The 57671-nt window shown below is 57.6% G+C and carries 48 protein-coding genes (2 of these 48 only partly in view); 35 read left to right on the top strand and 13 right to left on the bottom strand.

Translation table 11 applies throughout. From position 1 onward, the window contains the following. On the top strand, window positions 1–104 hold the final stretch of the coding sequence (gene livF, locus AQ981_RS03755; RefSeq protein ID WP_058910430.1) for a high-affinity branched-chain amino acid ABC transporter ATP-binding protein LivF. It extends 610 nt beyond the left edge of the window; the window shows 104 of its 714 coding nt (coding positions 611–714); its start codon lies off the left edge, out of view; it ends in the stop codon at window positions 102–104. Between the two features lie 228 nt (window positions 105–332). Then, window positions 333–593, top strand: a complete 261-nt coding sequence (locus AQ981_RS03750; RefSeq protein WP_058910429.1) for a hypothetical protein — start codon at window positions 333–335, stop codon at window positions 591–593. An 11-nt stretch (window positions 594–604) separates the two neighbouring features. On the opposite strand, the gene AQ981_RS03745 is transcribed toward AQ981_RS03750, so the two are convergent. Further along, complete coding sequence (locus tag AQ981_RS03745) at window positions 605–1393, bottom strand: DeoR/GlpR family DNA-binding transcription regulator (protein WP_058910428.1); 789 nt, start codon at window positions 1391–1393, stop codon at window positions 605–607. 314 nt (window positions 1394–1707) lie between these two features. Here AQ981_RS03745 and AQ981_RS03740 point away from each other — a divergent pair, with 314 nt between their 5' ends. The 14 genes from AQ981_RS03740 (at window position 1708) to ugpQ (ending at window position 16099) form a co-directional block, all read left to right on the top strand. Then, a complete protein-coding gene (locus AQ981_RS03740) occupies window positions 1708–2511 on the top strand; it encodes a transketolase (protein ID WP_058910752.1) in 804 nt (267 codons plus the stop codon). A 2-nt stretch (window positions 2512–2513) separates the two neighbouring features. Then, complete coding sequence (locus tag AQ981_RS03735; RefSeq protein WP_058910427.1) at window positions 2514–3437, top strand: transketolase family protein; 924 nt, start codon at window positions 2514–2516, stop codon at window positions 3435–3437. A gap of 15 nt (window positions 3438–3452) precedes the next feature. Beyond that, on the top strand, window positions 3453–4250 hold the full coding sequence (locus tag AQ981_RS03730) for a GolD/DthD family dehydrogenase (protein WP_058910426.1): 798 nt from the start codon (window positions 3453–3455) through the stop codon (window positions 4248–4250). A 73-nt stretch (window positions 4251–4323) separates the two neighbouring features. Continuing rightward, window positions 4324–5253: a D-ribose ABC transporter substrate-binding protein gene (locus tag AQ981_RS03725; RefSeq protein ID WP_121500609.1), complete on the top strand. Its 930-nt coding sequence runs from the start codon at window positions 4324–4326 to the stop codon at window positions 5251–5253. A gap of 43 nt (window positions 5254–5296) precedes the next feature. Further along, window positions 5297–5920, top strand: coding sequence for a DUF2291 family protein (locus AQ981_RS03720; protein WP_058910424.1), 624 nt, complete (start codon window positions 5297–5299; stop codon window positions 5918–5920). Beyond that, window positions 5920–7455, top strand: coding sequence for a sugar ABC transporter ATP-binding protein (locus AQ981_RS03715; protein WP_058910423.1), 1536 nt, complete (start codon window positions 5920–5922; stop codon window positions 7453–7455). The genes AQ981_RS03720 and AQ981_RS03715 overlap by 1 nt, the downstream gene beginning before the upstream one ends. 16 nt (window positions 7456–7471) lie before the next feature. Further along, window positions 7472–8539, top strand: coding sequence for an ABC transporter permease (locus AQ981_RS03710; RefSeq protein ID WP_058910422.1), 1068 nt, complete (start codon window positions 7472–7474; stop codon window positions 8537–8539). Beyond that, window positions 8532–10034 carry an FGGY family carbohydrate kinase gene (locus AQ981_RS03705; protein ID WP_058910421.1) on the top strand — a complete coding sequence of 501 codons (1503 nt, stop codon included), beginning with the start codon at window positions 8532–8534 and terminating at the stop codon, window positions 10032–10034. The genes AQ981_RS03710 and AQ981_RS03705 overlap by 8 nt, the downstream gene beginning before the upstream one ends. A gap of 57 nt (window positions 10035–10091) precedes the next feature. Beyond that, entirely contained in the window at window positions 10092–10889 is a 798-nt protein-coding gene (locus tag AQ981_RS03700; protein ID WP_058910420.1) for an SDR family oxidoreductase, read from the top strand. Between the two features lie 287 nt (window positions 10890–11176). Then, window positions 11177–12490 carry a sn-glycerol-3-phosphate ABC transporter substrate-binding protein UgpB gene (gene ugpB / locus AQ981_RS03695; RefSeq protein WP_058910419.1) on the top strand — a complete coding sequence of 438 codons (1314 nt, stop codon included), beginning with the start codon at window positions 11177–11179 and terminating at the stop codon, window positions 12488–12490. Window positions 12491–12549: 59 nt separating this feature from the next. Next, the gene (gene ugpA, locus AQ981_RS03690; RefSeq protein ID WP_058910418.1) at window positions 12550–13437 is read left to right on the top strand and encodes a sn-glycerol-3-phosphate ABC transporter permease UgpA; all 888 of its coding nucleotides are present in this window, start codon (window positions 12550–12552) and stop codon (window positions 13435–13437) included. Beyond that, window positions 13434–14279 (top strand): sn-glycerol-3-phosphate ABC transporter permease UgpE, encoded by an 846-nt coding sequence (ugpE, locus tag AQ981_RS03685; RefSeq protein WP_058910417.1) that lies wholly within the window; start codon window positions 13434–13436, stop codon window positions 14277–14279. Before ugpA ends, ugpE begins: the two co-directional genes overlap by 4 nt. Window positions 14280–14291: 12 nt before the next feature. Continuing rightward, entirely contained in the window at window positions 14292–15362 is a 1071-nt protein-coding gene (locus AQ981_RS03680; protein WP_058910416.1) for a sn-glycerol-3-phosphate import ATP-binding protein UgpC, read from the top strand. Next, entirely contained in the window at window positions 15359–16099 is a 741-nt protein-coding gene (gene ugpQ, locus AQ981_RS03675; RefSeq protein ID WP_058910415.1) for a glycerophosphodiester phosphodiesterase, read from the top strand. Before AQ981_RS03680 ends, ugpQ begins: the two co-directional genes overlap by 4 nt. Before the next feature lie 31 nt (window positions 16100–16130). Here the strand turns inward: ugpQ and AQ981_RS03670 are convergent, their stop codons facing one another. Then, window positions 16131–16475 (bottom strand): DUF2756 domain-containing protein, encoded by a 345-nt coding sequence (locus AQ981_RS03670; protein WP_249226260.1) that lies wholly within the window; start codon window positions 16473–16475, stop codon window positions 16131–16133. Between the two features lie 130 nt (window positions 16476–16605). Here AQ981_RS03670 and ggt point away from each other — a divergent pair, with 130 nt between their 5' ends. Further along, entirely contained in the window at window positions 16606–18354 is a 1749-nt protein-coding gene (gene ggt, locus AQ981_RS03665) for a gamma-glutamyltransferase (protein WP_058910414.1), read from the top strand. 416 nt (window positions 18355–18770) lie between these two features. Here the strand turns inward: ggt and AQ981_RS03660 are convergent, their stop codons facing one another. Then, window positions 18771–19283: a bactofilin family protein gene (locus tag AQ981_RS03660; RefSeq protein WP_058910413.1), complete on the bottom strand. Its 513-nt coding sequence runs from the start codon at window positions 19281–19283 to the stop codon at window positions 18771–18773. Window positions 19284–19885: 602 nt separating this feature from the next. Here AQ981_RS03660 and AQ981_RS03655 point away from each other — a divergent pair. The 4 genes from AQ981_RS03655 to gntU all read left to right on the top strand — a co-directional run bounded on the left by AQ981_RS03655 (window position 19886) and on the right by gntU (window position 23701). Next, window positions 19886–20581 (top strand): pirin family protein, encoded by a 696-nt coding sequence (locus AQ981_RS03655; protein WP_058910412.1) that lies wholly within the window; start codon window positions 19886–19888, stop codon window positions 20579–20581. A gap of 101 nt (window positions 20582–20682) precedes the next feature. Further along, entirely contained in the window at window positions 20683–21678 is a 996-nt protein-coding gene (gene gntR / locus AQ981_RS03650) for a gluconate operon transcriptional repressor GntR (protein ID WP_058910411.1), read from the top strand. Window positions 21679–21827: 149 nt separating this feature from the next. Then, window positions 21828–22349, top strand: a complete 522-nt coding sequence (gntK, locus tag AQ981_RS03645; RefSeq protein ID WP_058910410.1) for a gluconokinase — start codon at window positions 21828–21830, stop codon at window positions 22347–22349. A gap of 11 nt (window positions 22350–22360) precedes the next feature. After that, window positions 22361–23701, top strand: coding sequence for a gluconate transporter (gntU, locus tag AQ981_RS03640; RefSeq protein WP_058910409.1), 1341 nt, complete (start codon window positions 22361–22363; stop codon window positions 23699–23701). A gap of 123 nt (window positions 23702–23824) precedes the next feature. Here gntU and AQ981_RS03635 read toward each other — a convergent pair whose 3' ends face one another. Then, window positions 23825–24418: a YhgN family NAAT transporter gene (locus AQ981_RS03635; protein ID WP_058910408.1), complete on the bottom strand. Its 594-nt coding sequence runs from the start codon at window positions 24416–24418 to the stop codon at window positions 23825–23827. Between the two features lie 176 nt (window positions 24419–24594). Here AQ981_RS03635 and asd point away from each other — a divergent pair, with 176 nt between their 5' ends. The 6 genes from asd to glgP all read left to right on the top strand — a co-directional run bounded on the left by asd (window position 24595) and on the right by glgP (window position 35425). Beyond that, window positions 24595–25701, top strand: a complete 1107-nt coding sequence (gene asd, locus AQ981_RS03630; protein ID WP_058910407.1) for an aspartate-semialdehyde dehydrogenase — start codon at window positions 24595–24597, stop codon at window positions 25699–25701. A gap of 258 nt (window positions 25702–25959) precedes the next feature. Next, a complete protein-coding gene (glgB, locus tag AQ981_RS03625) occupies window positions 25960–28146 on the top strand; it encodes a 1,4-alpha-glucan branching enzyme (RefSeq protein ID WP_058910406.1) in 2187 nt (728 codons plus the stop codon). Further along, complete coding sequence (gene glgX, locus AQ981_RS03620) at window positions 28143–30131, top strand: glycogen debranching protein GlgX (RefSeq protein ID WP_058910405.1); 1989 nt, start codon at window positions 28143–28145, stop codon at window positions 30129–30131. Before glgB ends, glgX begins: the two co-directional genes overlap by 4 nt. 14 nt (window positions 30132–30145) lie before the next feature. Then, window positions 30146–31429 (top strand): glucose-1-phosphate adenylyltransferase, encoded by a 1284-nt coding sequence (gene glgC / locus AQ981_RS03615; protein WP_058910404.1) that lies wholly within the window; start codon window positions 30146–30148, stop codon window positions 31427–31429. 95 nt (window positions 31430–31524) lie between these two features. Beyond that, entirely contained in the window at window positions 31525–32958 is a 1434-nt protein-coding gene (gene glgA, locus AQ981_RS03610; protein WP_058910403.1) for a glycogen synthase GlgA, read from the top strand. 19 nt (window positions 32959–32977) lie between these two features. Further along, a complete protein-coding gene (glgP, locus tag AQ981_RS03605; RefSeq protein ID WP_058910402.1) occupies window positions 32978–35425 on the top strand; it encodes a glycogen phosphorylase in 2448 nt (815 codons plus the stop codon). A 51-nt stretch (window positions 35426–35476) separates the two neighbouring features. Here the strand turns inward: glgP and glpD are convergent, their stop codons facing one another. Continuing rightward, a complete protein-coding gene (gene glpD, locus AQ981_RS03600; protein ID WP_058910401.1) occupies window positions 35477–36985 on the bottom strand; it encodes a glycerol-3-phosphate dehydrogenase in 1509 nt (502 codons plus the stop codon). A 226-nt stretch (window positions 36986–37211) separates the two neighbouring features. On the opposite strand from glpD, the gene glpE reads away from it, so the two are divergent. From glpE to AQ981_RS03585, 3 genes are all read left to right on the top strand, one after another. Then, the gene (gene glpE, locus AQ981_RS03595; RefSeq protein ID WP_058910400.1) at window positions 37212–37538 is read left to right on the top strand and encodes a thiosulfate sulfurtransferase GlpE; all 327 of its coding nucleotides are present in this window, start codon (window positions 37212–37214) and stop codon (window positions 37536–37538) included. 69 nt (window positions 37539–37607) lie between these two features. Further along, entirely contained in the window at window positions 37608–38438 is an 831-nt protein-coding gene (gene glpG / locus AQ981_RS03590; RefSeq protein ID WP_058910399.1) for a rhomboid family intramembrane serine protease GlpG, read from the top strand. A gap of 28 nt (window positions 38439–38466) precedes the next feature. Then, a complete protein-coding gene (locus AQ981_RS03585; RefSeq protein ID WP_058910398.1) occupies window positions 38467–39225 on the top strand; it encodes a DeoR/GlpR family transcriptional regulator in 759 nt (252 codons plus the stop codon). Window positions 39226–39536: 311 nt separating this feature from the next. Here the strand turns inward: AQ981_RS03585 and malT are convergent, their stop codons facing one another. Beyond that, window positions 39537–42242 carry an HTH-type transcriptional regulator MalT gene (gene malT / locus AQ981_RS03580; RefSeq protein WP_058910397.1) on the bottom strand — a complete coding sequence of 902 codons (2706 nt, stop codon included), beginning with the start codon at window positions 42240–42242 and terminating at the stop codon, window positions 39537–39539. 713 nt (window positions 42243–42955) lie between these two features. Here malT and malP point away from each other — a divergent pair. Together malP and malQ are read left to right on the top strand one after the other, a co-directional pair. Further along, the gene (gene malP, locus AQ981_RS03575) at window positions 42956–45358 is read left to right on the top strand and encodes a maltodextrin phosphorylase (RefSeq protein WP_058910396.1); all 2403 of its coding nucleotides are present in this window, start codon (window positions 42956–42958) and stop codon (window positions 45356–45358) included. 9 nt (window positions 45359–45367) lie between these two features. Further along, window positions 45368–47449: a 4-alpha-glucanotransferase gene (gene malQ / locus AQ981_RS03570; RefSeq protein ID WP_058910395.1), complete on the top strand. Its 2082-nt coding sequence runs from the start codon at window positions 45368–45370 to the stop codon at window positions 47447–47449. A gap of 80 nt (window positions 47450–47529) precedes the next feature. Here malQ and nfuA read toward each other — a convergent pair whose 3' ends face one another. After that, window positions 47530–48105, bottom strand: coding sequence for a Fe-S biogenesis protein NfuA (gene nfuA, locus AQ981_RS03565; RefSeq protein WP_058910394.1), 576 nt, complete (start codon window positions 48103–48105; stop codon window positions 47530–47532). A gap of 58 nt (window positions 48106–48163) precedes the next feature. Further along, window positions 48164–48844: a DNA utilization protein GntX gene (gntX, locus tag AQ981_RS03560; protein ID WP_058910393.1), complete on the bottom strand. Its 681-nt coding sequence runs from the start codon at window positions 48842–48844 to the stop codon at window positions 48164–48166. A gap of 35 nt (window positions 48845–48879) precedes the next feature. Between gntX and bioH the strand changes: the two genes are divergently transcribed. Then, window positions 48880–49659, top strand: a complete 780-nt coding sequence (gene bioH / locus AQ981_RS03555; protein WP_058910392.1) for a pimeloyl-ACP methyl ester esterase BioH — start codon at window positions 48880–48882, stop codon at window positions 49657–49659. An 89-nt stretch (window positions 49660–49748) separates the two neighbouring features. Here bioH and feoC read toward each other — a convergent pair whose 3' ends face one another. The 5 genes from feoC to greB all read right to left on the bottom strand — a co-directional run bounded on the left by feoC (window position 49749) and on the right by greB (window position 56155). Beyond that, a complete protein-coding gene (gene feoC / locus AQ981_RS03550; RefSeq protein WP_058910391.1) occupies window positions 49749–49985 on the bottom strand; it encodes a [Fe-S]-dependent transcriptional repressor FeoC in 237 nt (78 codons plus the stop codon). A gap of 17 nt (window positions 49986–50002) precedes the next feature. Further along, the gene (gene feoB, locus AQ981_RS03545) at window positions 50003–52309 is read right to left on the bottom strand and encodes a Fe(2+) transporter permease subunit FeoB (RefSeq protein ID WP_058910390.1); all 2307 of its coding nucleotides are present in this window, start codon (window positions 52307–52309) and stop codon (window positions 50003–50005) included. Between the two features lie 83 nt (window positions 52310–52392). Further along, window positions 52393–52617: a ferrous iron transporter A gene (gene feoA, locus AQ981_RS03540; RefSeq protein WP_058910389.1), complete on the bottom strand. Its 225-nt coding sequence runs from the start codon at window positions 52615–52617 to the stop codon at window positions 52393–52395. A 624-nt stretch (window positions 52618–53241) separates the two neighbouring features. Next, window positions 53242–55566, bottom strand: coding sequence for a Tex family protein (locus AQ981_RS03535; RefSeq protein WP_058910388.1), 2325 nt, complete (start codon window positions 55564–55566; stop codon window positions 53242–53244). 115 nt (window positions 55567–55681) lie between these two features. After that, window positions 55682–56155 carry a transcription elongation factor GreB gene (gene greB, locus AQ981_RS03530; protein ID WP_058910387.1) on the bottom strand — a complete coding sequence of 158 codons (474 nt, stop codon included), beginning with the start codon at window positions 56153–56155 and terminating at the stop codon, window positions 55682–55684. A gap of 227 nt (window positions 56156–56382) precedes the next feature. Between greB and ompR the strand changes: the two genes are divergently transcribed. Together ompR and envZ are read left to right on the top strand one after the other, a co-directional pair. Further along, window positions 56383–57102, top strand: coding sequence for an osmolarity response regulator transcription factor OmpR (gene ompR / locus AQ981_RS03525; protein WP_006177890.1), 720 nt, complete (start codon window positions 56383–56385; stop codon window positions 57100–57102). After that, on the top strand, window positions 57099–57671 hold the start of the coding sequence (gene envZ / locus AQ981_RS03520; protein ID WP_058910386.1) for a two-component system sensor histidine kinase EnvZ. It continues 786 nt past the right edge of the window; 573 of the gene's 1359 nt are visible here — the first part of the coding sequence; it begins with the start codon at window positions 57099–57101; its stop codon lies beyond the right edge, outside the window. The genes ompR and envZ overlap by 4 nt, the downstream gene beginning before the upstream one ends.

Here is a 57671-nt window from a genome sequence, read left to right as displayed (position 1 = left end):
CGGATCGTGGTTACGTGCTGGAAAACGGTCATGTGGTGCTGGAGGATACCGGTGACGCGCTGCTGGCTAACGAGGCGGTGCGCAGCGCCTATCTTGGCGGGTAACCCCAGGTAATATCGGATAAAGGAGTAAAAGCGTGGTTTTTTCCACCTTTGTGGTTTTCAGCCGAAAATCAGGATATTGATTTTACTGGTTTTTATCTGGTGATATCTGTAGGTACAGTAATAAGATGAGGTTGATCATCAATATCAAAGGAGCCATTGGCTCCTTTTTTGTATGGCTGAACATGATATTTTCTGCGTGAAACTATTTCTCCCGGGAAGGAGCAGAAAATGAGGCATATAGCAGGCGTTGCGCTGGCGCTATTGTTTAGCGCCGGCGCGTTGGCGTCGAAGACCGTTGATCCGCGCGATCCGTCCATCTGGCAGGAAGAGGCGCCGCAAGCGCAGGAGTGGGATCGCCATTTTCCCTGTGAAGTGTCCAGCCACAGCGGCTGCCCGCAGCGCGATGACGAAAAGTCAGATATCCAGCGCGAGCGCGAGCGGCGTGAAAAAGTGAAAATCTATGACTATGGCGAGCAGCAGGCGCGCTGAGCGACCTGGCGTCAGGCTATCATGACGGTGACGCCCAGCGCTTCAAACGCTTCGACAGACTCCTGGCTAATGCCTTTATCGGTGATCAGATAGTGAATGTTGCTCCAGTCGCAGGGCAGCGCGAACATCGATACTTTGCCTATCTTGCTGGAGTCCGCCACCACGTAGACGGTTTTCGCCGAGCGGATCATGGCGCTTTTGACTTTAATGTCGGTTTCACTGGGGAAACTGAGGCCCATTTTCGGTGAGATAGCGGCGGTGGCGAGGAACAGTTTTTCCGCCAGCACATTTTCAAAGAAACCAGCGGCTTTGTCCCCGGACATCGACAGGGTGGGAAATTTGAAGGTTCCGCCGGTCAGCAGAATGTTGATTCCCGGCTCTCCTCCCAGCTTCAGGGCGATATTCACCGCGGTTGTAATCACCGACAGCCGGTGAATATGCGCCATATGCTCGACAATGGCGGTGGTGGTGGTGCCGGAGTCGAGAATAATCGCATCGCCGTTTTCGATCTGCTGGGCGGCAAAGCGGCCTATCGCCTCTTTCTCCTCCAGATTGACCTGGCGTTCCAGTAGCAGCGCGCCGGTATTCTGTTTCCCGGTGACCAGCGTCGCGCCGCCATAGTAGCGCTGGACATAGCCAGCTTTTTGCAACTCACGCAGATCGGTGCGGATCGTCGCCTCGGTCAGACCAAAAGTTTCGGTAAGCATCTTCACGGTGACGGTGCCGTCTTCACGGATCATCTCCAGAATTTTTTCTCTGCGTTGCTGCATATCCGCGAGCTGCTCACTTTTGCTTTTCAATCGAAACACTCCTCTTGAGCGTGGTTGCCGCGTCTGGTAATGCGCCGCTAATGGTATGCAGTTTACCCCCGGGAAGCGGGGAATGCGAGCGTATCACTGCGAAAATCATCGCGTTTGTTGTGCAAATGCCCGTGGTTTTTCATAGCGCTTTTCCTGCCGGCCCGAACAAAATCATTGCCAGCCGCCCTGAACGATCATTTTTGTTTTTTATTTGATCGCGACCGCAAAATGGTTTAAATAGTTGGTGTATGTTTTCGATCGAAAATCAATTGAAAATGATCGAGACGTTTTATCACTGCGATCGGGAGGTAAGGGTGGACGTACAGGCAATCAAACAGACAGCGCGACAGGCCCGGCGCTATGTGCTGCAGATGAATCATCGGGCAGGTAAAGGCCACACCGGGGCCGATCTCTCGGAGATCGACATTATCTGTACGCTTTTCATGGCGGTCATGGATCGCCGCGCCGCGCGCCCGGATCGGGACCGTTTCATTCTCTCTAAAGGCCACGGCGCCGGCGGACTGTATTGCAGCGCCGCGGCGATGGGGATTATCGATCCGCAAATCCTCGATCAATATATGGGCGACGACACCCTGCTGGCCGGTCACCCGATTCGCCAGAAACTGCCGGAGCTGGTGGAGATCAACTCCGGCGGCCTTGGGCACGGTCTGTCAATCGGCGTCGGGCTGGCGCTGGGCAACAAACTGGCCGGGCTCGGCCACCGCCGGGCATTTGTTCTGCTGGGCGATGGCGAGCTGGCGGAAGGGTCCAACTGGGAAGCGGCAATGTCCGCCAGCAAATTCCAGCTGGATAACCTGGTGGCGATTGTCGATCGAAACCGTCTGCAACTGGCCGGTAAAACGGAAGAGATCATGCCGCTGGAGCCGCTGGGCGATAAATGGTGCGCGTTCGGCTTTGAGGTGCTGGAGTGTGACGGTCACGACCCGCTTTCTATCGCTGATGCCGTTAACGCCCCGTCAGTTGGCAAGCCGCGCGTGATTCTGGCCAATACCGAAAAAGGACACGGTATTTCGTTTATGGCCAATGTACCGGCCTGGCACCACGCCATTCCTGATGATGAACAGTTGGCTCAGGGCCTGGCGGAACTGGAGGAGTAATTATGCAAGATTTACGTGACGCCGTTATTAACGCCCTGGTGGAAGCCCGCCAGGCGGGAGCTGACCTGAGCGTGGTGGTGGCGGACTCCACTTCCACATCGAAAATCGCGCCGTTTGAGAAGGCGTTCCCGGAGCGGGTGATCAACGTCGGCATCGCCGAACAAAATATGGTTGGCGTCGCTGCTGGTCTGGCCCTCAGCGGCCGTACGGTGTTTACCGCTAACGCGGCGCCGTTCCTGCTCGCCCGCTCTAACGAACAGGTCAAAAACGATATTTGCTACACCGACACCAATGTGAAGATGCTCGGTCTCAATGCCGGGTTCGCCTACGGTCCGCTGGGGGCGACTCACCACTGTATGAACGATATCGCCATCGCCCGCACCATGGGCAACCTGCAGATTTTCGCCCCGGCGGATGCGGTGCAGGCCCGTGAGGTAACCCGCTACGCCATTGAGCACCAGGGCCCGGTGTATATCCGTATGGACAGCGACAAAGTGCCGGTATTGCACAACAACGACTGGACGTTTGTGCCGGGGAAACCGGCGGTGTTGCAGAAGGGGCATGACACAGTGGTGTTCTGTCTCGGCACTCTGGCACATGAGGCGCTGGCCGCGGAAAGGCCGGATATCACCATTGTTTCGCTGCCGTCGCTGTGGCCGCTGGACGAACAGGCGGTGCTGAAGATTATCGGTGCGCACCAGCATGTGATCACCATGGAAGAACACGTATTAAGTGGTGGCCTTGGCAGCATTATCGGTGAATTGTTGCACCAGCACCGCCTGCGCCAGACGTTCACCGCGCTGGGCGTTCCACCCTACGAATTTACCCACAGTAGCAGCCGCAGCGCGCTGCGCCGCCAGTTCAATATTGATGCGGCCGGGTTACGTTTTACCGTTGAGCAACTCGCGCTACGTACCATTGCATAACAGGAGAAGAGTGTAATGAGTAATGAATATGACGTGAATTTACGCTATGGCGTCGATATCAGCCTCGATCTGAGCGACAAAGTAGCGGTCGTCACCGGCGGGTTGGGCGGTATCGCGATGGCCAGTAATGAGATGCTGCTGGAAAAAGGCGCGCGTCTGGCGCTGCTGTATCCCTCCTTTGAGCGTGAAAAGGCCGCTACGGTAGCGGAACAATTCGATCCGGCCCGGGTGCTGTTTGTTGAGTGCGATGTGGCAGAACCGCAGTCCGTGGAGCAGGCTTTTGCCACGGTGGCCTCTCACTACGGGCAGCTCGACATCCTGATCAACTGTGCGGGTTATGTGATGCTGCAGCCGGTGCTGGAAACCGAATTCGCCGAATGGCAGAAGCAGATTGCCGTGAACCTGACCGGGCCGTTCCTGTGCTCCCAGGCGGCGGCGCGCCTGATGGTGAAAGGCGGGCGCGGCGGCAAAATCATTAATATTGCCTCCCAGGCCGCCTCCATCGCCATTGATAACCATGTGGCTTACACCTCCGCTAAAGCCGGTCTGCTGGGCATGACCAAAGTGATGGCCAAAGAGTTCGCCCCGTACAACATTAACGTCAACACCCTGTCTCCGACCGTGGTGCTGACGCCGATGGGCGAAAAAGCCTGGCGCGGTGAGAAAGGAGAAGCGATGAAGAAGCTGATCCCGATGGGCCGCTTTGCCTATACCGACGAAATTGCCGCCGCGGTGCTGTTTTTTGCCAGCAACGGTAGCGACATGATTACCGGCGCCGACCTGATGATCGACGGTGGGTTCACCATCTGGTAATAACACCATAAATTACAAAGAATTATGCTGTTTCGCTGTACCCCGACAATAACTATACAGAGAGAACATCATTATGAAATTTAAGCTGTTAACCCTTGCTACAGCCTGTGTCTTTTCCCTGGCGGCCCATGCGGCTGAAAAAGGCACCATCATGATCATGGTGAATTCACTGGATAACCCGTATTACGCTTCCGAAGCCAAAGGCGCCAGCCAGAAAGCGCAGGAGCTGGGTTATAAGACCACGGTGCTTTCCCACGGTGAGGATGTGAAGAAACAAAATGAGCTGATTGATGCGGCGATTGGCCAGAAAGTACAGGGCATCGTACTGGATAACGCCGATTCCACCGCCAGCGTGGCGGCAATCAAAAAAGCGCAAAGCGCCGGGATTCCGGTCGTGCTGATCAACCGCGAAATTCCGGTGGATGACGTCGCGCTGGTGCAGATCACCCACAACAACTTCCAGGCCGGTTCCGAAGTGGCCAACGTGTTTGTGGAAAAAATGGCTGAAAAAGGTAAATACGCCGAGCTGACCTGTAACCTGGCGGATAACAACTGTGTTACCCGCTCTAAATCCTTCCATCAGGTCATCGACCAATATCCGGACATGGTGAGCGTGGCGAAGCAGGATGCCAAAGGCACTCTGATCGACGGTAAGCGCATCATGGACAGCATCCTGCAGGCGCACCCTGATGTGAAGGGGGTGATCTGCGGTAACGGTCCGGTGGCGCTTGGCGCTATCGCCGCCCTGAAAGCCGCTAACCGCAATGATGTGGTGGTGGTCGGCATTGACGGCAGCAACGACGAGCGCGACGCCGTGAAATCCGGTTCCCTGCAGGCGACGGTGATGCTACAGGCCCAGGCTATCGCCGCCCAGGGGGTGACCGACCTCGACAACTATCTCCAGAAAGGCGAAAAACCGCCGAAACAGCGCGTCATGTTCCGCGGCATTCTGATTACACCGGAAAACGCAGACAAGGTACTGGATTTCAACATTAAATCCTGAGGATAAGCTGTCGCGCCCCTGCGGGGGCGCAGAGGAGAAAAGTATGTCCAGACACGTGTGGTTGGCGCTGGCCATTCTTGGGCTGGGTGGCTGTCGTATCGTCTCCCAGCAGGAACTGGCGGATCTGCGCGATCCGCCGAATCCCAAAATGGCGAATATTGAACAGACCTGGCAGCAGAAGCTGGTGCCGCAGGTTACTGCGCAAGCCCGGCCGGTGGCCGACCTTTTGAAAGCGCTGCAGGGCCAGCAGGATATCGACAGCGCCTGCCAGGCGTTGGGCTATCGTTCACAGGCTGAAAATCCCTGCGTCTTTGCCGTACGGGTCAGCGGCCAGGTAGAAAAAGTGGATACTCAATCGCGCAGCGGCAAAATGACCATCAGGGACGCCAGCGGGGAGACCGTGGTGGTGCAACTGGGGCCGACGATCCGCGGTACCGCGCTGCGCGACGGTTATAAAGGCGCCAGTTATCAGGATTTCAACGATCAGGTACTGTTCGGTGACTTTGGCCGTTCGATTAACGACCAGGCGTCGGCCATGATGCAGGCTTTCCAGCCAAAGGTCGGCGAGCAGGTTGAGATAGAAGGGGTGTTCAGCAGTTGGGATATTCCCCAGCATCTGCCGGATATCACGCCGTCCCGGGCATCGCGCGCGCAGGGAGGGGAGTGATGAATCCACTGGCCCCCGATACCGCGGCGTCGGACGTGATCATTGAAACCCGCGATCTGTCGCGGATTTACCCCGGCGTAACGGCCCTCGATAGCGTTAACTATCGGGTATATCGCAATAAGGTTAACGTCCTGATCGGTGAAAACGGCGCCGGCAAGTCCACCATGATGAAAATGCTGGCGGGGGTGGAGACGCCGTCGTCCGGGCAAATCCTGCTGGAAGATCAGGTGGTGACGCTGCATTCCACCCATCAGGCGGAAAAACATGGGATCAGCATTATTTTTCAGGAACTGAACCTGTTCCCGAATATGAATGTGATGGACAACATCTTTATCGGCAACGAATTTTTCCAGCGCGGGCGTATCAACGAGAAATATCAGTATGCGCTGGCGAAGTCGTTGCTGGAGCGCCTGGAACTGGATGTGGATCCGCTCACCCCGCTCGGGGAACTGGGGATTGGCCACCAGCAACTGGTGGAGATCGCCCGGGCGTTGTCGAAAGACACCCGGGTGCTGATCATGGATGAACCCACCTCCGCCCTCAGTCAGTCCGAGGTGAAAGTGCTGTTCAAAGTTATTGAACAGCTCAAGCGGCGCGGCGTCACCATTATCTACATTTCCCACCGTCTGGAAGAGCTGATGGAGATAGGCGATCACATCACGATTTTCCGCGACGGTCGCTTTATCTGCGAACGTGAAGTGCGCGATGCCAGCATCCCGTGGATTATCGAGCAGATGGTTGGCGACAAGAAAAAGCATTTTGACTACCAGCCTGCTCCGCAGGGGGAAACGGTGCTGGAGGTGAAAGGCCTGACCGCGCTGCATCAGAGCGGCGGCCACAAACTCAATGATGTTGGTTTCCGCCTGCGCAAGGGCGAAGTGATCGGCATTTATGGCCTGCTGGGGGCGGGGCGCACCGAACTGTTTAAGGGGCTTATCGGCATGATGCCGTGTCAGCAGGGCAATATTCATCTCAACGGCGAGTGCCTGGACCGGTTGCGCTTTCAGCAGCGTCTGAAGAAAGGGATCGCCCTGGTACCGGAAGATCGTCAGGGGGAGGGGGTGGTACAGATGATGTCCATCAAATCCAATATGACCCTGTCGGATCTGAGCCTGCGCGGCTTCCGGCGCGCCTGGCGTTGGCTGAACCCCGGCAAAGAGCGCGAAAACGTCGGCGAGATGGTGCAGCAACTGGCGATCAAAGTCAGCGACGCCGAGCTACCGGTGACCTCCCTGAGCGGGGGGAATCAGCAAAAAGTGGTGCTCGGGAAAGCGCTGATGACCCGGCCCGAGGTCGTGCTGCTTGATGAGCCGACCCGCGGTATCGATGTCGGCGCGAAAACCGATGTCTACCACCTGATTGGCCGCATGGCGCATCAGGGGCTGGCGGTAATGTTTTCCTCGTCCGAGCTGGATGAAGTGATGGCGCTGGCCGATCGCATCCTGGTGATGGCTGACGGGCGGATCACCGCCGACCTGCCGCGCAGCGAGGTGACGCGGGAAAAACTGATCATTGCCTCAACCCCTCAAGATTAACAGGCTGGAGCTCACCATGAACCAGAAATATATGCTCTATATGTACCTGCTGAAGGCCCGAACCTTTATCGCCCTGCTGATCGTGATCGGCTTTTTCAGCGTGATGGTGCCGAACTTTTTAACGCCGTCTAATCTGCTGATCATGACCCAGCATGTGGCGATTACCGGTCTGCTGGCCATTGGCATGACGCTGGTGATCCTCACCGGCGGCATCGATCTGTCGGTGGGGGCCGTCGCCGGGATTTGCGGCATGGTGGCCGGGGCGCTGCTCACCAACGGTATTCCGCTGTGGGGCGGCAGTGTTCTGTTCCTCAACGTGCCGGAAGTCATCCTCTGCGTCGCCATTTTCGGCATCGTCGTCGGGTTTGTGAATGGCGCGGTGATTACCCGCCTCGGCGTGGCGCCGTTTATCTGTACCCTCGGCATGATGTATGTCGCCAGAGGCGCGGCGCTGTTATTCAATGACGGCAGTACTTACGCCAACCTCAACGGCATGGACGCGCTGGGCAACACCGGGTTTGCCGCCCTCGGTTCCGGCACTCTGCTGGGGATTTACATTCCGATCTGGCTGATGCTGGCTTTTCTGCTGCTCGGGCTATACCTGACGCTGAAAACTCCCCTTGGCCGCTATATCTACGCCATCGGCGGCAATGAATCGGCAGCCCGGCTGGCGGGCGTGCCGATCGTCAATGTGAAAATCTTTGTCTATGCCTTTTCCGGGCTGTGCGCCGCGCTGGTTGGCCTGGTGATCGCCTCGCAACTGCAGACGGCGCACCCGATGACCGGCAACATGTTTGAGATGGACGCTATTGGCGCCACGGTGCTCGGCGGTACAGCGCTGGCTGGCGGCCGTGGCCGGGTGTCCGGCTCGATCATCGGGGCATTCGTGATTGTTTTCCTCGCCGACGGCATGGTGATGATGGGAGTGAGCGACTTCTGGCAGATGGTGATCAAGGGGTTGGTTATCGTCACCGCGGTGGTTATCGACCAGTTCCAGCAGCGGCTGCAGAACAAGGTCATTCTGATGCGCCGCCATGAAAAAAAGCAGGCAGTAGCGTCGGCAACGGAGGTTAGCCATGGATAAGGACATTATTATCGCCCTGGATGAGGGCACCAGTAACGTCAAAGCGGTGGCTATCAATGCCGCGGGGGAGGTGGTGGCGAAGGCCTCCCGTCCGCTGGGGCTGGCGACGCCGCAGCCTGGCTGGGTGGAACAGGACGGCGAGGCGCTGCTCAGCGGTTCGTTTGCGGTGATTCGTGAAGTCATCGCCCGGGTGGGCGCCGGGCGGGTCGCGGCGCTGGCTATCAGCAACCAGCGCGAAACCGCCATCGGCTGGTCGCGGGAGACCGGCCTGCCGGTTTCTCCGGCCCTGACCTGGCAATGTTCACGCTCCGGGCCGTTTTGCGATCAACTGCGTCGCGACCGTCAGGAGACGTTGATTCGTTCTGTGACCGGGCTACCGGTAGCACCGTTGTTCTCCGGATCGAAAATGCGCTGGCTGCTCGATAACACCCTGGACGGCCATCAGCGCGCCAGTCAAGGGGAGATCTGCCTCGGTACTATCGACGCCTGGCTTCTGTGGCATCTGAGCGGCGGAAAACAGTTCCGCTGCGATCTGTCCAACGCCGCCCGCACCCAGCTGTTAAACCTGCGCGAGCAGGACTGGGATGCGCAGATGCTGGCGCTGTTCGGTATCCCGCGCGCCGCGCTGCCGGAGATTTGTCCCTCATCCGGTCACTTTGGCGATACCTGCGGCGTGGAAGGCATTGACGACGGGATCCCGATTCTGGCGATGGTCGGGGATTCCCACGCCGCGCTGTACGGCCATGGGCTGGGGCGTCCGGGTGGCGTGAAAGCGACTTATGGCACCGGTTCGTCGGTGATGGCGCCGCTGCCGGTACCGGATACCCGTATCACCCAACTGGCCACTACCGTGGCGTGGCACAACGGCGAGCGGGCGGTTTACGGTCTTGAGGGCAATATCCCGCATACCGGCGACGGTGTGGCGTGGATGCTGCGCGCCACCGGTATGTCGGGGCTGGCGGAAGGTCCGCTGGCGACTCTGCTGCAGGAACTGCCGGCCAGCATCGAATCGACAGAGGGCGTCTATTTTGTTCCCGCCCTGACCGGCACCGGCGCGCCGTGGTGGGACGACCACGCCCGCGGGGTGATCTGCGGCCTGAGCCGCGGCAGCGAACAGGCGCATCTGGTGCGCGCCGCACTGGAGGCGATCGCCTACCAGATTGCCGATGTGATTGAGGCGATGAAGCAGCACCCGGATTTCCATCTGGAAACCCTGATGGTGGACGGCGGCCCAACCCGCAACGCCTGGCTGATGCAGTTTCAGGCCGATCTGCTCGGCTGTCCGGTGGCGCGCAGCTCCACCGCGGAGCTGTCGGCCCTTGGCGCCGGGCTGCTAGCGCGCCGCGCCCTTAACTGCCTTAGCGATGACCAACTGGCCTCCCTGCTGCCATCCCACGATATCTGGCAACCGGATGATGCGCGCCATCAGCGCTGTCAGACGTACTGGCAGGGCTGGCGCGATGCGGTGCAGCGTACGCTGTGGTCGGGCCGCTAAATATAACGTATTTATGTTCCTGCCGGAGCAGCCTCCGGCACTGTAAGGAGAAGACAAATGCAGCGAGATTTTAAAGGAAAAACGGTTGTCATTACCGGAGCCTGCCGCGGCATCGGCGCGGGTATTGCTGAGCGTTTTGCCCGCGATGGCGCCAGTCTGGTGATGGTCTCCAATGCCGATCGGGTATTTACGACGGCGAAGGACTTACAGAATCGCTATGGGGTGGAGATCCTCGCGCTCCAGGTGGATGTGACCGATGAAGCGCAGGTGCAGGGATTGTACCAGCAGGCCGCGGCGCGCTTCGGGCATATCGACGTGTCGATTCAGAATGCCGGGGTAATCACCATTGATTACTTTGACCATATGCCGAAGAGCGATTTTGAAAAAGTGCTGGCGGTGAATACCACCGGGGTCTGGCTGTGCTGTCGCGAGGCAGCGAAATATATGGTCAAACAAAATGGCGGCTGTTTGATCAATACCTCCTCCGGCCAGGGGCGCCAGGGCTTTATTTACACGCCACACTACGCCGCCAGCAAGATGGGCGTCATTGGTATCACCCAGAGCCTGGCGCACGAACTGGCGCCGTGGAATATCACGGTGAATGCCTTCTGCCCCGGGATTATCGAAAGTGAGATGTGGGACTATAACGACCGGGTGTGGGGTGAGATCCTCAGTAGCGATAAGAAACGTTACGCTAAAGGCGAACTGATGGCCGAATGGGTGGAAGGTATTCCGCTCAAACGCGCCGGGCAACCGGAGGATGTGGCCGGGCTGGTGGCGTTCCTCGCTTCTGATGACGCCCGCTATATTACCGGGCAGACGATTAACGTTGATGGCGGTCTGATCATGTCCTGATGGTGGTTTGCGTTCAGACGCAACAGCAGGGTCACCGGACCCCCGGCTCAGCGCCTGAACGATACCTTGTGCAGTACCCCACTGCCGGTTTACCAGCTTGCCGGCGGTGGGTTTTTCCCCTTCATCTCTCTGTCATCCCGCCGTCATTAAACGGTTATTTTTCTGTCATTCGCGCATGTCATGGTAGCTCGCGAACAAAAAACGCGTGGAATCGCGCATTCGCCCGCGGGGCCGCCCATGGCCGGCAGCCTGAAGAATGACGGGTATATGACAAGAGAGACACACCCATGACATCGTTACGACATACAGCAGTCGGTCTGGCGCTCAGCCTGGCCCTGGCAGGCCCGGCGATGGCGGCGACCGCCATTCCTTTCTGGCACTCCATGGAGGGCGAACTGGGAAAAACGGTGGATTCCCTGGCCCAGCGCTTTAATCAGAGCCATCCGGATTACAAGATTGAGCCGGTCTACAAAGGCAACTATGAACAGAGCCTGGCGGCAGGCATTGCCGCCTTCCGTACCGGTACGGCGCCGGCGATCCTCCAGGTTTATGAAGTGGGTACGGCGACCATGATGGCGTCGAAAGCCATTAAACCGGTTTATGAAGTGTTCAGCGATGCCGGGATTGCGTTTGATGAGTCGCAGTTTGTACCGACGGTTTCTGGTTATTACACCGACGCGAAAAGCGGCCATCTGCTCTCCCAGCCGTTTAACAGCTCCACTCCGGTACTCTATTACAACAAAGACGCTTTCAGGAAAGCGGGTCTTGATCCTGAACAGCCGCCGAAAACCTGGCAACAGCTGGCGGAGTACAGCGCGAAGCTGAAGGCGGCGGGGATGAAATGCGGCTATGCCAGCGGCTGGCAGGGCTGGATCCAACTGGAAAACTTCAGCGCCTGGAACGGCCTGCCGTTCGCCAGCCGTAATAATGGTTTTGACGGTAGCGATGCGGTTCTGGAATTCAACAAACCGCAGCAGGTACAACATATTGCGCTGCTGGAGGCGATGAATAAGAAAGGGGACTTCAGCTACTTTGGCCGCAAAGACGAGTCCACCGAGAAGTTCTACAGCGGTGACTGCGCCATGACCACCGCCTCTTCCGGTTCGCTGGCGGATATTCGCCACTACGCCAAATTCAACTACGGCGTGGGAATGATGCCCTATGATGGCGACCTTGCCGGCGCGCCGCAGAACGCCATTATCGGCGGCGCCAGCCTGTGGGTGATGCAGGGTAAGGACCCGGAAACCTATAAGGGCGTCGCAGAGTTCCTCCGCTTCCTGGCGCTGCCGGAAAATGCCGCGCAATGGCATCAGAAGACCGGCTATCTGCCGATCACCACCGCCGCCTACGAGCTGACCCGCCAGCAGGGGTTCTATGACAAGAATCCGGGGGCGGATATCGCCACGCGCCAGATGCTCAACAAGCCGCCGCTGCCGTTCACCAAAGGGCTGCGCCTCGGCAATATGCCGCAGATTCGCACTATTGTTGATGAAGAGCTGGAATCGGTCTGGACCGGTAAGAAGACTCCGCAGCAGGCGCTGGATACTGCCGTTGAACGGGGTAATCAGTTGCTGCGCCGCTTTGAACAGTCCACGAAATAAGTTTGCTCCGCCCCTGTGCGCATCGTTGTGCGCCGGGGCTTTTTACGTTGAGTGTGGTTATGGCTTCTTCTCGTCCGGTATTTCGTTCCCGCTGGTTACCGTATTTACTGGTGGCGCCGCAACTGGCGATCACCCTAATCTTTTTTATCTGGCCCGCCGGCGAAGCGCTGTGGTATTCGGTGCAGAGCGTCGATCCATTTGGCCTTTCCAGCCAGTTTGTCGGGCTGGATAATTTTACGGTCCTGTTTCACGACAGTTATTATCTGGACGCGCTGTGGACCACCCTGGAGTTCAGCGCGCTGGTAACCATCAGCGGTCTGCTGGTGTCGCTGTTTTTCGCCGCGCTGGTGGATTATGTGGTGCGCGGCAGTCGGCTGTATCAGACCCTGATGCTGCTGCCCTATGCGGTGGCGCCGGCGGTGGCCGCGGTACTGTGGATTTTCCTGTTTAACCCTGGCCGGGGGCTGATGACCTGGTTCCTTGAACAGTTCGGCTATGACTGGAATCACGCTCAGCACAGCGGTCAGGCGATGTTCCTGGTGGTGTTCGCTTCGGTGTGGAAGCAGATTAGTTACAACTTCCTGTTCTTTTTCGCCGCGCTACAGTCGATTCCCCGCTCGCTGGTGGAGGCCGCCGCTATCGACGGCGCCGGGCCGGTGCGGCGCTTCTTTAAACTGTCGCTGCCGCTGATCGCGCCAGTGAGTTTCTTTCTGCTGGTGGTGAATCTGGTGTACGCCTTTTTCGATACCTTTCCGGTGATCGACGCCGCCACCGCCGGCGGGCCGGTACAGGCGACCACCACATTGATTTACAAAATCTACCGCGAAGGCTTCGCCGGGCTCGATTTATCGGCCTCTGCCGCTCAGTCGGTAGTACTGATGGCACTGGTGATCGTGCTGACGGTGATTCAGTTCCGCTATGTGGAAAGTAAGGTGCGCTACCAATGATTGAACACCGTCGCGGGCTGACTATTTTCAGCCACACCATGCTGATTCTCGGTATCGCCGTGATTCTGTTTCCGCTGTACGTCGCCTTTGTGGCGGCGACCCTCGACAACCGGGCGGTATTCTCCACCCCCATGACGCTGATTCCCGGCGGCCATTTGTGGGAGAACCTGAAAAATATCTGGGTAAACGGCGTTGGGGTGAATGGCGCGCCGTTCTGGCTGATGTTGCTCAACAGTCTGGTAATGGCGCTGGGGATTACCGTGGGCAAGATAGCCGTTTCAATGCTGTCGGCGTTTGCCATTGTCTGGTTCCGCTTTCCGCTGCGTAATCTGTTTTTCTGGATGATTTTTATCACCCTGATGTTGCCGGTGGAGGTGCGTATTTTCCCGACGGTCGAGGTGATCGCCAGCCTGAAGCTGCTCAACAGCTACGCCGGGCTGACGTTACCGCTGATGGCTTCCGCTACCGCCACCTTTTTGTTCCGCCAGTTCTTTATGACGCTGCCGGATGAACTGATGGAGGCGGCGCGGATCGACGGCGCTTCTCCGATGCGCTTTTTCCGCGACATCGTGTTGCCGCTGTCAAAAACCAATCTGGCGGCGCTGTTTGTCATCACCTTTATTTACGGCTGGAACCAGTACCTGTGGCCGCTGCTGATCATTACCGATGCTTCTCTGGGCACCGCCGTCGCCGGGATTAAAGGCATGATCGCCAGCGGTGAAGGCTCTACCCAGTGGAACCAGGTGATGGCGGCGATGCTGCTGACCCTGATCCCGCCGGTCGTGATTGTGTTAGTGATGCAGCGCGCGTTTGTGCGCGGTCTGGTTGATAGTGAAAAGTAGGAACTCCCCGTTATGGCAGGATTGAAATTACAGGCTGTGAGCAAAAGCTGGGACGGCAAAACCCAGGTGATTCAACCATTGACTCTCGATGTCGCGGACGGCGAGTTTATTGTTATGGTCGGGCCTTCCGGCTGCGGGAAATCGACTCTGCTGCGGATGGTGGCTGGTCTGGAACGGGTCAGCGGCGGCGATATCTGGATCGACAGGCTGCGGGTGACCGAACTGGAGCCGAAAGAGCGCGGTATTGCTATGGTGTTCCAGAACTATGCGTTGTACCCGCATATGAATGTGGCGGAGAACATGGCCTGGGGGCTGAAAATTCGCGGCATGGGCAAGTCACATATCGCGGAGCGGGTTCAGGAGGCGGCGCGGATTCTCGAACTCGGGGAACTGCTACAGCGTCGGCCGCGGGAACTGTCCGGCGGTCAACGCCAGCGGGTGGCGATGGGACGGGCGATAGTGCGCGATCCGGCGGTATTTCTGTTTGACGAGCCGCTGTCGAATCTCGACGCGAAACTGCGCGGTCAGATGCGCCTGGAGCTGCAGCAACTGCACCGGCGACTGAAAACCACCAGTCTGTATGTGACTCACGATCAGGTCGAAGCGATGACGCTGGCCCAGCGGGTGATGGTAATGAACAAGGGCGTGGCGGAGCAGATTGGCACGCCGGTGGAGGTGTATGAAAAGCCGGCCAGCCGCTTTGTGGCGAGTTTTATCGGCAGTCCTGCCATGAATCTGCTGGATGGACGGATGGATGAGAGCGGCACGCGCATTATTCTCAAAAACGGCATGGCGCTGCCGCTGGACATTGCCGGCATTAGCCTGGCCGGGCGTCAGATCACGCTGGGTATTCGCCCGGAACATATTGCGCTAAGCTCACAGGCGGCGGGCGGCATTCCGTTGACGCTGGACACCCTTGAGATGCTCGGCGCGGATAACCTGGCGCACGGACGCTGGGGAGAGCAGAAAGTGGTGGCGCGGCTGGGCCACCAGGATCGGCCTCGTCCAGGCAGCCAGCTATGGCTCCATCTGCCGCCGTCGCACCTGCACTTTTTTGACGGGCAAACAGGACAACGACTATGAGTAACTGGCCTTATCCGCAGATTGTCGCCCACCGCGGCGGCGGAAAACTGGCTCCGGAGAATACCCTGGCGGCGATTGACGTCGGCGCGCGCTACGGCCATACCATGATTGAATTTGACGCTAAATTGTCCCGGGATGGGCATATCTTCCTGCTGCACGACGATACCCTGGATCGCACCAGTAATGGCTGGGGCGTGGCGGGAAGGCTGACCTGGGATGAGTTGCTGCGCGTTGACGCGGGAAGCTGGTTCAGCGGTGAATTCAAAGGGGAGCCGCTGCCGCTGCTTTCACAGGTGGCGGAACGCTGTCGCCGGCACGCGATGATGGCCAACATTGAAATCAAACCCACCACCGGTAGCGGGCCGGAGACCGGCAAAGCGGTGGCGCTGGCGGCGCGGACGCTGTGGCAGGGGATGACGCCGCCGTTGCTGTCCTCTTTTGATATCAGCGCCCTGGAAGCCGCCCGTCAGGCAGCGCCGGAGCTGCCCAGAGGGTTATTGCTCGACGAATGGCGGGAGGACTGGCAGGCGCTGACCCGGCGGCTGGAGTGTGTTTCGATTCACCTTAATTACCGGCTGCTGGATGAACAGCGTACCGTGCTGCTCAAAGACGCCGGGCTGCGGATTCTGGTGTATACGGTCAACGATCCCGGTCGCGCTGGCCAATTGCTGCGCTGGGGCGTGGACGCTATTTGCACCGATCGTATTGATTTGATCGGCGCGGATTTTCACGGCTAATCTTTCCCTGATGCCTTGCCCTCGCCGGGTATCAGGGCGCCAGTTTCTGGCGGTTCTGATTCAGCATCCCGCCGCCGCTGTTGGGCAGCGTCTGCTGATTGGCTTTCAACTGCCCCGGCTGCGACTGTTGAATGCGCTGGCTACTGCTGTTTAACTGACTCTGTAGCTGCTGTTGTTGCTGGCGATTCTGATTCTGCAATTGCATATTCAGATTACTTTTTTGCTGCAACTGCTGACTGCGCATTTCACTTTCCATACGCTGCTGGCTGGGGATCTGATAGCCGGGCTGGTTGGGATTGTTGGTGACGTTTAGCGGCTGTGCAACGCTGATGCAGGGCAGCAGTAACGCCAGCAGGATTGCGGATTGCAGTTTCATCACATTCATCTCTTTTCAGGTCACATTCTTATAGTTTACCCCTTCCACGCCGCACTGCCGTGTACTTTGCGGTTTTTTACGCCAGGATAAAACAGCGACATCACAACCAGAATAATGACGGGAGAATCTCATGGCGACTGGAAAACGTTTATGCCAGCTACTGCTGGCGCTGCTGATGGCGGGCCTGTGTCTGCCGGCCGCCGCCGCGCCGCCGCAGGGCGCGCCGGTATCTTATGGCGTGGAAGAGGATATTTTTCATCCGGTGCGGGCCTCCCGGGGGATGGTGGCGTCGGTAGACGCCCGGGCCACTCAGGTCGGCGTGGAGATCCTGCGCCAGGGGGGGAATGCGGTGGATGCCGCGGTGGCGGTGGGCTATGCGCTGGCGGTGACCTATCCGCAGGCCGGGAACCTGGGCGGCGGCGGTTTTATGCTGCTGCGTACTAAGGAGGGCGTCACTACGGCGATCGATTTTCGCGAGATGGCGCCGGCGCGGGCCAGTCGCGATATGTTTCTTGATCAACAGGGTAACGCCGACAGTAAAAAATCCCTGGCCTCGCATCTGGCGTCCGGCACGCCAGGCACGGTCGCGGGGCTGAGCCTGGCGCTGGAAAAATATGGCACTATGCCGCTTAATAAAGTGATTCAGCCGGCGATCGCGCTGGCCAGAGACGGCATCATTGTCAATGATGCGCTGGCGGACGATCTCCAACAGTATGGCAGCGAGGTGTTGCCCGCTCATCCCGCCAGCAAAGCGATTTTCTGGAAAGCTGACGGCCAGCCGCTGGCGAAAGGAGATAAGCTGGTACAGACGAATCTGGCGCACAGCCTGACATTGATTGCCGAAAACGGTCCGGACGCGTTTTATAAAGGGGCGATTGCTGAGCAAATCGCCGCAGAGATGGCTAGCCACGGTGGGCTGATCGCCAGAGAGGATCTGGCGCAATACCGGGCCGTGGAGCGTAAGCCTGTCAGCGGCGAGTACCGCGGCTACCAGGTGTTCTCCATGCCGCCGCCGTCATCCGGCGGCATCCATATCGTCCAGATCCTTAATATTCTGGAAAACTTCGACCTGAAAAAATATGGTTTTGGCAGCGCTGACGCGTTACAGATCGTCGCGGAAGCAGAAAAGTATGCCTATGCCGACCGTTCAGAGTATCTGGGGGACCCGGATTTTGTCCGCGTACCGTGGCAGGCGTTGACCAGCAAAGCCTACGCCAAATCGCTGGCGCAGCAGATCGATATTAATAAAGCGCGCCCGTCCCGGGAGATTAAACCGGGTGACCTGGCCCCTTATGAAAGCGACCAGACCACTCACTATTCGGTAGTGGATCGCGACGGTAATGCGGTGGCGGTGACTTATACCCTGAATACCACCTTTGGCAGCGGCATTGTGGCCGGCAATAGCGGTATTTTACTGAATAATGAGATGGATGATTTCTCCGCCAAACCTGGCGTCCCCAATGTTTACGGACTGGTGGGCGGTGAGGCGAACGCCGTGGGCCCGAAGAAGCGGCCGCTGTCGTCCATGTCGCCGACCATTGTGGTGAAAGAGGGCAAAACCTGGCTGGTGACCGGCAGTCCGGGCGGTAGCCGGATTATCACCACGGTATTGCAGATGATCATTAATACCGTTGATTTCGGGATGAATGTCGCGGAAGCCACCAGCGCACCGCGTTTCCATCATCAATGGCTGCCGGATGAACTGCGCGTCGAGAAAGGCTTCAGCCCGGATACCCTGAAGCTGCTAACTCAGAAAGGGCAGAATGTGGTGGTGAAGCCGGCGATGGGTAAAGCGCAGAGCATTATGATTAGTCCGGATGGCACCCTGCTCGGCGCATCCGATCCCCGGGCGCAGGACTCACTGACGGCCGGGTTTTAATCCGCCACGGACGGTGACGCTTCCGGGCGCGCGGATAAAACAAGGCGGCGGCACTGCGCCGTGGTGCAGGGCCGTTACTTTCCGACTCAGGCGTGGGTTTGTCGCAGGGCTGCGGTGTCGCAGGATATCACTATGGTCTGCGTAATTTGCTTCGCGGCTCAGGGGGTTAGAAAAACCCTTTAAACATCATTGGTTTCTCGAATAAGGTAAACGCGATTTTTTTGCAAAAAACGCTGGACACATGCGAATGATAATGATTATTATTGTCATGCGTTCAGGGGAGACCGCCTCGGTGTGAACCTGAAAGCACGACATTGCTCACATTGCTTCCAGTATTTCTTAGCCAGCCGCGTGCTGGCTTTTTTTTGCTTTGCGAACAGGGAAGCGCGCCGCCATCCGGCGGCGGCAGAAGGAGATTACTGCTCGGCGACTTTGTCGTTCAGCGTCGGCTGCGGCGAGTGCAGCGGGATAACCGGCGTGGTTTTGCTCTTCGCTGGCGCTTTTTCTGACGGCGTATGGTCTATCTGACCGCTGACGGTTCCGCCTTTTTTTACCGACAGGGCGCTGTAGTTCAGGGTGCCGGTCACCTTGCCGTTTTCATACACGTCAACGGTTTCCGCCCGGCACTGGCCATCGACGGCGCCGTCGATAATCAGCTCGCGGCACAGGATGTTGCCCTCGACTCTGCCGCTGCGCATAACTTTGACAATCCCGCCGTCCGATTCAATGTTGCCGTGTACCTCGCCATAGATATAGACCTGGCCGCAGGCGATGATATTGCCTTCAAAGCGTACATCCTGGGAGATAACGGTATTATTCTGTTTTTCTTCACGAACCGTATCTTCCGCTACCGCTACTGGCGGGGGAGCGACGACGGTTTTAATTTCCGGCATCTCGGTTTCTTTTGATGATTTATTTTTCCCAAACATAGCAAAGATCCTTTTATAAACGCATTGAAGTACAAATGATATCAATGACAATATGCCGCATGTAACTGAAACAGAAGGGGAATTAAAACACCAGGCGAGCAGGGAAACGAGCCAGAAGAACAATCCTGTATTAAGGAAATAGTATGACATATCCTTGTCTTCCCGCTATGTTAGCCGACCCCGGTGAAACGTACAGTTTACCACTGTGATTTTTTCTTTCTGTGCCAGATTCTCTGGTTTTTGTTAATTCAGAATTAGTAGCGGAAACAGATAATTATCTCGCCGCGACAGCCGTGAATAACACATATTATCGATATTCTCAGGAAGTATCTTTTACTGCGCCATATTGATCTTCAGCTAATTATGGCGCAGCGCCGAGCCGCGGTTGTTCAGTGAAACTGATGGTCTGGCGCCTTCCTGCGTTATCGGCTGATAAATAGTGAAAGCGTTAATTATCTGGCATGCACTGGCATTTTGGCGCTTGTTCATTTTTTTTGAACAGAGGCGTCAATTTTCACCCTCTATCATCGTTTAGTGATCGGGTCCACACTGTATCCATCAACCCGATATGAGCGGGTTCACCAACTACCGAGGGGGATAACATGATCTACTTACGTAAAGCTGAAGACCGCGGCCATGCTAATCACGGTTGGCTGGATAGCTGGCACACATTCTCTTTTGCAAACTACTACGATGCGAATTTTATGGGGTTTTCGGCGCTGCGGGTGATCAACGATGACACCATCGACCCCGGTCAGGGTTTTGGCACCCATCCCCATAAAGATATGGAGATCCTGACTTATGTACTGAAAGGTACCGTAGAGCATCAGGACAGCATGGGTAACAAAGAGCAGGTGCCGGCTGGTGAATTCCAGATCATGAGCGCCGGTACCGGTATCCGCCATTCGGAATATAACCCGAGCAATAGCGAGTCGCTGCACCTGTACCAAATCTGGATTATTCCGGAAACTACCGGGATCACGCCGCGCTACGAGCAGCGCCGGTTCGACGCGCCGCAGGGGCGCCAGTTGGTACTGTCGCCGGACGCCCGCGATGGCTCCCTGAAGGTCTACCAGGATATGGAACTGTACCGCTGGGCGCTGGCGAAAGACGAGCAGTCGGTCTATCAGATTGCCGCTGAGCGACGCGTCTGGATTCAGGTGGTGAGGGGTGATGTCGCCATTAATGGCACAGTGGCTTCTACCGGCGATGGTTTTGCGGTGTGGGATGAGCAGGCTATCTCGGTTCATGCTAATGGCGATAGCGAAATTCTGCTGTTTGATCTGCCGCCGGTATAACTGACGGTCTGATATTTCCTCAACCTTCTCCGTAACAGGAGAAGGTTGCTTATTGTCCGTGGTACACTGTCGGGCGTTGAATTGACTATGCCTTCAGGACAATGAAAAAGAGAAGACCGGTACTTCAGGATGTGGCTGACCGCGTTGGGGTGACCAAAATGACGGTCAGCCGTTTTTTGCGTAACCCCGATCAGGTGTCGGCGGCGTTGCAGGTAAAGATTGCCGCGGCGCTGGACGAGCTGGGATACATCCCGAATCGGGCGCCGGATATTCTCTCCAATGCCACCAGTCGCGCCATCGGCGTGCTGCTGCCCTCCCTGACTAACCAGGTTTTCGCCGAAGTGATCCGCGGTATTGAAAGCGTCACCGATGCGTTTGGCTATCAGTCGATGCTGGCGCACTATGGCTATAAGCCGGAGATGGAGCAGGAACGCCTGGAGTCGATGCTCTCCTGGAATATTGACGGGTTGATCCTCACGGAGCGTACTCATACGCCGCGCACCCTGAAGATGATTGAAGTGGCCGGGATTCCGGTGGTGGAACTGATGGACAGTGTTTCGCCGTGCCTGGATATTGCTGTCGGTTTCGACAACGTCGAGGCGGCGCGGCAGATGACGGCGGCGATGATCCAGCGCGGTCATCACCATACCGCCTACCTCGGGGCGCGAATGGACGAGCGTACCATTATGAAACAGAAAGGCTATGAGCAGGCGATGCGCGACGCGGGGCTGACGCCCTATAGCGTGATGGCCGAGCAGTCCTCTTCTTACTCTACCGGTATCGATCTGTTCCGCCAGGCGCGGCGCGAATATCCGCAACTGAACGGAATTTTCTGCACTAACGATGACCTGGCCGTTGGCGCTTCTTTTGAGTGCCAGCGCCTCGGGCTGCGCATTCCTGATGATATGGCGATTGCCGGTTTTCACGGCCATGATATCGGTCAGGTGCTGGAGCCTCAGTTGGCCAGCGTGCTGACGCCGCGCGAACGAATGGGGCGTATCGGCGCCGAGCGTTTACTGGCGCGTATCCGCGGGGAAACCATCACCCCGAAGATGCTCGACCTGGGGTTTACGCTGTCGCCGGGAGGCTCCATCTGAGCGATGTTTTTTGAAGTAGTTCACACTTATTCACTCTGAAAGCGAATGGTTATTGCCTGTGACTGCTCTACAGGCAGACAATGTTACCGATAACAGTTACCCGTAACATTTCTTGATTACGTAACCATTGTCCTACCAGGAGTTACGCTATGAGCACGACTAACCTTGAGCACCACATTTACGTCCTGATGGGCGTTTCTGGCAGCGGAAAATCTGCCGTCGCCAGCGAAGTGGCCCACAGGCTGCAAGCCGCATTCCTCGATGGCGATTTTCTCCATCCGCGCAGCAATATTATGAAAATGGCCTCCGGCGAGCCGCTGAACGATGACGATCGCGCGCCGTGGCTGAAGGCGCTGAACGACGCGGCGTTTGCCATGCAGCGCACCAATAAAGTGTCGCTGATTGTCTGTTCGGCCCTGAAAAAGCATTACCGTGACATGCTGCGCGACGGTAACCCGAATCTCTCCTTTATCTATCTGAAAGGGGATTACGAGCTGATTGAAAGCCGTCTGAAGGCGCGTAAAGGCCATTTCTTTAAACCGCAAATGTTAGTAACCCAGTTCGCCGCTCTGGAAGAGCCGCAGGCCGATGAACGTGATGTACTGGTTGTGGATATCGACCAGACGCTGGACGACGTCGTCGCCAGCACCATTGCGCTAATTAATAAATAAAGGCAGTGGCAGTGAGTACATTATCGCTTGTTTTAACAGCAGCAGGTTCGGTTTTACTGCTGCTGTTTTTAGTGATGAAGGCGCGGATGCACGCTTTTGTCGCTTTGATGGTGGTTTCTATTGGCGCCGGCCTGTTCTCCGGTATGCCTCTTGAAAAGATAGCCGCAACGATGGAGAAAGGCATGGGCGGCACGCTCGGCTTTCTGGCCGTGGTGGTGGCGCTGGGGGCGATGTTCGGCAAAATCCTGCATGAAACCGGGGCGGTGGATCAGATAGCGGTCAAAATGCTCAAATCCTTCGGCCACAGCCGCGCCCACTATGCGATCGGTCTGGCGGGATTGATCTGCGCGCTGCCGTTGTTCTTTGAAGTGGCGATTGTGCTGCTGATCAGCGTCGCTTTTTCGATGGCCCGCCATACCGGCACTAACCTGGTTAAACTGGTGATCCCGCTGTTTGCCGGCGTAGCTGCCGCGGCGGCGTTTCTGCTGCCCGGGCCGGCGCCGATGCTGCTGGCCTCCCAGATGCATGCCGATTTCGGCTGGATGATTCTTATCGGCCTGTGTGCGGCGATCCCCGGAATGATCATCGCCGGTCCGCTGTTTGGCAATTTCATCAGTCGCTATGTTGAGCTGAACATTCCTGACGATATTAGCGAGCCCCATCTCGGGGAAGGCAAACTGCCCTCCTTCGGCTTCAGTCTGTCGCTGATTCTGCTGCCGCTGGTGCTGGTGGGGATGAAAACCATCGCCGCGCGCTTTACGGTGGAAGGGTCGCCACTGTATCAGTGGCTGGAGTTTATCGGTCACCCGTTTATCGCCATTCTGATCGCCTGTCTGGTGGCTATCTACGGTCTGGCGATGCGCCAGGGGATGGCGAAAGAGAAGGTGATGGAGATTTGCGGCCACGCGCTGCAGCCCGCGGGGATTATTCTGCTGGTGATCGGCGCCGGCGGCGTGTTTAAGCAGGTGCTGGTGGATTCCGGCGTTGGTCCGGCCCTTGGCGAATCGCTGACCGGTATGGGGCTGCCGATCGCGGTGACCTGTTTTATCCTCGCTGCGGCGGTGCGCATTATTCAGGGATCGGCGACCGTGGCCTGTCTGACGGCGGTCGGTCTGGTGATGCCGGTGATAAGCCAACTGCATTTTTCCGGGGCGCAACTGGCGGCGCTGTCGATTTGTATTGGCGGCGGCTCGATTGTGGTCAGCCATGTCAATGATGCCGGATTCTGGCTGTATGGTCGTTTTACCGGCGCCAGTGAGGCACAGACCCTGAAAACCTGGACGATGATGGAAACCCTCCTCGGCACCGTCGGGGCGCTGGTCGGGATGATAGCGTTTAGCCTGTTAAGCTGAAAAAACGCCGCGAAATTCGCGGCGTCAGACGGCGGATAAAGGAGGAAAAGCGTGGTTTTTCCTCCGTTGTGGTTATCAGTCAGTTCAGCAATAAGATGAGGTTGGTCACCCATCGCGGCGTTTTTATCCCTTCATCCACGCCCGGATGCCGTCGAGAAACATTTGCGTGGCCAGCATTACCAGAATCAATCCCATCAGGCGTTCCATCGCGTTAACGCCTTTCTCACCCAGCAAGCGTAAAAACAGCGACGACTGCAGCAGAATGGCGACCGTACCGCCCCAGGCCAACATCAGAGCGATCACCAGGTGGCCCATCTGGTTCGGATACTGGTGGGATAACAGCATCAGGGTAGCCAGTAGGGTCGGACCGGCCACCAGCGGAATAGCCAGCGGTACGATAAACGGCTCTTCGCCGGCGGGCAGGCCGCTGGTGGTGCCGGACTGGCTGGGGAAGATCATGCGAATGGCGATCAGAAACAGAATAATCCCGCCGGAAATAGAGACCGTTTCCGCCCGCAAATTGAGGAATGAGAGAATTTTTTCGCCGGCGAACAGAAATACCAGCATCAGCGCCAGAGCAATCAGCAGTTCACGGATCATGATAGCCCGGCGTCGCTTCGGCTCGGTATGTTTTAACACCGACATGAAAATAGGTAAATTTCCTAATGGATCCATAATCAGGATCAACAAAACGGCGGCGGAAATGATTTCATTCATTAATAGTTGTCCGTGATAATAATGAGTAGTTTCTGCTAATAAGTTGCGTTTCTGATGGTACGGAGATCATTGATTAAATTCACTTGCGACTTTGGCTGCATTTTGTAAGGTGAAGGAAGTTCCGGTTTGGTACTGGTACACACAAAACGCACACACCTCTGCAGGAAATATTGGTTATGAAAAATGTTGGTTTTATCGGCTGGCGCGGTATGGTCGGCTCCGTACTCATGCAGCGCATGGTTGAAGAGCGCGATTTCGACGCGATTCGCCCCGTTTTCTTTTCTACCTCCCAGCTCGGGCAGGAAGCCCCCGCGTTCGGCGGGCACGCTGGCGGCACGCTTCAGGATGCATACTCCCTGGAAGCGTTGAAGGCGCTGGACATTATCGTGACCTGCCAGGGCGGCGATTATACCAACGAAATGTATCCGAAGCTCCGTGAAAGCGGCTGGCAGGGTTACTGGATTGATGCGGCCTCTTCGCTGCGTATGAAAGATGACGCCATCATTATTCTCGACCCGGTGAACCAGCACGTCATCCAGGATGGCCTCAATAAAGGGATCAAGACCTTTGTCGGCGGCAACTGTACCGTAAGTCTGATGCTGATGTCACTTGGCGGCCTGTTCGCTAATGATCTGGTGGAGTGGGTCTCTGTGGCGACCTACCAGGCGGCCTCCGGCGGCGGCGCGCGCCATATGCGCGAACTGCTGACCCAGATGGGCCAGTTGCACAGTGAAGTCGCCGCGGAACTGGCCGATCCGGCCTCCGCGATCCTTGATATTGAACGTAAAGTGACCCGGTTGACGCGCAGCGGCGCGCTGCCGGTGGATAACTTTGGCGTACCGCTGGCCGGTAGCCTGATCCCGTGGATCGATAAGCAACTGGAAAACGGCCAGAGCCGCGAAGAGTGGAAGGGCCAGGCGGAAACCAACAAAATTCTGAATACTGCCCGGGCTATTCCGGTAGATGGTCTGTGCGTGCGGGTTGGCGCGCTGCGCTGCCATAGCCAGGCGTTCACTCTCAAACTGAAGAAAGATGTCTCGTTGTCCACTATCGAATCGATGCTCGCCAGCCATAACGACTGGGTAAAAGTGGTGCCGAACGATCGGGAGATAACGATGCGCGAACTGACGCCGGCGGCGGTTACAGGCACGCTGACCACGCCGGTTGGCCGCCTGCGCAAGCTGAATATGGGACCGGAGTTCCTCTCTGCGTTTACTGTCGGCGACCAGCTATTGTGGGGGGCGGCGGAGCCGTTGCGCCGCATGTTGCGTCAATTGGCGTAAGGGCGATTTTGCTAACCTTGGGGTGTACTGATGTACGCCCCTTTTAATGCGTAATGCAAGGAGTAACGCGGATGTTCCATCATTTCTCAGGAGTAAGATAACGCGTTGGCTATGCTTAAGGTTAGGGTTCGCCCTGGCTGAAGGTTGAACGGGATCTCAGGAACCTTGAAAAAGACTCGTTCAGGTCACATAAAAAAGTCAGTCATGCGCTGTCGGGCTCAGGTCGTACAACGCTGACACATATACAGGATGACTAGCATGTCCGTTCGTTTAGAAAGAGACGTGATTAATGCGCTAATTGCCGGCCACTTTGCCGATCCTTTTTCTGTGCTGGGAATGCACCAAACCGATGCCGGGCTTGAGGTCCGCGCGTTACTTCCCGACGCCACCGATGTGTGGGTCATTGAGCCGAAGACCGGTCGCAAGGTCGGAAAACTGGAATGCCTTGATTCCCGTGGCTTCTTCGCCGGTGTATTGCCGCGCCGCAAAAATACTTTCCGCTATCAACTGGCCGTGGTCTGGCATGGCCAACAGAATCTCATCGACGATCCATACCGCTTTGGTCCCCTGATTCAGGAGATGGACAGTTGGCTGTTGTCTGAAGGCACCCATCAGCGTCCCTATGAAAATCTCGGCGCCCACCCCACGACCATGGACGGAGTGACCGGTACGCGCTTTTCGGTCTGGGCTCCCAACGCCCGCCGGGTCTCGGTGGTCGGGCAGTTCAACTACTGGGATGGCCGCCGCCATCCGATGCGTCTGCGTCAGGAAAGCGGTATCTGGGAACTGTTTGTGCCCGGCGCCCTCAGCGGGCAGCTCTACAAGTTTGAGATGATTGACGCCCGGGGCGAGCTGCGTATTAAAGCCGATCCGTATGCGTTTGAGGCGCAGATGCGCCCGGAAACCGCCTCGCTGATTTGTGGGCTGCCGGAAAAGGTTCAGCTCAGTCCGGAACGCCAGCAGGCCAACCGCCTGGATGCCCCGATTTCGGTGTATGAAGTGCACCTCGGCTCCTGGCGACGCCACACCGATAACAACTTCTGGCTGAGCTACCGTGAGTTGGCCGACCAGTTGATCCCCTACGCCAAAGGTATGGGCTTTACCCATCTGGAATTACTGCCGGTGAACGAACATCCGTTCGACGGTAGCTGGGGCTATCAGCCGACCGGGCTGTACGCGCCGACCCGCCGTTTCGGCACCCGGGACGACTTCCGCTATTTCGTCGATGCCGCTCATGAAGCGGGTCTCAATGTGATCCTCGACTGGGTGCCCGGCCACTTCCCTTCCGACGAGTTCGGGCTGGCGGATTTTGACGGCACCGCGCTGTATGAGCACAGCGATCCCCGGGAAGGCTATCACCAGGACTGGAATACGCTGATCTACAACTATGGCCGCCGGGAAGTCAGCAACTATCTGGTGGGGAACGCGCTGTACTGGATGGAGCGTTTCGGTATTGATGCCCTGCGGGTGGATGCGGTGGCGTCGATGATTTACCGCGACTACAGCCGCAAAGAGGGGGAGTGGATCCCCAATGAATATGGCGGTCGGGAAAACCTCGAAGCAATAGCGTTTCTGCGCAATACCAACCGTATTATCGGCGAGCAGGTGCCCGGCGCGGTGACCATGGCGGAAGAGTCCACTGATTTCGCCGGCGTGTCGCGTCCGCCGTCTGACGGCGGGCTTGGGTTCTGGTACAAGTGGAATCTGGGCTGGATGCACGACACCCTGGATTATATGAAGCTCGATCCGGTGTATCGCCAGTACCACCACGAAAAACTCACCTTCGGCATGTTGTACAACTACACTGAAAACTTTGTACTGCCGCTGTCTCATGACGAAGTGGTCCACGGTAAAAAATCGATCCTTGATCGCATGCCGGGAGATGCCTGGCAGAAGTTCGCCAACCTGCGCGCCTACTATGGCTGGATGTGGGCTTTCCCCGGTAAAAAACTGCTGTTTATGGGCAATGAATTCGCCCAGGGGCGGGAGTGGAACCATGACGCCAGCCTCGACTGGCATCTGCTGGAAGGCGGCGACAACTGGCACCACGGGGTACAGCGGCTGGTGCGCGATCTGAACTTTACTTACCGCCATCATAAGGCGCTGTATGAGCTGGATTTCGACCCCTACGGTTTCGAATGGCTGGTCGTTGAGGACAAGGCGAATTCGGTGCTGGTGTTCGTGCGCCGGGATAAGCAGGGCAATGAGATTATCGTCGCCAGTAACTTCACGCCGGTGCCGCGCTATGACTATCGCTTTGGTATCAACCAGCCCGGACGCTGGCGCGAGACGTTGAACACCGATTCCATGCATTACCACGGTAGCAATGCCGGCAACGGCGGCGCGGTGCACAGTGATGCTATCCCCAGTCATGGCCGCGATCATTCGCTGAGCGTTACGTTGCCGCCGCTGGCGACGATTTGGCTGGTGCGGGAGGCGGAATGACGTTACTCGCGCTGACGCCGGGAAAGGCGGCGCCGTCCGGCGCCCACTTTGATGGTCAGGGAGTGAACTTCACGCTGTTTTCCGCCCACGCTGAGCAGGTGGAGCTGTGCGTCTTTAATGAGCGCGACGAAGAGTTGCGCTATACGCTGCCGGCGCGCAGCGGTGATATCTGGCACGGTTATCTGCCCGGCGCCAGACCGGGGTTGCGTTACGGCTACCGGGTTTATGGGCCCTGGGAACCCCATCAGGGCCAGCGCTTTAACCCGGCGAAACTGCTACTCGATCCCTGTGCCCGGGGGCTGGATGGTCCGGTGAGCGACCATCCGCTGCTGCACGATGGCCGTGATACGCCTGACCCGCAGGACAGCGCCCCGGTAATGCCGAAATGCGTGGTGCTTGACGATCGGTATGACTGGCAAAATGACGCTCCTCCCGCCACGCCGTGGGGGCAAACGGTGATTTACGAAGCCCACGTACGCGGCCTGACGATGCGCCATCCGGATATTCCGCCGGCGTTGCGTGGGACTTACGCGGCGCTGGGGCATCCGGTGATGATCGACTATTTCCGGCGCCTGGGGATTACCGCCGTCGAACTGCTGCCGGTGGCGCAGTTTACCAGCGAGCCGCGCCTGCAGCGCCTTGGGTTGTCCAATTACTGGGGCTATAACCCGCTGGCGATGTACGCCGTGGAGCCCCGTTACGCCAGTCGTCATCAGCCGCAGGCGGCGCTGGACGAATTTCGCGACGCGGTAAAGGCGCTGCATAAGGCCGGTATTGAGGTGATTGTCGATATTGTGCTTAACCACAGCGCGGAGACCGATCTCGATGGTCAGACATTCTCGTTCCGCGGTATCGATAACCGCAGCTACTACTGGCTGCAGGAAGGGGGCGACTACCACAACTGGACCGGCTGCGGCAACACCTTCAACCTCAGCCATCCGCGGGTGGTGGACTTCGCCATCGGCTGCCTGAAGTTCTGGGTGGAAACCTGCCATGTCGATGGTTTCCGGTTTGATTTAGCGACAGTGATGGGACGTACGCCGGCGTTTCGCCAGGATGCGCCGCTGTTTGAGGCTATCCGGCGCGATCCGCGGCTGAGCGCCGTGAAGCTGATCGCCGAGCCCTGGGATATCGGTCCTGGCGGCTATCAGGTCGGCAATTTTCCGCCGCAGTTCGCCGAATGGAACGACCATTTCCGCGACGGTATGCGGCGCTTCTGGCTCCAGCAGAGGGGCTCCCTCGGGGAGTACGCCTGTCGCTTCGCCGCCTCCAGCGATCTGTTTCGCCGCGAGGGACGTCTGCCGCACGCGACAATAAATCAGATTACTGCCCATGACGGTTTTACGCTGCGCGACTGCGTTTCTTATAGCCATAAACATAATGAGGCCAATGGCGAAGAGAATCGCGACGGAACCGACAATAATTACAGTAATAACCATGGTATAGAGGGAATTGACGCCAGTTTTGAGATTGCGGAACGGCGTCGCCAGAGCGCTCATTCGCTGCTGACGTCGCTGTTGCTGGCGCAGGGGACCCCGATGCTGTTGGCCGGCGATGAACACGGTCACAGCCAGCACGGCAACAATAACGCCTACTGCCAGGATAACGAACTGACCTGGCTGGACTGGGAGAGTCGTAGTGACGGGCTAACCGCCTTCACGGCGGCGCTGATTCATCTGAGACATACCGTTCCCGCTCTGACCCTGAATCGCTGGTGGGAAGAGGGAGACGGTAATGTGCGCTGGCTCAACCAGAGCGCGCAGCCTTTACAGCCGGAAGAATGGCAGGCCGGGATCCGCCGTATGCAGATTCAGCTGTCCGGGAACTGGCTTATCACGATTAACGCAACTGAAGATGTGGGCGAAATCGTACTACCCGATGGAGAGTGGCGCGCTGTACCCCCGTTCGCCGGTGAGGATAACCCGGTGATGGCGAGAGTGTGGCACGGGCCAGCGCGTGGGGTGTGCGTTTTCCACAAGTCATAGAAAAGGAGTCAGTCATGGTGAAGTTAGAGAAAAACGATACCCTAATGTTGGCGCGACAGCTGCCAATGAAATCCGTTGCGTTGATTTTGGCTGGCGGCCGCGGCACCCGCTTAAAGGATTTAACCACCACGCGCGCCAAGCCGGCGGTGCATTTTGGCGGTAAATTCCGCATTATCGACTTTGCCCTGTCCAACTGTATTAACTCCGGTATTCGCCGTATTGGCGTCATCACCCAGTACCAGTCCCACTCCCTGGTGCAGCATATCCAGCGCGGCTGGTCGTTTTTCAGCGAAGAGATGAATGAATTCGTCGATCTGCTGCCGGCCCAGCAGCGGGTACACGGTGAAAACTGGTACCGCGGCACCGCGGACGCGGTGACCCAGAACCTCGACATTATCCGGCGCTATAAGGCTGAGTATGTGGTGATTCTCGCCGGGGATCATATCTATAAGCAGGACTATTCGCGTATGCTTATCGATCACGCCGAAAAAGGCGCGCGCTGTACGGTGGCCTGTATGCCGGTGCCGATTGAAGAGGCGTCGGCGTTTGGCGTGATGGCGGTGGATGCGGACGAAAAAATTATCGAATTCGTCGAGAAACCGGCTAACCCGCCGGCGATGCCCGGCGATGCCACGAAGTCGCTGGCCAGCATGGGGATTTACATCTTCAATGCCGACTATCTGTATGAACTGCTGGAAGAGGATGACAAGGACGAGAACTCCAGCCACGACTTCGGTAAAGACATTATTCCGAAGATCACTAAAGCGGGCTATGCCTATGCGCATCCGTTCCCGCTCTCCTGCGTGCAGTCCGATCCGAACTCTGAGCCCTACTGGCGCGATGTCGGAACCCTGGAGGCCTACTGGCGCGCTAACCTCGATCTGGCATCGGTGACCCCGGAGCTGGATATGTACGACCAGCACTGGCCGATTCGCACGCATATGGAGTCCCTGCCACCGGCCAAGTTCGTTCAGGACCGCTCCGGCAGCCATGGGATGACCCTCAACTCGCTGGTGTCCGGGGGCTGTATTATTTCCGGCTCCGTGGTGGTGCAATCGGTACTGTTTCCGCGGGTGCGGGTCAATTCGTTCTGTAATATCGACTCCGCCGTGCTGCTGCCCGATGTCTGGGTCGGGCGCTCCTGTCGCCTGCGGCGCTGCGTCATCGACCGCGCCTGTGTGATCCCGGAAGGTATGATTATCGGTGAGAACGCGGAAGAAGATGCGCGTCGTTTTTACCGCTCCGAAGAGGGGATCGTGCTGGTGACGCGAGCCATGCTGGCCCGGCTGAAAAGCTGACGCTGTCCGGCGAAAAGGACCTCGCACGGGGCAACCCGTGCGCTGAATAACTGTTTGGCGCGCGCTTCGCGCCATTATCTTAAACGGGAGCGACAATGCAGGTTTTACATGTCTGTTCTGAGATGTTTCCTTTGTTGAAAACCGGTGGTCTGGCGGACGTGATTGGCGCGCTACCTGCGGCGCAAATTGCTCAGGGAATGGATGCCAGGGTGTTATTGCCGGCATTTCCTGACATTCGTCGCGGTATTCCGGACGCGCAGGTCGTCACGCGGCGCAATACGTTTGCCGGCCCGATAGCGCTGCTGTACGGGCACTATAACGGCGTGGGTATTTATTTGATCGACGCCCCACACCTTTACGATCGCCCGGGAAGCCCGTATCACGATACCAATCTGTACGCCTATACCGACAATGTGCTGCGTTTTGCGCTGCTGGGTTGGGTGGGCTGCGAGCTGGCCTGCGGTATGGATACCTTCTGGCGTCCGGATGTGGTGCATGCCCATGACTGGCATGCCGGTCTGGCGCCGGCCTACCTCGCGGCGCGCGGCAAGCCGGCGAAATCAGTGTTTACCGTTCATAACCTGGCCTACCAGGGGATGTTTTATGCTCACCATATGAACGATATCCAGCTTCCCTGGTCGTTCTTTCATATGCACGGCCTCGAATTCCACGGCCAAATCTCATTTCTTAAGGCCGGCCTGTTTTACGCCGACCATATCACCGCCGTCAGCCCAACCTATGCCCGGGAGATTACCGAGCCGCAGTTCGCGTACGGTATGGAAGGGCTGCTCGGCCAGCGTCATCGGGAAGGGCGCCTTTCCGGGATTCTGAACGGCGTGGACGACCGGGTGTGGTCTCCGGAGCATGACCCGCAGCTGGCTTCCCGATATAGTCGCGATACGCTGGAAGATAAGGCGGAAAACAAGCGTCAGTTGCAGGTCGCCATGGGGCTGAAGGTGGATGAGAAAGCGCCGCTGTTCGCCGTGGTCAGCCGCCTGACCAGCCAGAAAGGTCTGGATCTGGTACTGGAGGCGCTGCCTGGGCTGCTGGAGCAGGGCGGACAACTGGCTCTGCTGGGGGCCGGCGATCCGGTGCTCCAGGAAGGGTTTCTCGCCGCGGCGGCGGAACATCCCGGCCAGGTGGGGGTGCAGATAGGATATCACGAAGCGTTTTCCCATCGCATCATGGGCGGGGCCGATATTATCCTGGTGCCCAGTCGCTTTGAACCCTGTGGTCTGACACAATTGTATGGTCTTAAGTACGGTACACTGCCGCTGGTCAGGAGGACTGGCGGGCTGGCGGATACTGTAACTGACTGTTCGCTGGAGAATCTGGCGGACGGCGCGGCCAGCGGGTTTGTGTTTGAGGATAGCAACGCCTGGTCGTTGTTGCGGGCGGTACGGCGCGCTTTCGTGCTGTGGTCCCGTCCGTCACTGTGGCGCTTTGTTCAACGTCAGGCGATGGCTATGGATTTTAGCTGGCAGGTGGCGGCGCAGTCTTACCGCGATCTCTATCAACGCTTGATGTAATTATGCAGGAATGACTGATATGACAGCACCTTTTAGCTATGCATCTCCGACACTCAGCGTTGAGGCTTTGAAGCACTCGATCGCCTATAAGCTGATGTTCACCATTGGGAAGGATCCGGCGATCGCCAATAAGCACGAGTGGCTGAACGCGACTCTGTTTGCGGTGCGCGATCGCATGGTGGAGCGCTGGCTGCGTTCCAACCGCGCCCAGCTTTCCCAGGAAGATCGCCAGGTCTACTATCTCTCGATGGAGTTTCTGATTGGCCGTACCCTGTCGAACTCGCTGCTTTCACTGGGCATCTATGATGATGTTAAAGCGGCGCTGGAAGATATGGGACTGGACCTCGAAGAGCTGATTGACGAGGAGAATGACCCGGGATTAGGCAACGGCGGCCTCGGGCGCCTGGCGGCCTGTTTCCTCGATTCGCTGGCCACTCTGGCGCTACCGGGCCGCGGTTACGGTATCCGCTATGACTACGGTATGTTTAAGCAGAATATCGTCGAGGGGCGTCAGAAAGAGTCGCCGGACTACTGGCTGGAATACGGCAACCCGTGGGAATTTAAGCGCCACAATACCCGCTATCGGGTGCGCTTTGGCGGCCGCATTCAGCAGGAAGGTAAGAAAACCCGCTGGGTGGAAACCGAAGAAATCCTCGCCGTCGCCTATGATCAAATTATCCCCGGTTACGATACTGACGCCACCAACACGCTGCGCCTGTGGAGCGCGCAGGCCAGTAGCGAGATTAACCTCGGGAAATTTAATCAGGGGGACTATTTTGCGGCGGTGGAAGATAAAAACCATTCCGAGAACGTTTCCCGGGTCCTCTATCCGGATGACTCGACCTACTCTGGCCGCGAACTGCGCCTGCGCCAGGAGTATTTCCTGGTCTCTGCCACGATTCAGGATATCCTCAGTCGCCACTATCAGTTGCATAAAACCTATGACAACCTGGCGGATAAAATCGCTATCCACCTCAATGATACCCATCCGGTGCTGTCGATTCCCGAGCTGATGCGTTTGCTGATCGACGAGCACCGCTTTGGCTGGGAAGAGGCGTTCGAGGTGGCCTGCCAGGTATTCTCATATACCAACCATACGCTGATGAGCGAGGCGCTGGAAACCTGGCCGGTGGAGATGCTGGGGAAAATTCTGCCGCGTCATCTGCAGATCATCTTTGAGATTAACGACTACTTCCTGAAGACCGTTCAGGAGCAGTATCCCAACAACGTTGAGCTGCTGAGCCGGGCGTCGATTATTGATGAGTCCAATGGCCGCCGGGTGCGCATGGCGTGGCTGGCGGTAGTGGTCAGTCACAAAGTCAACGGCGTGTCGGAGCTGCACTCCAACCTGATGGTGCAGTCGCTGTTCGCCGACTTCGCGCAAATCTTTCCGATGCGTTTTTGTAATAAGACCAATGGCGTAACGCCGCGGCGCTGGCTGGCGCTGGCGAACCCGTCGCTGTCCGGGGTGCTGGATGAGCATATTGGCCGTACCTGGCGTACTGACCTCAGCCAGCTTAACGAACTGAAGCAGTATATCGACTTCCCGGCGGTGAATAAGCAGGTACGCGACGCCAAACTGGAAAACAAAAAGCGTCTCGCCACGTGGATTGGTCAGCAGCTCAATGTAGTGGTTAATCCGAAGGCGCTGTTTGATGTGCAGATCAAGCGTATTCACGAGTACAAACGCCAGTTGATGAACGTGCTGCATGTGATCACCCGCTACAACCGTATTAAAGACGATCCGGATGCCGAGTGGGTGCCGCGGGTCAATATCTTTGCCGGTAAGGCCGCCTCGGCCTACTACATGGCCAAGCATATTATTCATTTGATCAACGATGTGGCGAAGGTGGTCAACAACGATCCGCTGGTGAAAGACCGGTTGAAAGTGGTGTTCATCCCTAACTACAGCGTTAGCCTTGCTCAACTGATTATCCCGGCGGCGGACCTGTCGGAGCAGATTTCCCTGGCCGGGACGGAAGCCTCCGGCACCAGTAATATGAAATTTGCCCTGAACGGCGCGCTGACCATCGGCACCCTCGACGGGGCGAACGTGGAGATGCAGGAGCATGTGGGCGAAGAGAATATCTTTATCTTCGGTAATACCGCGGAGCAGGTCGAAGCGCTGCGCGCTAAGGGCTATAACCCGCGCGAGTATTATGAACAGGATGAAGAGTTGCGGCGAGTGCTGACGCAGATCGGCACCGGCGTCTTTAGCCCGGAAGAGCCGGGGCGTTATCGCGATCTGATCGACTCGCTGATTAACTTTGGCGACCATTATCAGGTTCTGGCGGATTATCGCAGTTATGTCGACTGCCAGGATTCCGTGGACGACCTCTATCTGCAGCCGGAGGCGTGGTCGAGCCGGGCGATGCACAATATCGCCAATATGGGCTATTTCTCTTCAGACCGGACGATTCAGGAGTATGCTGACGAGATCTGGCATATTAAGCCGGTGAGGCTGTAAATGAACAGGGAGGCGCGAGCCTCCCTGTTACTTATTGCACTGCTGTCGGCTTCAGGATGCCAGCGAGAGCGCCGCTGTGTCGGAATGTTGCTTTAACCAGTTGGCGATCCGCGACTGCTCTTCGGCGTTCAACCACATGCCCAGCCGGGTACGGCGCCAGATAGCGTCATCCAGCCGGCGGACCCACTCATGTTTGACCAGATAGCGCAGCTCCGCTTCATAGAACTCATGGCCGAAATGTTCGCCCAGATCGGCGATCCCGCTGGCGCCGTCGAGGATCAATTCACTCTGGCTGCCATAGGTGCGGGAAAAATGGCGCGCCAGTGATTCGCTGATAAACGGATAGCGGCGGCGCAGGCGTGCGGCGTAGTCTTCCCGGTCGCCCTGCAGATCGCCGCCGGGCAGTACAGCGTCTTTAGTCCAGGCCGGCCCCATGTTCGGGTACCAGGGTTTCAGTTTTTCCAGCGCGTGTTCGCCCAGCTTACGATAGGTGGTCAACTTACCACCGAACACCGACAGCAGCGGCGCCTTACCGTCTTCATCATGCACGTCGAGGGTGTAGTCGCGGGTGATGGCCTGCGGCGAGTCGGATTCGTCGTCGCACAGCGGGCGTACCCCGGAATAGCTCCAGACAATGTCGTCACGGGCGAGCTGTTTCTTAAAGTGGCTGTTGTAGACCTTAAGCAGATAGTTGATTTCGTTTTCATCAATGGCGACCTGAGCCGGATCGCCCTGATACTCGACATCGGTGGTGCCGATAATCGAAAATTCGTCCATCCACGGGATCACAAAGACAATCCGCTTGTCCTCGTTTTGCAGAATGTAGGCCTGCTTCTGGGTATGCACCCGCGGCACCACGATATGGCTGCCTTTGATCAGGCGAATGCCGTATGGCGAAGGCAGATGCAACTCTTCATCAAAGAACTGTTTGACCCACGGCCCGGTGGCGTTCGCCAGCCCTCTAGCGCGCCAGGTAAAGGTTTCGCCGCTGTCGATATCCTGCGCTGTGACCACCCACAGCCCGGCTTCCCGGCGCGCGGAGGTCACCCGGGTACGGGTCATCACTTTGCCGCCTTTCTGCTCCACCATCTGGGCGTTGGCCAGCACCAGCCGGGCGTCATCCACCCAGCAGTCCGAATATTCGAAACCGCGCACGATCTCCGGCTTCAGCACCGAATCCGCGCCAAAACGCAATCCCGTGGAGGCGGGCAGCGTGGTGCGCTTGCCTAAGTGATCGTACATAAACAGGCCGATGCGAATCATCCACGCCGGGCGCAGATGGGGACGGTGCGGCAGACGAAAGCGCATCGGGAAAGCGATATGCGGGGCCATTTTTAACAGCACCTCGCGTTCGGCCAGCGCTTCACTGACCAGGCGGAATTCGTAATGTTCCAGGTAGCGCAAGCCGCCGTGAATCAGTTTGGAACTGGCGGATGAGGTAGCGCAGGCGAGGTCCTGCGCTTCAAGCATCAACACGGACAGACCTCGTCCGGCGGCATCCGCGGCGATACCAGCTCCGTTAATTCCTCCGCCAATGACAATCAGATCTTTAATTTCCATGTCGTCCTCACGAATTTTCGTTAAAGCTCAAAAATGTTCGATATCGCTCATAATAGCAGGAGGAGATGCTTTTGGTAACGGAAAAAAAACAAATATACGTGATATGCATAACATTAATGGCGCTACGCCAGGCGACAACGTACACTGAGCGAAATATAGCCCGGGGCCAGGCCAGCGTGGCCGCTGCGCGGCAACCGGCAAATGATCATTATGAATGAGGAATATCGTGGAGCAGTTTGAGTGTATTAATGTTGAAGAAGCCCACCAGAAATTCAGCCACGGGCAAGCCATGCTGGTGGATATTCGCGATCCGCAGAGCTTCGCGCTGGGTCACGCCCGCGGCGCCTTCCACCTGACAAACGACACGCTGGGCCAGTTTATGCGCCAGGCCGATTTTGACACCCCGGTGCTGGTGATGTGCTATCACGGCAACAGCAGTAAAGGGGCCGCCCAATATCTGCTGCAGCAGGGTTACGAAGCGGTGTACAGCGTGGACGGCGGTTTTGACGCCTGGCAGCGGCAATTTCCGTCTGAAGTCGCCCGGGGCGAGTGATCGACTCGGCATTGCCGATATCAGCGGGTATACTGTCACCCTTTGTGTGGACTGCCGGGATTGTCCCCTATGCTGATGATAACCTCTTTTCAAAACCCGAGAATGGCTCAGGCGTTTGTCGATTATATGGCGACGCAGGGGGTGGTTCTTACTGTCCAGCAGCACAGCCAGAGCGATATCTGGCTGGCGGATGTGGCGCAGGAAGCGCGGGTCAGGGCGGAACTGGCGCAGTTTCTGGCGAATCCGAACGACCCGCGTTATCTGGCGGCGAGCTGGCAGACCGGGCATACCAATAGCGGCCTTGCTTACCGGCGCTACCCCTTCCTGGGGACTCTGCTGCATAAAGCCGGGCCTTTTACTCTGATCATCATGGCGGTCTGTATTGTGGTCTGGCTGCTAATGTTGTCGCTGGGCGACCAGACGGTGATGCTGTGGCTGGCATGGCCCTGGGACCCGGCGCTGCGCTTTGAGCTGTGGCGCTATTTTACCCATGCCCTGCTGCATTTTTCGCTATTGCATATTACTTTCAATCTGCTGTGGTGGTGGTATCTGGGCGGGCCGGTTGAAAAGCGCCTCGGCAGCGGTAAGCTGATTGTGCTGACGCTGATTTCGGCGCTGCTGAGCGGCTATGTACAGCACAAATTCAGCGGTGCGTGGTTCGGCGGCCTTTCCGGTGTGGTCTATGCCCTGATGGGCTATGTCTGGCTGCGCGGGGAACGCGATCCGCAGAGCGGCATTTATATGCAGCGTGGACTCATGGTTTTTGCGTTAATCTGGCTGGTGGCGGGATGGTTCGATATCTTTGGGTTATCCATCGCTAATGCCGCGCACGCCAGTGGGCTGGCCGTCGGGCTGGCGATGGCGCTGGTGGATACCCTCCATGTGCGAAAACGAACATAATATGCTGGCATAAGTAACGGAGTAGATTGTGAAACAAACACAACGGCATGATGCGATTATTGAGCTGGTAAAAAAACAGGGATACGTCAGCACTGAAGAGCTGGTGGAACATTTTGCGGTCAGTCCGCAAACCATCCGCCGCGATTTAAACGATCTGGCGGAACAGAATATTATTATGCGCCACCACGGCGGGGCGGCGATGCCGTCCAGTTCGGTGAATACTCCGTGGCACGATCGTAAGGCGACTCAGACGGCGGAGAAGGAGCGGATCGCCCGGCGGGTGGCGCAGCAGATCCCCGACGGCGCTACGCTGTTTATTGATATCGGCACCACGCCGGAAGCGGTGGCGCACGCGCTGTTGGATCACCACGATCTGCGCGTGGTCACCAATAATCTCAACGTGGCGAATACCCTGATGGCGAAAGACGATTTTCGCATTATTCTGGCGGGCGGTGAGTTAAGAAGCCGCGACGGCGGAATTATCGGTGAAGCGACGCTGGATTTTATCTCTCAGTTCCGTCTGGATTTCGGGATTCTGGGCATCAGCGGCATTGATAGCGACGGCTCGCTGCTGGAGTTTGACTACCATGAAGTGCGCACCAAGCGGGCGATTATTGAGAATTCGCGCTATGTAATGCTGGTGACCGATCACTCCAAGTTTGGCCGCAATGCGATGGTGAACATGGGGAGCATCAATATGGTGGATGCGTTGTATACCGACGCTATGCCGCCAGCGGGGGTGATGCAGGTGATCGAGAGTGGGCATGTGCATCTGGAATTGTGTTGAGGCGTTAGCGTCATTCACACGGTGTGGTATCCCTTTAACGCTCCGCTGAATGCCGTTCACCTGAAGTTGGTGCTTTGTGTGTATTCCGCGCGACGTGAACGGGGAGAGAGGGCTCAGTACACGTCGCGCCCCTCAACTTGTTCACTGATAACCGGGGTCAACAAAAAGCACTAAACATAGGGTGAGCGAAAAACAGCGAAGCCCCGGAGATACGCCGCACCTGCAATCAGAGTGAAAAATAGCACAGCCGCAGTGGCGCACCAGCCACACAACCTGAACGGCGACTCCCGGCGGCGCGCGCCAACCCACTCCTACACCCCATACCCCATCATCTTCAGCAACTGCTGGGCCTGCTGCACCGCATCCTGCCGGTGCGCCACCCCAAGCTTCTGATACAGATTACGAATATGCGTCTTAATTGTGGTCGCCGCCACGTCCAGCTCGCCGGCAATCTGCTCATTGCTATAGCCGGAATAGATAAGCCCCAGCACCTGCCATTCCCGCTGGGTCAGCGGACTGGTGCGGATCAGCTCCGGTACCTCCGGGTGACTTAGCAGGCGGTTCACAAAGTTTTCATCAAAATGCGCAAACTTGTGACGATGGTGCTGATTGATCTCGCGCAGAATGCGCTGCGCGCGGTGCTGATCCAGCTCCGGCAGTGTATTCAGTTGGATTAGCTGGCGCAGTTGTTGCGCCATGGCTTCCCCTTCAATCACGAAGTGGCTGATAAATCCGGTACGATTGGCCAGTGTCAGGGCCTCGATCAACACCCGCTGCGCGTCGCTTTTACGACCCTGCTGCCAGTACAACTGGTTCAGCAACAGCAGATTACGGTTAAGATCGCTCATCAGCCGCAAACGGCGGGCGTTATCATTAAGCTCTTCGAGCACAATTTCGGCGGGCTCGACATCCCCCAGCAGGATCTGCGCCCGGGCGATGTTGCGCCACTGGCCCTGCAGGAAATGGTTATCGGCGCACTCCGGTTTGGGCGTCTGACGCAGCCAGGTGGCCGCTGACTTTTTGTCGCCGGTCATCTGCCAGTAAATAACCCGTACCTTATCGGCGTTAGATACCCAGTCGCTGTGCCACGGGCCATTGCCGAGCAGGTTTTCCAGCCGGTTGAGATGGCCGCGGGCGTTATCCAGATCGCCGCGCGCCAGCGAACACTGGATAATCAGCGACAGACACTGCAGTTGCTGCTGGGGCTGATAGCCGGCCAGCACATCCATACCGCTGCGGGCCGCGACCTCCGCGTCATCCAGTCGCGCCCACGCCCACAGTAACTGAGAGCGAATGCGTAACAGGAACTCGTGCAGGGGCAGTTGCTCCAGATGTTGTTCGCGCACTAACTGGAACGCTTTTTCCTGCGTTTCCCAGGCCGCCTGCAGGAATCCCTGAGCGAATAAAATCTCGCTTTGCTGCAACAAACTCCACAGGGCGTAGTGCCAGACATCGTTGTGGCGCGCCATCTGCTCGGTTTGCTGCATCAGAGTCAGCGCCCGGGTCAAATCCCCTTTACAGTGCAGCACTTCGCCGTGGACCGAGGTCGCGACGATACGGCTGTGATAGCTGGCCAGCGGTAGTACCTCAAGGGCGCAGGTAGCCAGCCGCTCTGCTTCATCCTGATCGCCGTTATTGATAGCCACCTGGGCGCGCAGGGCGTTAAATTCGGCGTGCAGCGTGGCATCCATTTCGCACTTCATTTCCTGCTCGGCCCGGGCCAGCAGGGTATTTACTTCGCCATAGCGGTGCTGGCTTTGCATTAGCCACGCCTGCAACAAAATCAGTTTCGGGTTTTCCAGCAGACTATCCCAGGGCAGCGAACGCAGGGACTCTTCCAGCAACGACAGCTCGCTGTGATTAAACAGCGCCCAGGCGTGATGCAGCAGAATGTCGCGCAGCATGTTGGCGTCGCCGGCCGCCAGCGCGTGGTGAATGGCTTCGCTCGGGAAACCGAGCGCCATCCAGCCTTCTGCGGCGGCGCGGTGCAGTATCGGCAGCTCGGTGGCCAGCTCCCACTGGCAGCGCTGGCGTAAGAAGTTGCCGAACAGCGGGTGATAGCTGAACCACTCGCCGCTGCCGTCCATGCGCTGGAGGAACAGTCCCTGGCGCTCGATCTCTTCAAGACGCATCTGGCCGTTATCTTCTCCGGTGACCCGGACGATCAGCGCGTCGTTCATTGAACGCAACAGCGAGCTTTTGAGCAGAAACTGGCGGGTGGCGCCGTCGACGTTATCCAGCACTTCGTCGATCAGGTAGTCGGTCAGGTGGCTGGCGTTAATACCGGAAAGGCGGCGCGCGGACTGTTGCGTCAGACCGCTATTCTGGCGAGCGGAGAGGGCGATCAGCTGCAGCGCGGTGGCCCAGCCGGCCACGTCGTCGCACAGTTGGCCGCTTTCAGCGGCCTCCAGCGGCGCGCTGAGGCGGCCGTCGAAAAACTGTTTCGCTTCCTGATGGGTGAAGGCTAACTGCTGGCTACCGATCTCCAGTAGTTGATCGCGGACCCGCAGGTTAGCGATCCCCAGTTGTGGGAGATTGCGGGAAAGCACGACCAGGGTCACGTTCTCTGGCTGATGGCGCAGGAAAAAGCGCATCGCTTCGTGGATGACCGGATTGGTGATCAGATGGTAATCGTCGATCACCAGGAAAAGCGGGCGGTGCCATTCCGCCAGTTCGATAAACAACTGAGAGAACAGCGACGACAGGCTGGCATACTGGCGTTTTTGCGCCATGGTTTCGGTACTGGCGCAGCATCCGCTGGTGGCCTGCTGAATGGCGGCGATCAGGTAACTGGCGAAGCGCTCCGGCTGGTTATCTCCTTCATCAAGTGAATACCAGCCTAACTCGTTAATGCCCGCGGCCCACTGCGAAACCAGCGTCGTTTTGCCATAACCCGCCGGGCTGGTCACCAGCGCCAGACGGTAGTTTCCTGCAACGGAGAGTTTCGCCAGCAGACGTTCGCGGACCACAGTGTTCTCAAGACGAACCGGGCGACTTAGTTTTGATGGTATCAACATAGTTAGTCACTTCACTGTGATGAGAAAAAACGTGATTTTTTTCGCGCTTCGTAATTAATTCTCCGGATAAATTCGGACAGTTTGCGCACTAATGCAAGTTTGGCTTGATATTCAGGATCTCAAAGTTGCGCCCTGTCACATTTCCGACATTTATTTCATTACCCCTGTAAACTATCTGCCAACCAGGCAGCGCGCGGGTTGCGGCGCTAAAGCGGCGAAATAATGCGCATCTTTGGCAACACATAGAAATAACTAATTATAGTAAACGATTTATTTCATAAAAATATTATTTATCTCAAAGCTATTTACACAATCAGGATATTATTGGTCGACTTTGTCTTTTTTTGTAAAAAAGATTATAGCTTCTTGTCATCGTTGTTATTTATCGGGTTTTTCTTAACGCCATGATATACATTGAATTAATTATTTCTTTCGGCTATTTGTTTTTGCTGAAAAAGAAATTATTTTCGAATGAAGATATCTGGCGAAGCAGAAAGACAGGTATTACTGATTGAGCATTTTAATGCGGCATATTCTGGAAAATAATGTGAAATATATACTTCTGTGGCAGTGTAAAAGTGCTAATGATCACATTTTTACCTACTACCCGCCCCTCCTCCCCGTCTAATCCCCCTCGGGATGAGGAAGTCAGCGCGTACGCCAGGCACACTAACGCAAATGATGGTTTAATTTTTACAGGACCCCGATTACCTATGTCACAGCCTACATTCAGCAAAACACAATTTCAGGCTGCCCTGACACGTCAGTGGCAGGGTATTGGTCTTCGCTCAGCAGAGGAACTGACCCCGCATCAGTGGTGGCAGGCTGTGAGCGGCGCGCTGGCGGAAATGCTGGCGGCCCGCCCGCTGGCACAGCTCCCGGCGAAGCAGCGCCACGTTAACTATATCTCCATGGAGTTCTTAATTGGCCGCCTGACCGGAAATAACCTGCTCAATCTGGGCTGGTACCAGGAGGTCAGCGATGTGCTTGAGGAATACAACATCAACCTGACCGATCTGCTGGAAGAAGAGATTGATCCGGCGCTGGGTAACGGCGGTTTAGGCCGTCTCGCGGCCTGTTTCCTGGACTCTATGGCGACCGTCGGCCAGCCGGCGATGGGCTATGGGCTGAACTACCAGTACGGTCTGTTCCGCCAGTCCTTTGTCGACGGCAAGCAGATGGAAGCCCCGGACGACTGGCAGCGCGCAAGCTACCCGTGGTTCCGCCACAATGCGGCGCTGGATGTGCAGGTCGGCATTGGCGGTAAAGTGGTGAAGGACGGTAAGCACAATCGCTGGGAGCCGGCTTTTGTTCTCAAGGGTGAGGCCTGGGATCTGCCGGTGCTTGGTTACCGTAACGGCGTGGCTCAGCCGCTGCGTTTGTGGCAGGCGACCCATGCCCACCCGTTCGACCTGACAAAATTCAACGATGGCGAATTCCTCAAAGCGGAGCAGCAGGGTATTGACGCTGAGAAGCTGACCAAAGTGCTGTACCCCAATGATAACCACCAGGCCGGTAAAAAGCTGCGTCTGATGCAGCAGTATTTCCAGTGCGCCTGTTCCGTGGCCGATATTCTGCGCCGCCACCATCAGGCGGGGCGCAAGCTGGCGGATCTGGCGCAGTATGAAGTGATTCAACTCAATGATACCCATCCGACCATCGCTATTCCGGAACTGCTGCGCGTGCTGCTCGACGAATACCAGATGAGCTGGGACGATGCGTGGGCTATCACCAGCAACACCTTCGCTTACACCAACCATACTCTGATGCCGGAAGCGCTGGAGTGCTGGGATGAGCGCCTGATGCGCACCCTGTTGCCGCGCCACGTGCAAATCATCAAAGAGATCAACCGCCGCTTCAAAAAGCTGGTGGATAAAACCTGGCCGGGCGATGACGCCGTGTGGGCGAAACTGGCGGTGCTGCACGACGGCCAGGTGCGTATGGCGAACCTGTGCGTGGTGGGCGGATTCGCGGTAAATGGCGTGGCGGCGCTGCACTCCGAACTGGTGGTGACGGACCTGTTCCCGGAATATCACCAACTGTGGCCGAACAAGTTCCACAATGTGACCAATGGCATCACGCCGCGACGCTGGATCAAGCAGTGCAACCCGGCGCTCTCCGCGCTGCTGGATAAGACGCTGAAAAAAGAGTGGGCTAACGATCTGGATGTCCTGATCGGCCTGGAAAAATACGCCGATGATGCGGCGTTCCGCAAAGAATACCGTGCTATCAAACACCATAACAAAGAGCGTCTGGCGGAGTTTGTCAAAGCGCGTACCGGCATTGTGATTAACCCGCAAGCGCTGTTCGATGTGCAGATTAAGCGCCTGCACGAGTACAAGCGTCAGCACCTGAACCTGCTGCATATCCTGGCGCTGTACAAAGAGATCTGCGACAACCCGCAGGCCGATCGGGTAGCGCGCGTCTTCCTGTTCGGTGCTAAAGCGGCTCCGGGCTACTACCTGGCGAAGAACATTATTTACGCCATCAACAAGGCAGCGGAAGTGATCAATAACGACCCGCGGGTCGGCGATAAGCTGAAAGTGGTTTTCCTGCCGGATTATTGCGTTTCAGCGGCGGAAATGTTGATCCCGGCAGCGGATATTTCCGAGCAAATCTCAACGGCCGGTAAAGAGGCCTCCGGTACCGGCAACATGAAGCTGGCGCTCAACGGCGCGCTGACGGTGGGCACGCTGGACGGGGCCAACGTAGAGATCGCAGAGAAAGTCGGCGAGGAGAATATCTTTATCTTCGGCCACACCGTAGAGCAAGTAAAAGCCCTGAAAGCCGCCGGCTACGACCCCCTGAAATGGCGCAAGAAAGATAAAGTGCTGGATGCGGTACTGAAGGCGCTGGAAAGCGGCAAATTCAGCGATGGCGATAAGCATGCTTTCGATCAGATGCTGCACAGCCTGGGCAAACAGGGCGGCGACCCGTACCTGGTGATGGCGGACTTCAGCGCCTATCTGGACGCACAGAAACGCGCCGATGCGCTGTATCTCGACCAGGACGCCTGGACCCGCGCCGCGATCCTCAATACCGCGCGCTGCGGCATGTTCAGTTCCGACCGTTCGATTCGCGACTACCAGCAGCGTATCTGGCAGGCAAAACGTTAAGGGAAAGACATGGAGAGCAAACGCCTTGATAAAGCCGCCCTGGAGGCGGGAATTGCCGCTAATTACATTAATGCCCACGGGTTGCCGCAGGATATTGCGGCGGCGACCAAGCTGCGTTTGCTGGAAGCCATGAACCGCACCTCCGCCCCGGTTAAAGGGGCGGTACGCCCGGTTCCGCCAGTCGCGGTCTTTACATCCGGCCGCACGATGGAGCTGGTGCTGGAAGGGAAAGGGGAACTGGCGTGGTTTATCACCACTGAGCAGGGTAAGCAGCATCAGGGGACCGCCAAAGGCGGCAACGTTCTGACACTGCCGGCCCGGCTGGCGCAGGGGTACCACTCACTGACCATAACCCGCGGCGATGAGCGCTGGCACTGCCGGATTATCGTCGCCCCGCGCCGTTGCTATGAACCGCAGGCGTTACGCGAGGGTAAAAAGTTGTGGGGCGCCTGCGTGCAGCTGTATACGCTGCGCTCTGAGGCCAACTGGGGCATCGGCGACTTTGGCGATCTGCGGCGTATGCTGGGCGAAGTCGGCCAGCGCGGCGGCGCGTTTATTGGTCTGAACCCGATTCATGCGCTCTACCCGGCGATACCGGAGAGCGCCAGCCCGTACAGTCCGTCGTCCCGCCGCTGGCTGAACATCATCTATATCGATGTTAATGAGGTGGAAGATTTCCGCCTCAGCGCCGAGGCGCAGGCGTGGTGGGAGCTTCCCCAGACCCGGGAGCGCGTGCAATCCGCCCGGGACGCGCAGTATGTGGATTACACGACGGTGACGTCCCTGAAAATAACCGCGCTGCGCTTGGCGTGGAGCCGTTTTTGCCAGCGCGCGCCGGACGACGACAGCGTGGCCGCCTTCCGTGGGTTTGTGGTGGAAGGAGGCGAGAGCCTACAGCGTCAGGCGGCTTATGATGCCCTGCACGCCTGGCAGGTGCAGCAGGACCCGATGCGCTGGGGATGGCCGGCATGGCCGGAAGAGTACCAGGACGGCAACGGTCCGGCGGTGCAGGCGTTCTGCGCCGAACATCGCGATGAGGTTGAATTCTGGCTCTGGCTGCAGTGGCTGGCTTACCGCCAGTTCGCTGCCTGCTGGGATGTCTGTCAGCAATCCGGTATGCCGGTGGGGTTATACCGCGATCTGGCGGTCGGCGTGGCGGAAGGCGGTTCGGAAACCTGGTGCGATCGGGAACTGTACTGCCTGAAAGCGTCGGTCGGCGCGCCGCCGGATATTCTGGGTCCGCTGGGCCAGAACTGGGGGTTGCCGCCGATGGACCCGCATATCATGGCGCAGCGTGCCTATGAGCCGTTTATCGAGCTGTTGCGCGCCAATATGACCCACTGCGGCGCTCTGCGTATCGATCATGTGATGTCGATGCTGCGTCTGTGGTGGATCCCCTACGGCGAAACGGCGGATCAGGGCGCCTACGTGCACTATCCGGTCGACGATTTGCTGGCCATTCTGGCGCTGGAGAGCCAGCGTCACCAGTGTATGGTGATTGGCGAAGATCTCGGTACCGTGCCGGCGGAAATTGTCAGCAAACTGCGCGATGGCGGGGTTTATTCTTATAAAGTGCTCTATTTTGAGCACGATGATCGCAAGCGCTTCCGGGCGCCGCAGAAATGGGCGGCCCAGGCAATGGCGGTGGCGACCACCCACGATATGCCCACCCTGCGCGGCTATTGGGAAAGCGGCGATTTGACGCTCGGGCGATCGCTGGGGCTGTATCCGGACGAGGAGATCCTGCGCGGGCTGTATGCGGACCGCGAGCGCGCTAAACAGGGGTTGCTGGACTCTTTGCATCGCCATGGCTGTCTGCCGAAGAAGGCCGGCCATAAGGCGGCGCTGATGGCGATGACGCCGACCCTTAACCGCGGCCTGCAGCGCTATATTGCCGACAGTAACAGCGCGCTGTTAGGGCTGCAGCCGGAAGACTGGCTGGATATGGCGGATCCGGTCAATGTGCCGGGTACCAGTACCCAGTACCATAACTGGCGGCGCAAGCTCAGCGCCACGCTGGAATCAATGTTCGCCGACCAACAGGTAAACCGACTGATTAAAGACCTCGACAAACGGCGTAAAAAAGCCTGATCTGATAAAAAACCCGGCAGTGAGACTGGCCGGGTTTTTTTATCGCGACAGCCCGCTATGCAGGCTCGTGGGACGGCGGATCAGTAGTAAGAGTGCTCGCCGCGCTGGTGCTCAGTAAGATCGCGCACCCCTTTTAGTTCTGCAAACTGGGAAACCAGCTGTTTTTCAATCCCTTCTTTCAGGGTGTAGTCGACCATCGAACAGCCGTTGCAACCGCCGCCGAATTGCAGGATGGCGTAACCTTCATCGGTAATCTCCATCAGCGATACCCGGCCGCCATGGCCCGCCAGCTGTGGGTTGATTTGCGACTGGATAAAGTATTCCACCCGCTCAATTAACGGCGCGTCATCCGCCACTTTACGCATCTTGGCGTTCGGGGCTTTCAGGGTCAGTTGGGAGCCCAACTGATCGGTAACGAAATCGATCTCCGCGTCTTCCAGATAGGGCGCGCTCAGTTCGTCCACATAAGCGGTCAACTGCTCAAATTTCAGGGCGGTGTCGCTGGCCTCCACGGCATCCGGCGGGCAGTAAGAGACGCCGCACTCGGCGTTAGGCGTGCCGGGGTTAATGACGAAGACGCGGATCTGCGTGCCTTCTTCCTGATTTGCCAGCAGTTTAGCAAAGTGCGCCTGGGCGGCATCGGAAATACGGATCATAGCTTTGGCCTAATAGTTGACTATTTTAGTTGGTTATAATACGCCCATCGGCGGGGCGCTACAAGGTGCGACACAGGCACCATACCTGGACCGTTGCGGCGCCGTTGCGTAATAACAGTCGGGAAATCTCCGCGACGGTGCTGCCGGTGGTCACGACATCGTCCACTATGGCGATATGGAGATCGCGTACCGGGAATTCAAGCGTAAAGGCGCCGCGCAGATTGTCGGAACGTGCGCTGGCGCTTAACTGGTGCTGGATTGCGGTACGCCGCCGTCGCTTCAGTCCGCCCGGCTGATAGCGGCAACCCAGCCAGCGCGCCAGCGGCCGGGCCAGCAGATCGCTCTGGTTAAATCCCCTGCGCCAGCCGCGCGTTTGGTGTAACGGCACCGCAATAATACAGTCCGGCAGGCGCAGCGTTCCGTCGCGCCGGGCGGCCAGCAGTTGGCACAGCAGCAGGCGCGACAGGGCTGGCGCCAGCGCGGTAGCGGCGCTGAATTTCAGGCGCTGTACCAGAACATTCAGGGGAGCGCGGTAGTCATCGACATAAATCAGCCGCTGCCAGGGCGGCGGCTTTAGCAGACAGCGCCCGCAGGGCAGCGGGTGGGTGATGGCTTCCAGCCCGCAGCGCGGGCAGTGCGGCGGCGGCGTGAGGCTCTGCTGGCAAATACTGCATATTCCCCATCCGGCAACGGCCAGCGGCATCCGGCATAGCCAACATAACCCCGGGATTGTTAGCATAGCGTCTCCATACGAAATAAAGAGAAGGTTAACCGATGAACGACCTCTGGTGGCACACCGAAGGAGCAGGCGAGTGTCATCTTGTGATGCTTCACGGATGGGGGCTGAACGGCGAAGTGTGGCGTGGCATTTGCGGGCGACTGGGCGCGCATTTTACGATCCACCTGGTCGACCTCCCGGGGTTTGGCCGTAGCCAGGCGAGCGGTGCGCTGGATCTGGAGCAAATGGCGGAGCGGGTGATGGCTCAGGCGCCGCAGCGGGCTATCTGGCTGGGCTGGAGTCTGGGCGGACTGGTGGCCAGCCGGGCGGCGTTGCGCTGGCCAGAGCGAGTGCAGGCGCTGGTGACTGTGGCGTCGTCTCCGCGCTTCAGCGCTCACGGCGACTGGCCGGGCATTAAGCCGGAGGTACTGTCCGGTTTCCAGCAGCAACTCAGCGACGATTTTCATCGCACCGTGGAGCGTTTTCTGGCGCTCCAGACTCTGGGGACGGAAAGCGCTCGTCAGGACGCCCGGCTGTTGAAAAATACTGTTCTGGCGCTGCCAATGCCGACGGTTGAAGTACTTAACGGCGGACTGGAGATTTTGCGCAGCGCGGATTTACGCGCTGAGCTGGCGGATTTGAGGCTGCCCTTTTTCCGTCTGTACGGCTATCTGGACGGCCTGGTGCCGCGGCGTATTGTGCCGCTGCTTGATGAGCGCTGGCCGGAGAGTGAATCGTACATTTTCCCGAAAGCGGCCCATGCGCCGTTTATCTCCCATCCGCAGGCGTTTTGCGAACAGTTGATTGGGTTTGCCGGGCGGTTAAACGGTGGATGATGTTTGAACAGGCGCCGGGAAGATCTTCCCGGCGCTATGTCGGCCAGCGGCGTGCAGGTAGCGCTGGCCTGAGGTCTGTGGTTGTTGAACTAACGGGCTGACCACCATTCAGTCTGGCAGGCTTTGCCCTGTGGGCATTGTTTGCAACTGCCGTTCAGACAGGCGCCGGGATCTTCGGGATTGCGCTGCGCTTTACCCATCGCTTCCAGGCGCGCCAGCATCGCGTTGATCAACGGTTGCGGAGCGTTGAGCAGGGCGCCGATCTGCTTTGCCTCCATACGCCCCTGTACCGTAAGTAAATTGCGCACCTCTATCAGACTGGTCATCGCGCTCTCTCCTGCACTCAGTGGCAATTGCCGGAATGGCTATCGGCGGTTTTACGCGGTCCCGCCAGGCGCACGTCCACCCGGCTGCGGGCGCGCCGCAGTAGTCCGAGCACCACCACGTTAAACAGGACCACCGCCAGAATGCACACCAGGCTGTACTGCGGATGGGCGCTGAAAGTCATGGTCTGGTAGTAGAGCGTGGCGAGCGAATAGGCGATATTCAGCCCCCAGAGTATCGAGAAGGTCATCCAGCCGCGGCTTGACTCGCGGGCGATGGCGCCCATCACCGAAATACACGGGATATACAGCAGCACGAAGATCAGATAGCTATAGGCGGCGATACTGCTGCCGAATTTGCTGCTCATCATGCCCATGGTGCCGCTTTCCATCTCGCCATCGCCTTTACTGGCTTCGATTGGGTTAGCCAGCACGCTCAGACTGAAGGTCTCTTTCAGGCTGCTCCAGGTTTCGTCCAGCGCGTCTTTGAGCTCGCCGGACAGGCTGAACTCGTCAGGATCGAAGGCCTCAGCGTGAATATCTTCAGCGGTGTACAGGGTATTCAGGGTGCCGACCACCACCTCTTTGGCCATTGCGCCAGTGAATAACCCGACCGTAGCCTGCCAGTTATCTTCCTGAACGCCGATGGGTTTTAACAGCGGAGTCAGCACTTTACTGACCGACGCCAGCGCTGAATCGTTGATGTTGTCCACCGGTTTACCGCTGAATGAAAAGCTGTTCAGGGCGCCGATGAAAATACTGACAATCACGATCACTTTACCGGCCCGCAGTACAAACCCTTTCAGGCGCTGCCAGGTCTGGATCAGCAGACTTTTGATGTGCGGTACATGGTAGAGCGGTAACTCCATCACAAAGGGCGAGGCTTCACCGCGCATGATGGTGTGTTTGAGCACCAGCCCGGTGACAATAGCCATCACAATCCCCAGCAGATACAGGGAGAAGACCACCAGCGCGCCCTGCTGGCCAAAAAATGCGGCGGCGAAGACCGCAAAGATGGCCAGGCGGGCGCCGCAGGACATGAACGGCGCCATCATAATGGTCATCAGCCGCTCCCGGGGGGCGTCGAGGGTGCGGGCGCCCATCACTGAAGGAACATTGCAGCCGAAGCCGACGATCAGCGGGACAAAGGATTTCCCCGGCAGACCGAGGGATTGCATCAACCGGTCCATCACGAAGGCGGCCCGGGCCATATAGCCGGAGTCTTCAAGGAAGGAGAGGAACAGATACATCATACCGATCTGCGGTACCAGCGGCAGAACAGTGTTAATCCCACCGCCGACGCCCTGGGCGAGGAAAATGGTCAGCCATTCCGGAAAGCGCAGCGTCGCGCCCAGCCACTGAATGCCGTGGATAAAGATAGCGGCGGAGCCGCCGTCAAATATCGGCTGCAGGGCGCCGCCGATATTAATTGCCAGCAGGAACATCAGGTACATCACCAGCAGGAAGATCGGCACCCCGAGAAATCGGTTGAGGATCACCTTATCCATGGCCGCCGTCAGGCGATGAGGCTCAGCGGTCATACTGTTGCTGATGGCGTCGCAGATAGTGGCGATGCTCTGATAACGGGCGTCGGCGATATACAGCGCCGGGTCGTCGATCTCATCGGCAAGGCGCGCGCGCGCATCCACCAGTTGTTCGGCGGCGGCGCCGGCCCAGGCCTGGCTGTAGATATCCCCTTCCAGCATCTGTAGCGCCAGCCAGTGGCGCTGGCGCGGGGAGATATCCTGCGGCATCACGCCGGCCAGATATTCGGCCTCCCGCAGCAGCGGTCGCGGATAATGCACCAGTTCGACAGGTTGATTGCGGCGGTGGCGGTCGATAGCCAGTTTCAGGCCGTCGATACCGCGCCCGCGGGTTGATACCAGCGGCACCACGGGACATCCCAGGCGGTTGGCGAGGGCGTCAATATCAATGCGGATATGCTGCTTTTCGGCGATATCCAGCATATTCAGCGCGATGATGCAGGGGATCCCCAGCTCCAGCAATTGCAGGGTGAGGTAAAGATTGCGCTCCAGGTTGGATGCGTCGACAACGTTAATCACCAGGTCTGCGTCGCCGCTGAGAATATAGTGGCAGGCGATTTGCTCATCGAGTGAGGTTTGCGATGAGATGGTTGTCAGCGAGTAAGTACCGGGTAAATCAACCAGCGTTATCTGATGATCGGTGGTGGCGAACTGCCCCTCTTTACGTTCGACAGTAACGCCAGCCCAGTTTCCGACCCGCTGTCTGGCGCCGGTGAGCTGATTGAAGAGGGTGGTCTTCCCGGAGTTGGGATTACCAATAAGGCCTATCGTTAAATTTTTCATTGCGTGTTTGGTATGAATGAAATCAGTCTTTACAAAGCGCCGTCACAAATAAGCGTATGGCGGCAATCATCGCGCCTGAAGCTTCAGGCCATCGCCTCAAGGTGTAAAAATGCGAGGTCTTTTTTCCGCAGCACCAGGTTTACCCGGCGGGTTTCAATATGAATGGGATCGCCCAGCGGGGCGACGCGTACCACCTGAAACGATGAGCCGGGAAGCATCCCCAAAGAGAGCAACTTCTGGCGGTAAGCCGGGCTGATCTCCCGCGAGAACCCGGTAATTTTCCATGCTGTATTGGCAGAGAATCGCATAGCACCTACTTAATATTTGCTGACTATTACTCAAGCCCGTGATTATTCAGGTTACAGACCGCCGGTATACCTTTGCCCGTTCGGGATTCGCCTCTGTGGGCGGTTTCGGACCCGTCTGGCGACTGGATTCTGTAACGTGAATGATGTTGGGTATCTATCGCCTTTGGCCGCAGTAGCGGTCTTCAGACGGCGCCCAGTGATAAAGTGAATAACGAAAAAAGCAAAATAATGATAATGAGAATAGTTTTTATCTTCAATTATCAAATTGTGACTAAATAATATTTTCTCTGGCGCTAAAATACCCGTAGCGCGGTCACATTTTTTCTGATGGTTTATCACGCAATACTAATATATTCAAATAATAACATTGGGTTAATAATGTTAATCAGGCGTTAGAATATTTATTTTACGGCGCTAATGTTATTTTAATGTTTAATTTGTTTTGTGAATGGATGAACATTGACGAGGCGGGGGAAAAACCCGGGGGCGCTAACATTTTGCCACAGTGAATAAAAATGTCCGCCGGGCGGGTAATTGCTAAAAATTTGTTATTTCACCACGCCGAAAATGGCCGACAGGCAAATTGTGCTAAACAGAGGGGCCGGTGATCCCGGCCCCGAAATATTACCGCTTTTTACCAAATGCGGCGGCGAGTGCGTCGCTCATGGCGCTGTTGCCCCGGGAGTCGGCCTCGCGCTGGCGGGGGCGGCCCGCCGGAGCGCTGCGGCCGCGATCATTGCTATTGCCGCCGCCGCGCCGGGCCTGGGTTTCGCCCGGCTGTTCGTCCAGTCGCATGGTCAGCGCGATGCGTTTGCGCTGCAGATCCACCTCCAGCACCTTCACTTTAACGATATCGCCCGCCTTCACGACTTTATGCGGATCGTCAACGAACTTATCCGCCAGCGAGGAGATATGCACCAGGCCGTCCTGATGGACGCCGATATCGACAAAGGCGCCGAAGTTGGTGACGTTGGTCACCGCGCCTTCCAGCACCATTCCTGGTAGCAGGTCGTTCATGGTTTCCACGCCGTCGGCGAATTTTGCGGTTTTAAATTCCGGACGCGGGTCGCGACCCGGTTTTTCCAGCTCTTTAATGATGTCGGTAACCGTGGGCACCCCAAAACGTTCATCGGTAAATTCGCTGGCCTTCAACCCGCGCAGGGCGCTGCTGTTGCCCATCAAATCGCTCAGGGCCTGGTGAGTCGCGGCGAGAATACGTTCCACCACCGGATAAGCTTCCGGATGCACGGTGGAGGCGTCAAGGGGGTTGTCGCCGTGGTTAATGCGCAGGAAGCCGGCGCACTGCTCAAAGGCTTTTGGCCCGAGCCGGCTGACTTTCAGGAGCTGCTGGCGGTTGTGAAACTGGCCGTTTTCGTCGCGCCAGGAGACGATATTCTGCGCCATCATGCGCGTCAGGCCCGCCACCCGGGTGAGCAGGGGCACTGAAGCGGTATTCAGATCGACCCCCACGGCGTTTACGCAGTCTTCGACCACGGCGTCCAGTTTACGGGCCAGTTGCGTCTGGCTGACGTCATGCTGGTACTGGCCGACGCCGATAGATTTAGGATCGATTTTCACCAGTTCGGCCAGCGGATCCTGCAGGCGCCGGGCGATAGAGACCGCGCCGCGCAGCGAAACATCAAGGTCGGGGAACTCCAGCGCCGCCAGCTCGGAAGCGGAATAGACCGAAGCCCCGGCTTCGCTGACGATCACCTTCTGGGCGGTGACTTTCGGGAACTGCTTCTGGACATCGAGGAAGAAGCGTTCGGTCTCGCGGGAAGCGGTACCATTGCCGATCGCCACCAGTTCGACGTTATGTTTTTCGCACAGCGCGGCGACGGCGACGGCGGCTTTTGCCGCCTGACCGGTATGCGGGTAGATGGTGTCAGTGGCTACCAGCTTACCGGTGGCGTCCACAACCGCCACTTTCACCCCGGTACGCAGCCCCGGGTCGAGCCCCATGGTAGCGCGCAGCCCGGCGGGGGCGGCCATCAATAGATCGTGCAGGTTGCGGGCGAAAACGTTAATCGCTTCTTCTTCGGCGCGCTCGCGTATGGTGCCCATTAACTCGGTTTCCAGATGCATTAAGATTTTAATGCGCCAGGTCCAGCTCACCACGCCACGCCGCCAGGCATCCGCCGGGGCGTTGTTCAGGCGCAGGCCAAGGTGATCGATAATGATGTGTTCACAGTAGCTTTCCCGCGGCGGTTCATCGAACTGTGGATCGGCGTTCAGGGATAACTGCAGAATACCTTCGTTACGGCCGCGGAACATAGCCAGCGCCCGGTGCGAGGGGACGGTGGACAGCGGCTCGCGGTGGTCGAAATAGTCGCGGAATTTCGCGCCTTCTTCCTCTTTGCCGCTGGCGACCTGAGAAACCAGTTGAGCATTTTTCCACAGATAATCGCGCACTTTCGCCAGCAGCGCCGCGTCTTCGGCAAAGCGCTCCATCAGGATATAACGGGCGCCGTCGAGGGCGGCTTTACTGTCGGCTACCCCTTTATCGGCGTCGATATACTTCGCCGCTTCCTGCTCAGGATCGTGTGCCGGGGTGTTCCACAACAGCTCCGCCAGCGGTTCCAGACCCGCCTCGATGGCGATCTGCCCGCGGGTGCGGCGCTTCGGCTTATAGGGCAGATACAGGTCTTCGAGTTCGGTTTTACTCAGGGTAGCGCTGATAGCGGAAGCCAGTTCGTCGCTCAGCTTGCCCTGGTCGGCAATCGATTTCAGAATCGCCTGGCGCCGCTCTTCGAGTTCCCGCAGGTAACCGAGGCGCGTTTCCAGCTGGCGCAACTGAGTGTCGTCGAGGCCGCCGGTCACTTCCTTACGATAACGTGCGATAAACGGCACGGTATTTCCTTCATCCAGCAGACGCACGGCGGCGCCCACCTGTTCTTCCCTGGCCTGGAGTTCACCAGCGATAATGCGACAGAGCGAATCGTTCATCATGACTGTGTTTCATCTGTTGTTGAGTACGAAAATAACCGGAGGATACGGACTGAGGCGTAAAATTGCCAGTCACAGAAGCGCTACAGCGAGGATTCAGAGGGTTCTGCATCGGCGTTTACTTTGAGTAGCTGATGTCGTTAACGTACCAGGTCGCCTCCCCGGCCGGGGTATTGACGGTGGCGATATCGCCGACTTCTTTCTTCAGCAGGGCGCGGGCCATTGGCGCGTCGATGGAAATATAGTCTTTCCGGCCAAAGATTTCGTCATAGCCGACAATCCGAAAACGTTTGATATCGCCATCATCGTTTTCCACTTCCACCCAGGCGCCGAAAAAGACTTTCCCTTCCTGCTGCGGCGAATAATCAACGATTTTCAACTGCTCGAGACATTTGGTCAGATAGCGCACCCGGCGGTCGATCTCCCGCAGGCGCTTTTTATTGTACTGGTAGTCCGCATTTTCGCTGCGGTCCCCGAGGCTGGCCGCCCAGGTCACCTTTTTGGTGACTTCCGGACGCTCTTCGCGCCATAAATAGTCCAGCTCCTGTTTGAGCTTTTCGTAACCTTCGCGTGTGATAAGCGGCGTCTTCATGGCTTAACCCTGTGTAACGGTGGACATTTCTGTTGCGCACGATCCGGCTGGCGGCGCCGCGCGTAAAGGAGTAACGTCCTTAATACGGTAGTAAAACGTGCAGATAACCTGCTGTAAAATATGCTTTGTAACAATTTCGACTAGAATATATACCAGATTTGACTGGTGCCTGCCGCGCGCTTTTTTAGAATACGTTACGTCAAGTTCGAACCTTTGGGAGTAACACGATGCAAGAGAATTATAAAATTCTGGTTGTTGACGATGATATGCGTTTACGCGCTTTGCTGGAACGCTATCTCACCGAGCAGGGCTTCCAGGTTCGCAGCGTCGCTAACGCAGAACAGATGGACCGCCTGCTGACCCGCGAATCCTTCCATTTGATGGTGCTGGATCTGATGCTGCCCGGCGAAGATGGGTTGTCCATTTGCCGCCGCCTGCGCAGCCAGAGCAACCCGATGCCGATCATCATGGTTACCGCCAAAGGGGAAGAGGTGGATCGTATTGTCGGTCTGGAAATCGGCGCCGATGATTATATTCCCAAACCCTTTAACCCGCGTGAGCTGCTGGCGCGCATCCGGGCGGTACTACGCCGCCAGGCCAATGAATTGCCGGGGGCGCCTTCCCAGGAAGAGGCGGTGATCGCCTTCGGCAAATTTAAGCTCAACCTCGGCACCCGGGAGATGTTCCGTGAAGACGAGCCGATGCCGCTGACCAGCGGCGAATTCGCGGTGCTGAAAGCGCTGGTCAGCCACCCCCGCGAGCCGCTGTCCCGGGATAAACTGATGAATCTGGCCCGCGGCCGTGAATACAGCGCCATGGAGCGCTCCATCGACGTGCAGATTTCGCGTCTGCGCCGGATGGTGGAAGAAGACCCCGCGCACCCGCGCTATATCCAGACAGTCTGGGGGCTGGGGTATGTTTTTGTGCCCGACGGCGCTAAAGCATGAGGCGAATGCGTTTCTCGCCGCGTAGTTCGTTTGCCCGTACTCTGCTGCTGATCGTCACCCTGCTGTTTGTCAGCCTGGTGACGACTTACCTGGTGGTGTTGAACTTTGCCATTCTCCCCAGCCTGCAGCAGTTCAACAAAGTACTGGCTTATGAAGTACGAATGCTGATGACCGATAAGCTGCTGCTGGATGACGGTACGCAGCTTGTGGTGCCACCGGCATTCCGGCGGGAAATCTATCGCGAACTGGGCATTTCGCTCTATTCGGATGAAGCGGCTGAAGAGGCGGGTCTGCGCTGGGCGCAGCATTATGAGTTTCTCAGCCAGCAGATGGCGCAGCAGCTCGGCGGGCCGACGGAAGTGCGGGTTGAGGTTAACAAAAGCTCGCCGGTAGTCTGGTTGAAGACATCGCTGTCGCCGAATATCTGGGTGCGGGTGCCGCTGACCGAAATTCACCAGGGGGATTTCTCCCCGCTGTTCCGTTATACCTTGGCGATTATGCTGCTGGCTATCGGCGGCGCCTGGCTGTTTATCCGTATCCAGAACCGACCGCTGGTGGATCTGGAGCAT

It is taken from the genome of Entomohabitans teleogrylli, from assembly GCF_001484765.1.
Lineage (GTDB): Bacteria > Pseudomonadota > Gammaproteobacteria > Enterobacterales > Enterobacteriaceae > Entomohabitans > Entomohabitans teleogrylli.
This window is presented reverse-complemented; position numbering and strand designations above follow the sequence as displayed.

What these genes read in the sequence shown, in the direction of transcription:
- AQ981_RS03750 (WP_058910429.1), top strand. Translation starts at nt 333, where the DNA reads ATGAGGCATATAGCAGGCGTTGCGCTGGCGCTATTGTTTAGCGCCGGC.
- AQ981_RS03735 (WP_058910427.1), top strand. Translation starts at nt 2,514, where the DNA reads ATGCAAGATTTACGTGACGCCGTTATTAACGCCCTGGTGGAAGCCCGC.
- AQ981_RS03730 (WP_058910426.1), top strand. Translation starts at nt 3,453, where the DNA reads ATGAGTAATGAATATGACGTGAATTTACGCTATGGCGTCGATATCAGC.
- AQ981_RS03725 (WP_121500609.1), top strand. Translation starts at nt 4,324, where the DNA reads ATGAAATTTAAGCTGTTAACCCTTGCTACAGCCTGTGTCTTTTCCCTG.
- AQ981_RS03720 (WP_058910424.1), top strand. Translation starts at nt 5,297, where the DNA reads ATGTCCAGACACGTGTGGTTGGCGCTGGCCATTCTTGGGCTGGGTGGC.
- AQ981_RS03715 (WP_058910423.1), top strand. Translation starts at nt 5,920, where the DNA reads ATGAATCCACTGGCCCCCGATACCGCGGCGTCGGACGTGATCATTGAA.
- AQ981_RS03710 (WP_058910422.1), top strand. Translation starts at nt 7,472, where the DNA reads ATGAACCAGAAATATATGCTCTATATGTACCTGCTGAAGGCCCGAACC.
- AQ981_RS03705 (WP_058910421.1), top strand. Translation starts at nt 8,532, where the DNA reads ATGGATAAGGACATTATTATCGCCCTGGATGAGGGCACCAGTAACGTC.
- AQ981_RS03700 (WP_058910420.1), top strand. Translation starts at nt 10,092, where the DNA reads ATGCAGCGAGATTTTAAAGGAAAAACGGTTGTCATTACCGGAGCCTGC.
- ugpB (WP_058910419.1), top strand. Translation starts at nt 11,177, where the DNA reads ATGACATCGTTACGACATACAGCAGTCGGTCTGGCGCTCAGCCTGGCC.
- ugpA (WP_058910418.1), top strand. Translation starts at nt 12,550, where the DNA reads ATGGCTTCTTCTCGTCCGGTATTTCGTTCCCGCTGGTTACCGTATTTA.
- ugpE (WP_058910417.1), top strand. Translation starts at nt 13,434, where the DNA reads ATGATTGAACACCGTCGCGGGCTGACTATTTTCAGCCACACCATGCTG.
- AQ981_RS03680 (WP_058910416.1), top strand. Translation starts at nt 14,292, where the DNA reads ATGGCAGGATTGAAATTACAGGCTGTGAGCAAAAGCTGGGACGGCAAA.
- ugpQ (WP_058910415.1), top strand. Translation starts at nt 15,359, where the DNA reads ATGAGTAACTGGCCTTATCCGCAGATTGTCGCCCACCGCGGCGGCGGA.
- AQ981_RS03670 (WP_249226260.1), bottom strand. Translation starts at nt 16,475, where the DNA reads ATGAAACTGCAATCCGCAATCCTGCTGGCGTTACTGCTGCCCTGCATC.
- ggt (WP_058910414.1), top strand. Translation starts at nt 16,606, where the DNA reads ATGGCGACTGGAAAACGTTTATGCCAGCTACTGCTGGCGCTGCTGATG.
- AQ981_RS03660 (WP_058910413.1), bottom strand. Translation starts at nt 19,283, where the DNA reads ATGTTTGGGAAAAATAAATCATCAAAAGAAACCGAGATGCCGGAAATT.
- AQ981_RS03655 (WP_058910412.1), top strand. Translation starts at nt 19,886, where the DNA reads ATGATCTACTTACGTAAAGCTGAAGACCGCGGCCATGCTAATCACGGT.
- gntR (WP_058910411.1), top strand. Translation starts at nt 20,683, where the DNA reads ATGAAAAAGAGAAGACCGGTACTTCAGGATGTGGCTGACCGCGTTGGG.
- gntK (WP_058910410.1), top strand. Translation starts at nt 21,828, where the DNA reads ATGAGCACGACTAACCTTGAGCACCACATTTACGTCCTGATGGGCGTT.
- AQ981_RS03635 (WP_058910408.1), bottom strand. Translation starts at nt 24,418, where the DNA reads ATGAATGAAATCATTTCCGCCGCCGTTTTGTTGATCCTGATTATGGAT.
- asd (WP_058910407.1), top strand. Translation starts at nt 24,595, where the DNA reads ATGAAAAATGTTGGTTTTATCGGCTGGCGCGGTATGGTCGGCTCCGTA.
- glgB (WP_058910406.1), top strand. Translation starts at nt 25,960, where the DNA reads ATGTCCGTTCGTTTAGAAAGAGACGTGATTAATGCGCTAATTGCCGGC.
- glgX (WP_058910405.1), top strand. Translation starts at nt 28,143, where the DNA reads ATGACGTTACTCGCGCTGACGCCGGGAAAGGCGGCGCCGTCCGGCGCC.
- glgC (WP_058910404.1), top strand. Translation starts at nt 30,146, where the DNA reads ATGGTGAAGTTAGAGAAAAACGATACCCTAATGTTGGCGCGACAGCTG.
- glgA (WP_058910403.1), top strand. Translation starts at nt 31,525, where the DNA reads ATGCAGGTTTTACATGTCTGTTCTGAGATGTTTCCTTTGTTGAAAACC.
- glgP (WP_058910402.1), top strand. Translation starts at nt 32,978, where the DNA reads ATGACAGCACCTTTTAGCTATGCATCTCCGACACTCAGCGTTGAGGCT.
- glpD (WP_058910401.1), bottom strand. Translation starts at nt 36,985, where the DNA reads ATGGAAATTAAAGATCTGATTGTCATTGGCGGAGGAATTAACGGAGCT.
- glpG (WP_058910399.1), top strand. Translation starts at nt 37,608, where the DNA reads ATGCTGATGATAACCTCTTTTCAAAACCCGAGAATGGCTCAGGCGTTT.
- malT (WP_058910397.1), bottom strand. Translation starts at nt 42,242, where the DNA reads ATGTTGATACCATCAAAACTAAGTCGCCCGGTTCGTCTTGAGAACACT.
- malP (WP_058910396.1), top strand. Translation starts at nt 42,956, where the DNA reads ATGTCACAGCCTACATTCAGCAAAACACAATTTCAGGCTGCCCTGACA.
- malQ (WP_058910395.1), top strand. Translation starts at nt 45,368, where the DNA reads ATGGAGAGCAAACGCCTTGATAAAGCCGCCCTGGAGGCGGGAATTGCC.
- nfuA (WP_058910394.1), bottom strand. Translation starts at nt 48,105, where the DNA reads ATGATCCGTATTTCCGATGCCGCCCAGGCGCACTTTGCTAAACTGCTG.
- gntX (WP_058910393.1), bottom strand. Translation starts at nt 48,844, where the DNA reads ATGCTAACAATCCCGGGGTTATGTTGGCTATGCCGGATGCCGCTGGCC.
- bioH (WP_058910392.1), top strand. Translation starts at nt 48,880, where the DNA reads ATGAACGACCTCTGGTGGCACACCGAAGGAGCAGGCGAGTGTCATCTT.
- feoC (WP_058910391.1), bottom strand. Translation starts at nt 49,985, where the DNA reads ATGACCAGTCTGATAGAGGTGCGCAATTTACTTACGGTACAGGGGCGT.
- feoB (WP_058910390.1), bottom strand. Translation starts at nt 52,309, where the DNA reads ATGAAAAATTTAACGATAGGCCTTATTGGTAATCCCAACTCCGGGAAG.
- feoA (WP_058910389.1), bottom strand. Translation starts at nt 52,617, where the DNA reads ATGCGATTCTCTGCCAATACAGCATGGAAAATTACCGGGTTCTCGCGG.
- AQ981_RS03535 (WP_058910388.1), bottom strand. Translation starts at nt 55,566, where the DNA reads ATGATGAACGATTCGCTCTGTCGCATTATCGCTGGTGAACTCCAGGCC.
- greB (WP_058910387.1), bottom strand. Translation starts at nt 56,155, where the DNA reads ATGAAGACGCCGCTTATCACACGCGAAGGTTACGAAAAGCTCAAACAG.
- ompR (WP_006177890.1), top strand. Translation starts at nt 56,383, where the DNA reads ATGCAAGAGAATTATAAAATTCTGGTTGTTGACGATGATATGCGTTTA.